Annotated in this window: 37 protein-coding genes and 1 pseudogene; 23 read left to right on the top strand and 15 right to left on the bottom strand. The window is 71.2% G+C overall.

From position 1 onward, the window contains the following. The 4 genes from MBSD_RS15840 to MBSD_RS14895 form a co-directional block, all read left to right on the top strand. Positions 1-314, top strand: a 314-nt coding sequence (locus MBSD_RS15840; RefSeq protein ID WP_237071830.1) for a neutral zinc metallopeptidase, incomplete at its 5' end; no start/stop codon positions are given. Continuing rightward, positions 284-850 (top strand): class I SAM-dependent methyltransferase, encoded by a 567-nt coding sequence (locus MBSD_RS14905; RefSeq protein ID WP_272898344.1) that lies wholly within the window; start codon positions 284-286, stop codon positions 848-850. The genes MBSD_RS15840 and MBSD_RS14905, both read left to right, overlap by 31 nt. A 474-nt stretch (positions 851-1,324) precedes the next feature. Beyond that, positions 1,325-2,404, top strand: coding sequence for a GGDEF domain-containing protein (locus tag MBSD_RS14900; protein WP_187300720.1), 1,080 nt, complete (start codon positions 1,325-1,327; stop codon positions 2,402-2,404). A 121-nt stretch (positions 2,405-2,525) separates the two neighbouring features. Beyond that, complete coding sequence (locus MBSD_RS14895; protein ID WP_062538072.1) at positions 2,526-2,948, top strand: hypothetical protein; 423 nt, start codon at positions 2,526-2,528, stop codon at positions 2,946-2,948. A gap of 129 nt (positions 2,949-3,077) precedes the next feature. Here the strand turns inward: MBSD_RS14895 and MBSD_RS14890 are convergent, their stop codons facing one another. Together MBSD_RS14890 and MBSD_RS14885 are read right to left on the bottom strand one after the other, a co-directional pair. Further along, positions 3,078-4,025: a M14 family metallopeptidase gene (locus MBSD_RS14890; protein ID WP_062538071.1), complete on the bottom strand. Its 948-nt coding sequence runs from the start codon at positions 4,023-4,025 to the stop codon at positions 3,078-3,080. 106 nt (positions 4,026-4,131) lie between these two features. Continuing rightward, positions 4,132-6,084, bottom strand: a complete 1,953-nt coding sequence (locus MBSD_RS14885; RefSeq protein WP_062538070.1) for a M61 family metallopeptidase — start codon at positions 6,082-6,084, stop codon at positions 4,132-4,134. A gap of 231 nt (positions 6,085-6,315) precedes the next feature. Between MBSD_RS14885 and MBSD_RS14880 the strand changes: the two genes are divergently transcribed. Continuing rightward, positions 6,316-7,041: a nuclear transport factor 2 family protein gene (locus tag MBSD_RS14880; RefSeq protein WP_062538069.1), complete on the top strand. Its 726-nt coding sequence runs from the start codon at positions 6,316-6,318 to the stop codon at positions 7,039-7,041. A gap of 174 nt (positions 7,042-7,215) precedes the next feature. On the opposite strand, the gene MBSD_RS14875 is transcribed toward MBSD_RS14880, so the two are convergent. From MBSD_RS14875 to MBSD_RS14850, 6 genes and pseudogenes are all read right to left on the bottom strand, one after another. Continuing rightward, positions 7,216-7,779 carry a hypothetical protein gene (locus MBSD_RS14875; protein ID WP_148667903.1) on the bottom strand — a complete coding sequence of 188 codons (564 nt, stop codon included), beginning with the start codon at positions 7,777-7,779 and terminating at the stop codon, positions 7,216-7,218. Positions 7,780-7,962: 183 nt separating this feature from the next. Next, entirely contained in the window at positions 7,963-8,475 is a 513-nt protein-coding gene (locus MBSD_RS14870) for an iron chaperone (RefSeq protein WP_237071828.1), read from the bottom strand. Then, positions 8,472-8,882, bottom strand: a complete 411-nt coding sequence (locus tag MBSD_RS14865) for a VOC family protein (protein WP_062538067.1) — start codon at positions 8,880-8,882, stop codon at positions 8,472-8,474. Before MBSD_RS14865 ends, MBSD_RS14870 begins: the two co-directional genes overlap by 4 nt. Positions 8,883-8,911: 29 nt before the next feature. Further along, the gene (locus MBSD_RS14860) at positions 8,912-9,361 is read right to left on the bottom strand and encodes a helix-turn-helix transcriptional regulator (RefSeq protein WP_062538077.1); all 450 of its coding nucleotides are present in this window, start codon (positions 9,359-9,361) and stop codon (positions 8,912-8,914) included. A gap of 75 nt (positions 9,362-9,436) precedes the next feature. After that, positions 9,437-13,046 (bottom strand): annotated as a pseudogene (locus tag MBSD_RS14855) (methylmalonyl-CoA mutase family protein). A 440-nt stretch (positions 13,047-13,486) separates the two neighbouring features. Beyond that, a complete protein-coding gene (locus tag MBSD_RS14850) occupies positions 13,487-13,984 on the bottom strand; it encodes an Lrp/AsnC family transcriptional regulator (protein ID WP_062538066.1) in 498 nt (165 codons plus the stop codon). Between the two features lie 95 nt (positions 13,985-14,079). Here MBSD_RS14850 and MBSD_RS14845 point away from each other — a divergent pair, with 95 nt between their 5' ends. Both MBSD_RS14845 and MBSD_RS14840 read left to right on the top strand, forming a co-directional pair. Beyond that, positions 14,080-14,952: an EamA family transporter gene (locus MBSD_RS14845; protein ID WP_062538065.1), complete on the top strand. Its 873-nt coding sequence runs from the start codon at positions 14,080-14,082 to the stop codon at positions 14,950-14,952. Beyond that, a complete protein-coding gene (locus tag MBSD_RS14840; protein WP_062538064.1) occupies positions 14,949-15,380 on the top strand; it encodes a GFA family protein in 432 nt (143 codons plus the stop codon). The genes MBSD_RS14845 and MBSD_RS14840 overlap by 4 nt, the downstream gene beginning before the upstream one ends. 1 nt (position 15,381) lies before the next feature. On the opposite strand, the gene MBSD_RS14835 is transcribed toward MBSD_RS14840, so the two are convergent. Together MBSD_RS14835 and MBSD_RS14830 are read right to left on the bottom strand one after the other, a co-directional pair. Beyond that, entirely contained in the window at positions 15,382-16,311 is a 930-nt protein-coding gene (locus MBSD_RS14835) for an alpha/beta hydrolase (protein WP_062538063.1), read from the bottom strand. A 21-nt stretch (positions 16,312-16,332) separates the two neighbouring features. Beyond that, positions 16,333-16,932, bottom strand: a complete 600-nt coding sequence (locus tag MBSD_RS14830) for a TetR/AcrR family transcriptional regulator (protein ID WP_062538062.1) — start codon at positions 16,930-16,932, stop codon at positions 16,333-16,335. Between the two features lie 123 nt (positions 16,933-17,055). On the opposite strand from MBSD_RS14830, the gene MBSD_RS14825 reads away from it, so the two are divergent. From MBSD_RS14825 to MBSD_RS14800, 6 genes are all read left to right on the top strand, one after another. Then, positions 17,056-17,856, top strand: a complete 801-nt coding sequence (locus MBSD_RS14825; protein ID WP_062538061.1) for a M48 family metallopeptidase — start codon at positions 17,056-17,058, stop codon at positions 17,854-17,856. Between the two features lie 427 nt (positions 17,857-18,283). Further along, a complete protein-coding gene (locus MBSD_RS14820; RefSeq protein ID WP_062538060.1) occupies positions 18,284-19,387 on the top strand; it encodes a Glu/Leu/Phe/Val dehydrogenase dimerization domain-containing protein in 1,104 nt (367 codons plus the stop codon). A 118-nt stretch (positions 19,388-19,505) separates the two neighbouring features. Next, on the top strand, positions 19,506-20,234 hold the full coding sequence (locus tag MBSD_RS14815) for a hypothetical protein (protein WP_062538059.1): 729 nt from the start codon (positions 19,506-19,508) through the stop codon (positions 20,232-20,234). 107 nt (positions 20,235-20,341) lie between these two features. Beyond that, the gene (locus tag MBSD_RS14810; RefSeq protein WP_062538058.1) at positions 20,342-21,499 is read left to right on the top strand and encodes an isovaleryl-CoA dehydrogenase; all 1,158 of its coding nucleotides are present in this window, start codon (positions 20,342-20,344) and stop codon (positions 21,497-21,499) included. Positions 21,500-21,790: 291 nt separating this feature from the next. Beyond that, entirely contained in the window at positions 21,791-22,969 is a 1,179-nt protein-coding gene (locus MBSD_RS14805; RefSeq protein ID WP_062538057.1) for a thiolase family protein, read from the top strand. A 129-nt stretch (positions 22,970-23,098) separates the two neighbouring features. Then, a complete protein-coding gene (locus MBSD_RS14800; RefSeq protein ID WP_062538056.1) occupies positions 23,099-23,341 on the top strand; it encodes a hypothetical protein in 243 nt (80 codons plus the stop codon). A gap of 217 nt (positions 23,342-23,558) precedes the next feature. Here the strand turns inward: MBSD_RS14800 and MBSD_RS14795 are convergent, their stop codons facing one another. The 5 genes from MBSD_RS14795 to MBSD_RS14775 are packed head-to-tail and all read right to left on the bottom strand — an operon-like array spanning position 23,559 to position 31,579. After that, on the bottom strand, positions 23,559-26,078 hold the full coding sequence (locus MBSD_RS14795) for a TonB-dependent receptor (protein ID WP_237071827.1): 2,520 nt from the start codon (positions 26,076-26,078) through the stop codon (positions 23,559-23,561). A 39-nt stretch (positions 26,079-26,117) separates the two neighbouring features. Further along, positions 26,118-28,154, bottom strand: coding sequence for a tetratricopeptide repeat-containing sulfotransferase family protein (locus tag MBSD_RS14790; RefSeq protein ID WP_062538055.1), 2,037 nt, complete (start codon positions 28,152-28,154; stop codon positions 26,118-26,120). 14 nt (positions 28,155-28,168) lie between these two features. Then, positions 28,169-29,566 (bottom strand): M20/M25/M40 family metallo-hydrolase, encoded by a 1,398-nt coding sequence (locus MBSD_RS14785; protein WP_062538054.1) that lies wholly within the window; start codon positions 29,564-29,566, stop codon positions 28,169-28,171. Further along, positions 29,563-30,768 (bottom strand): 3-oxoadipyl-CoA thiolase, encoded by a 1,206-nt coding sequence (gene pcaF, locus MBSD_RS14780; RefSeq protein WP_062538053.1) that lies wholly within the window; start codon positions 30,766-30,768, stop codon positions 29,563-29,565. Before pcaF ends, MBSD_RS14785 begins: the two co-directional genes overlap by 4 nt. Continuing rightward, complete coding sequence (locus tag MBSD_RS14775; RefSeq protein WP_062538052.1) at positions 30,761-31,579, bottom strand: IclR family transcriptional regulator domain-containing protein; 819 nt, start codon at positions 31,577-31,579, stop codon at positions 30,761-30,763. Before MBSD_RS14775 ends, pcaF begins: the two co-directional genes overlap by 8 nt. Positions 31,580-31,686: 107 nt before the next feature. Here MBSD_RS14775 and MBSD_RS14770 point away from each other — a divergent pair, with 107 nt between their 5' ends. The 10 genes from MBSD_RS14770 to MBSD_RS14725 all read left to right on the top strand — a co-directional run. After that, positions 31,687-33,006 carry an aminotransferase family protein gene (locus MBSD_RS14770; RefSeq protein WP_062538051.1) on the top strand — a complete coding sequence of 440 codons (1,320 nt, stop codon included), beginning with the start codon at positions 31,687-31,689 and terminating at the stop codon, positions 33,004-33,006. Positions 33,007-33,015: 9 nt separating this feature from the next. Then, positions 33,016-34,599 carry an aldehyde dehydrogenase family protein gene (locus MBSD_RS14765; protein WP_062538050.1) on the top strand — a complete coding sequence of 528 codons (1,584 nt, stop codon included), beginning with the start codon at positions 33,016-33,018 and terminating at the stop codon, positions 34,597-34,599. Beyond that, on the top strand, positions 34,596-35,450 hold the full coding sequence (locus MBSD_RS14760) for a CoA transferase subunit A (protein WP_062538049.1): 855 nt from the start codon (positions 34,596-34,598) through the stop codon (positions 35,448-35,450). The genes MBSD_RS14765 and MBSD_RS14760 overlap by 4 nt, the downstream gene beginning before the upstream one ends. Next, entirely contained in the window at positions 35,447-36,232 is a 786-nt protein-coding gene (locus MBSD_RS14755) for a CoA-transferase subunit beta (protein WP_062538048.1), read from the top strand. The genes MBSD_RS14760 and MBSD_RS14755 overlap by 4 nt, the downstream gene beginning before the upstream one ends. A gap of 26 nt (positions 36,233-36,258) precedes the next feature. Next, positions 36,259-37,593, top strand: a complete 1,335-nt coding sequence (locus tag MBSD_RS14750) for an acetyl ornithine aminotransferase family protein (RefSeq protein ID WP_062538075.1) — start codon at positions 36,259-36,261, stop codon at positions 37,591-37,593. Between the two features lie 3 nt (positions 37,594-37,596). After that, complete coding sequence (locus MBSD_RS14745; RefSeq protein ID WP_062538047.1) at positions 37,597-40,140, top strand: CehA/McbA family metallohydrolase; 2,544 nt, start codon at positions 37,597-37,599, stop codon at positions 40,138-40,140. A 143-nt stretch (positions 40,141-40,283) separates the two neighbouring features. Next, positions 40,284-42,299, top strand: a complete 2,016-nt coding sequence (locus MBSD_RS14740) for a S9 family peptidase (RefSeq protein WP_082306700.1) — start codon at positions 40,284-40,286, stop codon at positions 42,297-42,299. Between the two features lie 103 nt (positions 42,300-42,402). Further along, positions 42,403-43,473, top strand: coding sequence for an aromatic ring-hydroxylating oxygenase subunit alpha (locus MBSD_RS14735; protein WP_062538045.1), 1,071 nt, complete (start codon positions 42,403-42,405; stop codon positions 43,471-43,473). Continuing rightward, complete coding sequence (locus MBSD_RS14730; RefSeq protein ID WP_062538044.1) at positions 43,470-44,774, top strand: Xaa-Pro dipeptidase; 1,305 nt, start codon at positions 43,470-43,472, stop codon at positions 44,772-44,774. Before MBSD_RS14735 ends, MBSD_RS14730 begins: the two co-directional genes overlap by 4 nt. A 148-nt stretch (positions 44,775-44,922) precedes the next feature. Further along, positions 44,923-45,988: amino acid permease (locus MBSD_RS14725; RefSeq protein ID WP_062538043.1), on the top strand; the 1,066-nt coding region annotated here is incomplete at its 3' end.

Below are 45,988 nucleotides of genomic sequence, written 5' to 3'. Positions count from 1 at the left end.
GCGCGCGCGGCGAGCCGATGGAAGGCGACAACGGCATCTCGGTGCGCCGGGAACTGCAGGCCGACTGCTACGCCGGCGTCTGGGCCAACCGCGCGCAGCAGCAGTACCAATGGCTGGAAGCCGGCGACGTCGAGGAAGCGCTCGCCACCGCCAGCGCCATCGGCGACGACCGCCTGCAGCGGCAGAGCCAGGGCACCGTGATCCCCGACTCCTTCACCCACGGCACCTCCGAACAGCGCGTGCGCTGGTTCCGCGCCGGCTTCGAGAGCGGCGACGTGGGGCGGTGCGATACGTTCAGCACGGCGCGGCCGTGAAGGCGCGCGCTCGCGCCGTTCGCCGACCGCATCCACGGCGGCACCTCAAGCCGCGTCCGCCGCGCCGCCGCCGACTGCCGGTCGGTCGCGCGCGCATCGCGCCGGGCGAGGCCGTGCTCGACGTCGGCTGCGGCACGGGCAGCCTGGCGCTCGAGGCCCGACGCCGCGTAGGCATCGGAGGAAGCGTGCACGGCATCGACGCGTCGCCGGAGATGATCGAATGTGCAACGCAGAAGGCGCGCGACGCCGGGCTTGCGGCGGAATTCCGGCAGGCGGCCGCGCAGACGCTGCCTTTCGCCGACGCGTGCTTCGATCGCGCGCCGAGCACCTTGATGCTGCACCACCTGCCCCGCGCCGAACGCGAGCAGTGCGCGCGCGAGATCCGGCGCGTGCCCAACCGGGCGGTCGCGTGCCGGTCGTCGATTTCGATGCGCCCCCGTCCGCATCCAGAAGCCCGTTGCAGCACTTCCACCCGCACGGCCACGTCGCGCCCGACGACCTCGTCGCGCTCGTCCGCGATGCCGGCCTGCGGGTGATCGAGAGCGGCCCGCTGGGATTCCGCAATCTGCGGTTCGTGTTGGCCGAGCGGACTGTCGCGCCCGTCGCCCCTTGGACGGGAACGTACGATCCCTGCCACGGTGCACCCCGCGGCCGCGCTTGGGTTAGGCTTCGCGCGGCGGCCGGGGGGTCGGGGGTTGAACGCTTCGTTGTGCCAGGTATTCACGCGGGTAACGCTGCTGGCGCTGTGCGTCGGATGGGCGTCGCCGCATGCATGGGCGCAGCAACCGCGGCCCTTCGATCGGCCGCCGCCTCCGCCACCCGGCGCGCCGCCTCCGCCACCCGGCGCGCCGCCGCCGCCATTCGGTGCGCCGCCGCCGCCGGGATGGAGGCCAGGCGATCCGCTGCCACCGCCAAGACTTCCACCGCCGGAGCCGGCGCCGGCGATCGCTGCAGACCCGAGTCCTTCGACATCGTCTCCCTTCGCGGACAGCGGAGCGTCGTCAACGTCGGTGGCGACCGTCCGCGACACGACAGAAGCCGACGCCGCGGCGCCGGCACCCGTGGTCCCTGCCGACGCCGCGGCGCCGGCGCCAATCGTCCCTGCCCCCGCCACTGCTGCAGCGCCGATCGCGGTACCGGTCACGCACGTCGCCGCGTCCGCCACGCCCGTGATCGCACCGGCGACGTCGGCCGCACCCGACACCCCGCCATCGACGACGCGCTGGTGGGCGCTGGCCTTGCTGCTCGTCGTCGGCGTCTGGTGGCTGTCGTGGCGGCGCAGCCGGCTACTGGCGCAGGAAACGCGGCGCCTCGCGCGCCAGCACCGCGCGCTGCAGTCGGCCAACAGCCGCCTGCAGAACGAATCGCAGCAACTGCGGCAGCGGGCGACCAACGATCCGCTGACCGGCGTGCTCAACCGTCAGGCCTTCGCCGCCGGACTGCGCGAACTGGTGGAGCATCTCGCTCATTACGATCGGCCGGTCAGCCTGATCGTCTTCGACCTCGACCACTTCAAGACGATCAACGACCGCCTCGGTCACCTCGCCGGCGACAGCGCGCTCAAGCTGGTCGTCGGTATCGTGCGCGAGCACCTGGTCAGCGCCGACCTGTTCGGCCGCTTCGGCGGCGACGAATTCCTGATCGCGTGCGCCGACCAGACGCCGGCCTCGGCCGCACTGCTCGCGGAGACCATCCGTGCCGCCGTCGAGGCCGCCGCGCCCGTGCACTCGCCCGCCCTGCCCGGCCTCACCCTGAGCATGGGCGTGGCCGAGACCGACGCCGACACCGGCTATTCGGCCGACGCGCTGTTCGCGCGCGCCGATGCGGCGCTCTACGAGGCCAAGCGCCGCGGCGCAATCGCGTGGTGGTGGCCGACGGCACGCTGGCGCAGGCCCCTGCCGCGGCGGCAGCCGCCCGCCATCTGTAGCGCCCGCCCCTGCTTCTCTCTCCGCCGAGCCGTCGCACCGTGCCGACGCCTACAGCCAGTCTACAGGCGCTCTCCATTGTCCGCCCGCGGGGCGATGGCTAGAACGGGTTTCACGCGACCGGCCGCACCGTGGCCGGCGTTTCGACGATGGAGGCGACCATGAAACGGCTCGTATCCCTACCCTGCCGGCGACCGCGCTCGCGGCCCCGCTCGCCGCCCGCGCCCAGTCCACCGACAACGATCTCTGCAGCCATGCCTCGCTGTATGGAGATTACGCTTTCCGCGTGTCCGGCCAGATCGTGTACCCGGGCCGCCCGCCGGGCACGCAAGTGGAAACCCGCGACGGCGTGGCGATGACGCACTTCGATGGCTACGGCCACCTCTCGCAGGTCGACTTCGTGATGGCCAACGGCACGCCGCTGCCTGGCGCCGCCGATACGGTGACCGGCTTCCACATCAACGAGACCGGCACGTACACGGTGTACGCGGACTGCGCCGGTCGCGCCGAGATCGCTCTGCAGACACCGATAGGGCCGGCCAAGATCAGCCTGATGCTGGTGCTGGGCCATGGCGGCCGCACCCTGCACACGGTGGTCAGCCACCTCGCGCCGCCCGACGGATCGCTCGCGCTGCCGTACATCCAGAGCGACGCCGAGAAGCTCGGCGTGGTGACCACGAACTTCTGGCACCCCGGCGGTTCCCGCTGAGCGCCGGAGCGGAGCGCCGCGTCGGCACGGTTCGCATGGGCTCCGGGATGGCGGCGGCAAGGTGGCGCGCGCCGCCCGCTCCTTCGCGGAGGGAACCGGCGCCGCCCCGGGATGGCCGGCGTCGCCCGCTCAGCGCGGCGCGCCGCGCGCCAGCGCAAACTCGATCGCCGCGCACACCGCCGTCGCCTGCGCGGCGTTGCACTGCTCGGGGGTGGCGCGCGGGCTGTCGGGGTAGACCTCGGTGGTGGTCCGGTAGGGCGCGCGGGTGATGCCGGCGCACAGGCCCAACTCGCGCAACGGGTAGCGGATCACGCCCGGCGCCACCACCGGCGCGCCGATGATCCGGCCGTCGGCGTCCGGCGCCGCGATATGGGTGACCTTCGCCACCGCCGCGATCACCGCCTGCTGGAATTCCGGCTGCGGATGCTCGGCGTCGTCGACCAGGTAGAAGCCGTCGGGGATCTCGCCCGGCTCGAACGGTTTGCCGTCGCGCGCGGCCAGCGCCGGACGGAACTCGGATTCGTCGCTGTCGGTGGTCTCGTGCAGATCGATGTGCACCAGCACGCGCTCGCGAACCGGCGTGACCAGGCGCATCAGCGCGGCCGACTCCGCCGCCGGACTGTCCTCGCGGAACGAACGGTTCGGGTCGATCGCGTGCATGTTCCAGCGGTGGATGCGTTCGTACGCCCACGGGCTGACGCACGGCGCGACCAGCAGGTTGACGCGGCCCGCATAATCCGCCGCGTGCGCCTCGACGAAGCGCAGCGCGCCGTGCACGCCGCTGGTCTCGTAGCCGTGCACGCCGCCCGTCACCAACGCGACCGGCAGTTCGTCGCGCCAATCGCGGCTGCGGATCGCGAACAGCGGATAGACGTCCGGATGATAGTCGAGGCGGCCGTACGCCTCGACGTCGAAGCGCGCGCGCAGCGGCTCGATCCGGCTCGACACGTCTTCCTCGTAGCTGCGCTTGCGGCTCTGGCGCGACAGCCACAGGGCTTTCTCCGCGGCGCCCCAAGGGCGTCCGGGCGTGCCGATCGGATAGGTCGGGGTCGTCGGGTCGCTCGTTCGGGAAGGCATCGAGGCACCTGTGTTGCGATGTTGTCGTCGGGCGGGCGGCGGGTTGCGCTGCGCGCAACCCGCCCTGCCAAGGCATCGTCGCGGAATCGCGCGCGCGCAACCCGCCCTACGGCTTGCGCGGGGCGATGATCTCGCCGAGGTAATCCGGCTTGCCCTCGATGCGCACCAGGTGCGGATACTGCAGGCCGTCGTGATAGTCCACCGCCACCGTGCGGTAGCCGCCCTGGTACTTCAGCAGCAACCGGATCGGCGCGGAACCGCCCTTGGCCGCGGCGATCGCGTCCTTGAGCACGTCGTCCGTGTAATCCTGCCCGTTCACCGCGACCAGCGTCGCGCCGGTGCTGACGCCGGCCTTGAACGCCGGGCCGTTCCAGCGCACGTCGTTGATCACGCCGTCCTTGCCCAGGGTGATGCCGATCGACCAGGCGTAGTTGTAGAGGTGGCGCGGCGACTGCGAGCGGCTGTCGTACTGCTGTTCGTACGCGCTCTTGCGGTCGGTGTAGACCAGCTTCCAGCCGGCGGCTTCGAGGCCGTCCAGCAGCGGCGGGCGCACCGTGTCGACGCGGGCGCGCAGGAAGTCCGCCCAATCGTACTTCGCCACGCCGTTCAACGTCGCGACCACGTCGTCGAAGGTGTAGGTCTTCGTCACGAAACTGCCGTCGTCGACGCCGAAGAACGCCCTGGCGAAATCGTCCAGCGACTTGCGGTCGTGGGTGAGCGCGCGCAGCTTGGCATCCACCGCCAGCCACAGCATCTGCCCGGCGCTGTAGTACTCCTCGCTCATCTGCCAGCTGCGGAACGGCAGGCCCGCGCGACGCGCGGCGGTCGGATCGTTGGTGGTGTCCTCCAGCGTGCGCCAGTCGAAGCCGAGGCGGTTGCGGTCGTAGTTGGCGGCGACCATCGCCAGCGCGTCGCGGAACTGCTCGGGCGTCCACAGCCCGGAACGCGCGGTCAGCACGAAGCCCCAGTACTGCGTCTGCCCTTCGTATACCCACAGCAGCGAGTCGCCCATCGGCACGTTGAAGTTCGGCGTCCACAGGTCGGCCGGACGGCGGAACTTGCCGTTCCACGAATGCGTGTACTCGTGCGCCAGCAGGTCGCGGCCGGGCGCGGCATCCTTCCAGGCGGTGAAATAGTCGGCGCCCAGGCCGTTCTCGCTGGACTGGTGGTGCTCCAGGCCGTTGCCGGCGAGCTGGTCCGACAGCGAGAACAGGAAGTCGTAGTGGTCGTAGTGGTGCGAGCCGAACAGCGCGTTCGCCTGCGCCACCAGCGCGCGGTGCGCGGCCAGCTGTTCCGGCGTGATCTCCAGGTACTTCGGCGCGTCGGCGACGATGTCGAGGTGCACCGGCACCTTGGCGCCGGGCGCGAGGTCGACGCGCTTGAAGTAGCGGCCGGCGTAGACCGGCGAATCGACCAGCGTGTCGAACGGCACCGGCTTGAAGGTGGTGGTGTCGCCCGCCTGCGCGGCGGTCTCCAGCGCGCTGCCGAACTGCCAGCCGTGCGGCAGCGTCAGGCTGGGCTGGAAGACGATGTCGCGCGCGAAATGGCCGGCCGGATACAGCGCCATCTTGCTCCACGCCAGATCCAGCATCAGGTCGGTCATCTCGAAGCCGTCGTCGCGCGGCGACAGGTACTGGAACTCGGCGTCGAGCGTGGACACGCCCGCGGGCACGTCGACATGGAAGGCGTAGACGTCGTATTTGTCGCGCTTCCATGCCAGCGGCTTGCCGCCGGCGCCGAGCCTAAGCCCGGCGAGCATGGCGATCGGGCCGGTCGGCGAGTGGTCGCCGGGGATCCACTGCGGATACAGCAGCGTCAGCGCGCCCGGCTGCACCGGGATCGTTTCGCGCACGCGGAAGATGCCCTGCGCCGTGTCGCTGGCGTCGACGTGGATGGCGATCGTGCCCGCATACGGCGTGTCCAGCGGCGCCGGCACCTGGGCGCTTCGCGCGTCCTGCGCGGCCGCCGCGCCCGCCGCCGACACGATCGACGCGGCGAGAACGAGACGTGCAGCGGTTCGGCGCGCGCCGGCCGGCGCGGCGAGGGAAACGACGGACATGGAGGGCTCCCGCAGTGGACCAAGAATCCGCGGAACTTAGCACCATTGCGCCCGCGTGCGGGAATGACGGAAGTCTGGTCGGACGAGTCCGCCGCGCTCGTCAACAGAAACCGGGACATCACCCACGAATCATCCCGTTGCGGTGCCCCGCATCGCGCCCGCGCCCCCCCCGAACGGCACATGCGGCGACAGGCGCGCCGGCTAAATTGGGTCGCCCACGAGGAAACCACCATGCCACGCATCCTGCCGCACGCGCTGATCGCACTCGCCCTTGCCGCCGCCGGCGCCGCGCCCGCGGGCGAGGACGTCGCCGCGCTGATCCAGCGCCAGTCGCAAGCCTTCTCCGACGCCTCGGCGTCGAACGACGTCAAGACGCTCGCGCGCTACCTCGACGACCGCGTGGTTTTCATCAACGAGAACGGCGACATCGCCACCAAGGCGGACATCGTCGCGCCCGGCCCGGCGGGCCCCGTCGGCGTCAGCAACAAGCTGGTGCAGACCGACTTCCACGTCGAGATCCACGGCAACGTAGCGGTGACGAGCTTCACCGACAACGCCACCGTGCGCGTCGGCGAACAAACCCTGCGGCCGCGCTTCCGCTCCACCGAGGTGTGGCTGGACGAGAACGGCGACTGGCGCATGATTTCCAGCCAGACCGTCGCGCTCTCCGACGACCCACCGGCGGTCGCGCTCGCGCCTGCCGATCTGGACCAGTACGTCGGCACTTACCGCGCCGCCCCCGCCTTCACGGTGGTCATCACGCGCCAGGGCGACCGTCTCTTCGGCGCCACCAACGGCGGCAAGCCGCTGCCGCTGCTGGCGGAGGTGCGCGACGTGCTGTTCACGCCCGGCCAGCCGCGCGTGCGCAAGGTGTTCGAGCGCGACGGCCGCGGCCAGGTGATCGGCTTCGTCTCCCGGCGCGAGGGGCACGGCCTCACGTTCACGAAGAGCCGCTGAGTCGATCCCGCGCGGGTCGGGCCCGGCGGCCCGGTCCGCGCCCCGGCGTGACCCACACGCTGCACGAGGTTCGCCACACCGCCGCGCCGGGAGCGACGGCGCGCGCAGGAATCCGCGCCCCGAAGCGCACGCGGACGCGCATGCCGGCGCCCGCGTCGGCGGTCGTCTTCCCGATCAGGGCTGCGGCCACAGCCCCATGAAGACCGCGCCCGTCACCAGCGCGTAGATCAAGCTATCGACGGCGTACTTGAAAACCGCGCGCCACGGCTGCCCCCACCAGATCCCCATGGAAAACGATCCCGTCGCATAGGACGCGAAGGCGACCAGCGCGGTCACGTGGAACACGCGGTGGCCGTCCGCGCCCGCCGCAAACGCGGCGGCGGCGATCAGCGCGCAGAAAAACGACACCGCCAGGCACAGCAGGAACCAGAGCGAGAGGCTCTTGCCCATGTTGGGCATGCCGTTCGGCAGCAGGAAGAAGAAGCCCACCGGACCCGTCTCGTATTTCTGCACGGACTCCGGCTTCTTCATCTCTTCCATGCGGCAATAGGGCACGACGTACATGCCCGGCGCGGGATGGCCGTTGCGGATCGCGGAGCGGACCTCGTCCTCGTTGGCGAGCGCGCGGTAATCGGGCGTGTGCCAGAACTTGAGCAGCATGTGCAGGATGCTGCTGGCGACGAACACCCCCACCGCGGATAGCGCGACGGGAAGCCAGAGCTGGGCAAGCGACATCATGATCGATCCCCCTCGATGGGCCTCGCAGCGAGGCGGACCGGATTCTACGCCGCCTCCCGCGAGCCGATGCCCGCGCTCCCGCCGGCTTGGACCCGCGGCGTCCGGCCGCGGCCGCTCGCGTGTTGCCGATCCGGCCATCCGAAGCCTTGCCACAGGCTCGTCGCAAGCGGCGCTCGATCGCGCTCAACCCACCGCCTTCTTCACCAGCGCGGCGATGCGCGCCTCTTCGGCGGCGGTGAGTTGCTTCAGCGCGAACGCGGTCGGCCACATGGCGCCGTCGTCGAGCTTGGCCGTGTCGTTGAAGCCGAACGTCGCGTAGCGGTCCTTGAACTTGTGCCCCGGACGGAAGAAGCACACCACCTTGTCGTTCTTCGTGTACGCGGGCATGCCGTACCAGGTGCGCGCCGACAGCGACGGCGCGCTGGCCTTGATGATGGCGTGCAGCCGCGTCGCCATCGCGCGGTCCGGCTCCGGCATCGCGGCGATCTTCGCCAGCACTTCCGCCTCGCCGTCCGCGCCGCTGCGCGCGGCCTTCATCTCCCGCGTGCGCTCGCGCATCGCCTCGCGCTCTTCGGCGGTGAATCCCTTCGACGTCTTGCCGACGCCGCTGCGGCCCGCCGGTTTCGCGCCGGTCTTCACGGGTTTCTTCTCGGCCATCGTGTGCTCCTTCTTGGTGGGTTTGCGGCGGCGGCTCACCGCCGCTCCTGCACGCGCAGCAGATTGCCGGCGGGATCGCGCACCGCGCAGTCGCGCACGCCGTAGGGCTGCATGGTCGGCTCCTCGACGATCTCGGCGCCGCTGGCCTGGATGCGCGCGTAGGCGGCGTCGAGGTCGGCCGTGGCCAGCAGCAGCATCGCGTAGGTGCCCTTGGCCATCATCTCGGCGATGGTGCGTTTCTCGGCGTCGGTGACGCCGGGGCTGGCGGCCGGCGGGAACAACACGATGGACGTGCCGGGCTGGCCGGGCGGGCCGACCGTGATCCAGCGCAGGCCCTGGTAGCCGACGTCGTTGCGCACCTCGAAGCCGAGCGTGTCGCGGTAGAACGCCAGCGAGGCGTCGGGGTCGGCGTGCGGGAGGAAGCTGGCGTGAATGCTGATGTCCATGGCGGTCCTGTTCGGTAAAGGTCGAGCCGTCATGCTAGGTCCGGCTCGGGGGCCGGCGCTTCTCGATTCCTGATCGGTCGCGTCACCTGCCGCGCCACGCAGGCCGGCATCCCCGCCGTCGCCTGCGCCGCCTCGCGCCGGTAGACGCCCGGCGGCACGCCGACCAGCTCGGCGAAGCGCGTGCCGAAGGTGCCCAGCGACGCGCAGCCGACCGCGAAGCACACCTCGGTCACGCTGAGGTCGCCGCGCCGCAGCAGCGCCATCGCGCGCTCGATGCGCCGCGTCATCAGATAGCTGTAAGGCGACTCGCCGAACGCCCGCTTGAACTGCCGGCTCAGATGCCCCGCCGACATGTGCACGCCGCGGGCCAGCGTCTCGAGATCCAGCGGCTGCGCGTACTCGCGGTCGATGCGGTCGCGCACGCGGCGCAGGCGCGCGAGGTCGCGGAGGTGATGGGCGGGGGCGTGCGGGCCGGTCATCGCGGCCATCATCCCTTGCCGTGCCGGCGATGGGAAGGGCGCAGTCGCCCGACGGGCGACGCCGGGCGGGCGGCATTACATGTTGCGCCGGTATTCGCCGCCCACCTCGTACAGCGCGTGGCTGATCTGCCCCAGCGAGTTGTACTTCACCGCTTCCATCAGCGCCTCGAACACGTTGCGGCGGTCGCGGGCGGTGGTCTGCAGGCGGCGCAGGCTGTCGGGGGCCAGCGGGTTGCGGGCGGCGGCATAGGCCTGCACGTTGGCGATCTGCTGCCGCTTCTCCGCCTCGGTGGAGCGGATCAGCTCGATGGTGGTGGTGATGTCGCCGGCGTGTTCTTTCGGCAGGAAGGTGTTGACGCCGATGATCGGCAGCGAGCCGTCGTGCTTCTTGTGCTCGTAGTACAGGCTCTCTTCCTGGATCTTGCCGCGCTGGTACATGGTGTCCATCGCGCCGAGCACGCCGCCGCGCTCGCTGATCGCCTCGAACTCCTTGTACACGGCCTCCTCGACCAGGTCGGTGAGCGTCTCGACCACGAAGCTGCCCTGCCACGGGTTCTCGTTGAAGTTGAGGCCGAGCTCGCGGTTGATGATCAGCTGGATCGCCACCGCGCGGCGCACCGATTCCTCGGTGGGCGTGGTGATGGCCTCGTCGTAGGCGTTGGTGTGCAGGCTGTTGCAGTTGTCGAACAGTGCGTACAGCGCCTGCAGCGTGGTGCGGATGTCGTTGAACTGGATCTCCTGCGCGTGCAGCGAGCGGCCGGAGGTCTGGATGTGGTACTTCAGCATCTGGCTGCGCGCGCTGGCGCCGTAGCGCTCGCGCATGGCGCGCGCCCAGATGCGCCGCGCGACGCGGCCGATCACGGTGTACTCCGGGTCCATGCCGTTACTGAAGAAGAACGACAGGTTGGGTGCGAAGTCGTCCACCTTCATGCCGCGCGCCAGGTAGTACTCGACGATGGTGAAGCCGTTGGCGAGCGTGAAGGCGAGCTGGCTGATCGGGTTGGCGCCGGCTTCGGCGATGTGGTAGCCGGAGATCGACACCGAGTAGAAGTTGCGCACGCCGTGGTCGACGAAGTACTGCTGGATGTCGCCCATCATGCGCAGCGCGAACTCGGTGCTGAAGATGCAGGTGTTCTGCGCCTGGTCCTCCTTGAGGATGTCGGCCTGCACCGTGCCGCGCACCACCTTCAGCGTGGCTTCCTTGATGCGCGCGTAGGTATCGGCATCCACCACCTGGTCGCCGCTGACGCCGAGCAGGCCCAGACCCAGGCCGTCGTTGCCCTCGGGCAACGTGCCCTCGTAGCGCGGGCGCGGGCGGCCGGCATACAGCGCGTCGATCTTCTCGCGCGCGGCGTCCCAGCGCTTGCCGTCCTCGCGCAGGTACTTCTCCACCGCCTGGTCGATGGCGGTGTTCATGAACATGGCGAGGATCATCGGCGCCGGGCCGTTGATCGTCATCGACACGGAGGTGGTCGGCGCCGACAGGTCGAAGCCGGAGTACAGCTTCTTCATGTCGTCCAGCGTGGCGATGCTGACGCCGGAGTTGCCGATCTTGCCGTAGATGTCCGGACGCTCGGCGGGGTCCTCGCCGTACAGCGTGACCGAGTCGAACGCGGTGGACAGGCGCGCGGCCGGCTGGCCGAGGCTGAGGTAATGGAAGCGGCGGTTGGTGCGCTCGGGCGTGCCCTCGCCCGCGAACATGCGCGTCGGGTCCTCGCCGGTGCGGCGGTACGGGTACACGCCGCCGGTGTACGGGTAGTGGCCCGGCAGGTTCTCGCGCATCAGGAACTTGAGCAGGTCGCCCCAGTCGCGGTATTTCGGCGGCGCCACCTTGGGAATCTTCTGGTGGCTGAGCGATTCGCGGTAGTTCTCGACGCGGATGGTCTTGTCGCGCACCTTGTATTCGTTCACCTCGTCGGTGACCGACTTCAGGCGCGCCGGCCACTCGCGCAGCAGGTGCACCGCCTCGGTGGACAGCTCTTTCAGCGCGGCGTTGTAGCGCTGGCGCAGCACCAGCAGGCTGCGGTCGACGCCCTTCGGCGTGCCGTTGGCGGTTTCCCAGTAGGCGACCTCGCCGTCGCTGTCGCGCACCGGGTGCGCGCCGGCGGCGGGGTGCACGTCCTCGGCGGCGTAGCCTTCGAGCGGCGGCGGCAGGCACGGATCCTCGAGTTCCTTCAGCGCCTCGTAGTAGTGCTGCGCCTTGCTGGCGGCCTCGGCCTGGCGCTCGATGGCGGCGTTGATGCCGCGGCCCTGCTCGGCGATCTCGGCGAGGTAGCGGACGCGCGCGCCGGGGATCAGCACGGTGGCGCGCGGCTCCTTGATCGACACGTCCACCTGCGGATCGAAGTCGCAGCGCTCGCTGCCCAGCGCGGGCTTGTCTCCCGCCCCCCCCGCGCGCGCCGCCCAGCTTCTCGCGCAGCAACCGGCACAGGTTGACGAACATCCAGGTGACGCCCGGATCGTTGAACTGGCTGGCGATGGTCGGGTAGACCGGCACGTCCTCGTCCGGCGTCTTGAACGCGGCGTGGTTGCGCTTCCACTGCTTGCGCACGTCGCGCAGCGCGTCCTCGGCGCCGCGGCGGTCGTACTTGTTCAGCACGATCAGCTCGGCGAAGTCCAACATGTCGATCTTCTCGAGCTGGCTGGCGGCACCGTAGTCGCTGGTCATCACGTACATCGGGAAGTCGACCAGGTCGACGATCTCGGAGTCGCTCTGGCCGATGCCGGCGGTCTCGACGATCACCAGGTCGTAACCCTGGCCGCGCAGGAAGGCGACGCAGTCCTTCAGCATCGCGCTGGTGGCGGCGTGCTGGCGGCGCGTGGCCATCGAGCGCATGTAGACGCGCTTGCTGCGCAGCGCGTTCATGCGGATGCGGTCGCCGAGCAGCGCGCCGCCGGTGCGGCGGCGGGTCGGATCGACCGCCAGCACGGCGATGCGCATCTGCGGGAAGGCGTGCAGGAAGCGCAGCAGCAGCTCGTCGACCACGCTCGACTTGCCGGCGCCGCCGGTGCCGGTGATGCCGATCACGGGAGTGCGGGACTCGGGCCCCGGGGCTCGGGACTCGGAAGAGCCGCGCGCCCACTGCTTGCGCAGCAGCGTCAGTTCGGACTCCGAAAAACCGCCGTCCTCGATAGCGCTCAGAACGCGCCCGATCGAGATTTCGTCATCGATGCGGGTACTCGCCACCAGCTTGGCCGCGTCCCTGGTTCCGGCGCCCGCGTCCCGCGCGTGCGAAGCGCGCCGCACCACGTCCTCGATCATGGCGACGAGGCCCATGTGCATGCCGTCGTTCGGGTGGTAGATGCGCTCGACGCCGTAGGCCTGCAGCTCGGCGATTTCCTCGGGCGTGATGGTGCCGCCACCGCCGCCGAACACGCGGATGTGCGCAGCGCCGCGTTCGCGCAGCATGTCGACCATGTACTTGAAGTACTCGACGTGCCCTCCCTGGTAGGACGACACGGCGATGGCGTCGGCGTCCTCCTGCAGCGCGGCGCGCACCACGTCCTCGACGCTGCGGTTGTGGCCGAGATGGATCACCTCCGCACCCTGCGACTGGATCAGCCGGCGCATGATGTTGATCGCCGCGTCGTGGCCGTCGAACAGGCTGGCGGCGGTGACGAAGCGCAGCGGCGTTGCTTCGGGTTGCGCTTCGTTCGCGGGTACGTGCTTTGCGGGGGTGCTCATGGGGGGCTGCGCCATCCGTCTGCGTGGAACCTGCGGATTGTAGCGCGCGCGGGCCCGCGGTCGCGGCTGACCGATGGCACGCGCCCACGCGGCCACCGTCGAACCGTTGCGCAATCCCAGGCGAAGCGCGCGTCGCCAGCAGCGGAGCCATGCCGTGTGGCGACACGGCGGCCTGCTCGACTGCACAGGCCACACGACTGCGCGGCCCCTCGCGACTGCGCGGACCACGCGCGCGGGACTCGACCCCCTCTCCCCGGCGGGGAGAGGGTCGGGGTGAAGGGGGCCGTCCGCAGGACGGCCGCCTTTCGCTTCCGCAACGACGATGCGCGCGCTGCGCGCGTCCCCCTGACCCTTCCCTCTTCCCGCAGGGGAGAGGGGAAGCGCTTCACCACGCGCCGCTCATGCTGGCTGCATGATCGTCGCCGTCGCGCGCCAGGTCGCTATCGCTCCGGCGCTTCCGGCAGCGGCGGCGCGCGCAGCGGCACCGGCGTCGACTGCACGATCGACGAGGTGGTGTTGCCGTACTTCAGCATCTCGTCGAGCACGGCCTCCAATTGCTCGACGCGGCCGACCAGCACCTTCATCACGAAGCAGTCCTCGCCGGTGACGCGGTGGCATTCGACGATCTCCGGGATCTGCTTCGCCAGCGCGGCGACCGCCTGCAATTGCCCGGGCATCGGTCGCACGCGCACGAACGCGGTGACGCCGAGGCCGAGCGCGGCCTGATCGAGCTCGAGGCGCGCGCCGCGGATCACGCCGGCGTCGTACAGGCGCTGCACGCGCTCGGTGACCGCCGGCGCCGACATGCCGACGCGACGCGCCAGCTCGCTCATCGTCAGCCGCGGCTCGTCCAGCAGGTGGCGCAGGATGCCGAGATTGGTGGCATCGAGGAGCGCGCTTGCGTCGGCAAAGGTGTTTCGCCTGATTTTCTTTGCCATGTGAAGGCACCCCGCCGACCAACCCTTGATCTCGCCATTCAATGCCGCGCTATCACCTCGGAAAATAGCACAACGTAGTCGATGTGGAGCCGCCGATGAAATACGATGCCCTCGCCGCTCCGCGCACGGACGCGATCCCGCCGCATGCGTTCTTCCTGGTCAGCGCGGTGTTCCATTACCTCGGCCCGGCGTTCGCCGTGCTGCTGTTCCGCTACGTCGGCGCACTCGGCGTCGCCTGGCTGCGCATCGCCACTGCGGCGCTGGTGTTCGCACTGTGGCGGCGGCCGTGGCGCGTGCTGTTTGCGGCGACGCCGGTGCAGCGCCGCCTGCTGCTGGCGATGGGCGCGATCCTGGCGGCGATGAATTCGCTGTTCTACCTGGCGATCGCGCGGCTGCCGCTGGCGACAGTTGGCGCTATCGAATTCCTGGCGCCGATCGCGCTGGCGGCGATCGGCCTGCGCGACGTGCGCAACTTCGCCGCGCTCGGCGTCGCCGTCGCCGGCGTCGTGCGCCTGACCGAGGTGAACTTCGGCGGCGATCCGCTGGCCTACGTGTTCGCGTTCGCCAACTGCGCGTTGTTCGCGGGCTACATCGTCGCGGGCCACGCGCTGGCGCGCGACGGCGGCGCCTCCGGCATCGACCGCCTCGGCGCGGCGATGCTGGTGGCGATGGCGGCGGCGCTGCCGATCGGCATCCGCGACGCGCTGCCGGCGTTCGGCGATCCGCGCCTGCTGGCGGCGGCCGTCGGCGTCGGCATCTGCTCGTCGGTGATCCCCTACGTCTGCGACCAGCTGGCGATGGCGCGGCTGCCGCGTTCGACGTTCGCGCTGATGCTGGCGCTGCTGCCGGCGACCGCCTGCGTCATCGGCGCGATCGTGCTGCGGCAGATTCCCGGCCCGACCGAGTTCATGGGCATCGCGCTGGTGATCGCCGGCGTGGCGCTGCATCGTACCGACAAGGCCGCATGAACATGCCGGGGCACGACGACACCGCGGCGCACGAAGGCGGCTGCCTGTGCGGCGCGGTGCGCTACCGCGTCGTCGGCGAACCGCTGGCGCTGACACGCTGCCACTGCCGTTCGTGCCGCCTTGCCAGCGGCGCACCGTCGCTGGCGTGGGCGATCTTCCGCGCCGAAGATTTCGTACTGGTCACCGGCAGACCCACCCGCTTCGCTTCCTCGCCCGGCGTCGAGCGCACGTTCTGCGCGATCTGCGGCACCTCGCTGACCTACCGCAGCGCGGATCGCCCCGACGCGATCGACGTCACCACCGCCACGCTGGACGACGCCTCGCGCTTCGCGCCGACGAAAGAGATCTGGACCGAGCACGCGCTCGCCTGGCAGCCGCTGGACGCCGCGCTGCCGCACTCCCCGCGCAGCAGCCGCGGCGCTGCTTAGCTCACGCCACGCCGAACGGCAGTTCCGGCGTGGACACCACACGCTCGCCGACCGCCTCGCCGTCGAGGAAGCGCAGCACTGCGTCGACCACGACGGGGTCGTCGACGACGCGGTTGTGACCGAGGCCGCGGGTGGTGAGCAGGCGCGCGTGCGGCCAGTAGCGCGCGTAGCGTTCGCCCTCCTCCCACGGCACTTCGGCGTCGTCGATGTCGTGCACGATCAGCCCGGGCTGGCCGAAGACGGGCACGTGGCGGTGCACCTGCAGGTCGCGCGGGTCGACGCCGGTGCGGCGCTTCAGCCAGTCGATGAACGGCTCGCGCAGGTGCGGGCCGAGGCCCACGAAGCGCATGAAGCGCTGCGCCGCGGCGATCATGTCCGCGGGGGGCGCGAACAGCGCCAGCCGCTCGGCGCGCCAGGCTTCGCCCTGCGCCAGCGCCAGCGCGGCGCCGCCGAGCGAATGCCCGAAGGCCAGCGCGGCGCGGCCGTGGCGGCCGCCGACCGCACGCACGGCGTCGACGAATTCCGGCAGCGAACTGAGGCGTCCCGTGCTGCGGCCGTGGCCGGGCTGGTCGAACGTCACCACCGCGTAGCCGCGTTCGCGCAACCGCGTCACCCACGGCAGGAAGCGCAGGCCGTAGCTCGACCAGCCGTGCACCAGCAGCGCGTAGGGCTGCGCGGCGGGATCGCCCCAGGTGTAGGTCGCCAGCGTCTCGCCGTCGACGCGCAGCTCGCCGGGCCGCATGTCCGCATCCGCCTGCGCCGCCCGCGCGCGGCTGCGGCTGCCGGCGAACGGCGTGGCGAACAGGCGCGCGGCGCGGTTCACCGTGCTGCGCGGCGCCAGCCGGCCGCCGAGCGCGAAGCCGGCGCGCAGCGCGGTCAGCGCGATGGATTTTCGAACGATCGTGCTTTTTTTCCGGACGACGGCGTTCATGACGGATACCTCGCAGGGGATTTATGCCCGGTAGCTCTCGATCAGGCGGTGCATGGCGCGATCCGCGCGCGCGATCGCGTCCTGCAGGCCGAACAGGCGGGCGTCGTGGTGCAGGGCCAGCTCGATGCCGAACAGTTCGAAGGCGAGCTGGACGGGATCGCAGTCGGCGCGCAGCTCGCCGCTGTCGATCGCCATCCGGATCGCGCGCGCCAGCTCGCGGCGCAGGCGCGTCTGGTACTCGACGACGCGATCGCGGATCGGGCCCGGCCGGTCGTCGTACTCGATGGCGGCGCTGACCATCGGGCAGCCGCCCTGCCCGGCGTGCAGCCAGTCGATCCAGCGGCGCAGGATCGCGCGCAAACGCGGCAGGCCGCGGCGCTCGCGGATCGCCGGCAGGAACACCTCCTCGGTGAAGCGCTGCGCGGCGGCGTCCAGCACGGCGAGCTGCAGCTCCTCGCGCGAACCGAAATGCGCGAACACGCCGCTCTTCGACATGCCGACCGCCTGCGCGACGCCGCCGATCGACAGGCCCTCGAAGCCGTCGGTGCGCGCGATGTGCAGCGCGCGGTCGACGATGGCCTCGCGGGTGGCGGCACCCTTGCTGGTGGCAGCGGCAGTCATGGCGGCGAGAAATAGCACGACCGTTCGTTCTTGTCCAGCGGCGCGCCAAGTTCGCGCGGGAGCCGATTGCACCGCGCCCGCGCCGGCCTATGCTGGACACCCGCCGTCCAAGGAGGATTCGCCATGAAGCGCATCTGGATACTCGCCGGCCTCGCCGCCGCGCTGCTCGGCGGCTGCGCCACCAGCCCCACCGGGCGCAGCCAGTTGATGCTGGTGTCGGACGCGCAGATGAACCAGATGGGCCTGGCCGCATTCAGCCAGCTCAAGCAGCAGGGCAAGTTCGCCGACGCGCCGCGCGAGCGCGCCTACGCCGCCTGCGTGGCCGACGCGCTGATCCGCGTGCTGCCGGCGCCGTACGACCGCCAGGAGTGGGACGTGCAGATCGTCAAGGACGGCAGCGCCAACGCCTTCGCCCTCCCGGGCGGGCGCATCGGCGTCAACGAGGGCATGTTCAAGGTGGCGACCGACCAGGACCAGCTCGCCGCCGTGCTCGGCCACGAGCTGTCGCACGTGGTCGCGCGGCATTCGGCGGAACGCTTCTCCGACCGGATGGCGGCGCAGGCCGGCATCGCCGCGCTGACCGTGTACGGCGCCAGCCGCGGCAACGACGCCGGCCGCACCATGGCGCTGCTCGGCGTCGGCGCCGAGGTCGGCCTGCTGCTGCCGTGGTCGCGCGCGCAGGAAAGCGAGGCCGACGTGCTCGGCCAGCGCTACATGGCCGCCGCCGGCTTCGATCCGCGCAAGGCGGTGACGCTGTGGCAGAACATGCAGAAGAACGCCGGCAGCGGCGGCGTGCCCGCGTTCCTGTCCACGCACCCCGCGCCGGGCAACCGCATCAGGACGCTGTCCGAACAGGCGCCGAAGCTGATGCCGGTTTACGAGCGCGCGCGCGCCGCCGGCAACGCACCGCGCTGTTCGCCGTAACCGCGCCCATCGGCCATCGTTGGCCGAGCTCTCGCGCCGGCGGGGAGAGGATGGGGGGGAGCAGGCGCCGCCCGCAGGACGGCCGCATCTCGCAGCGAGCAGGGCAACGCGCGCCCTGCGCGCGTCCCGGCTACCGCTGTGCCGACGCGCTGGGTACGCGAAGGCCCGATGTGGCGCTTCCACGCCGGCTGCCGGCGGGCCGAGCGCGCAACATCCGCGCTGCGTCCGCGCACGCCGCCACGACCATCCGAACTGTCGCTCAACCCCGTCAGGGGCTAGAATGCGCGCCGCACGAGGCAGGCCCCGGTCCGCCGGGACGTTCCCTTTCCTTGGACAATCAGCCATTTGTCCGCGAGAGCTCAGGTGCCCTCTCGTGCACGCCTCCACGCGCGCCACCTGCAGCCGCCATTCCGGGAGTTCGCTTTCGATGATTTTTGAAACCATCGCCACCTCGGGTCACGAGGAAGTCGTCTTCTGCCACAACAAGGACGCGGGCCTGAAAGCCATCATCGCGGTCCACAACACGGTGCTGGGCCCGGCGCTGGGCGGCCTGCGCATGTGGCCGTACAAGACCGAGCAGGAGGCGCTGAACGACGTGCTGCGCCTGTCGCGCGGCATGACCTACAAGAACGCGGTGGCTGGCCTGAACCTGGGCGGCGGCAAGGCCGTGATCATCGGCGATCCGTCCAAGGACAAGTCCGAGGCGCTGTTCCGCGCGTTCGGCCGCTTCGTCAACTCGCTCAACGGCCGCTACATCACCGCCGAGGACGTCGGCATCGACGTCAACGACATGGAATGGGTGTTCCGCGAGACCGAATTCGTGACCGGCGTGCACCAGGTGCACGGCGGCTCCGGCGATCCCTCGCCGTTCACCGCGTTCGGTACGCTGCAGGGCCTGATGGCCACGCTGTCCGCCAGGTTCGGCAACGAAGACGTCGGCAAGTACAGCTACGCCGTGCAGGGCGTCGGCCACGTCGGCATGGAGTTCGTCAAGCTGCTGCGCGAGCAGGGCGCCAAGGTGTTCGTCACCGACATCAACAAGGAAGCCGTGCAGCGCTGCGTCGACGAACTGGGCTGCGAAGCGGTCGGCCTGGACGACATCTACGACGTCGACGCCGACGTCTACAGCCCGTGCGCGCTGGGCGGCACGGTCAACGAGAAGACCCTGCCGCGCCTGAAGATGAAGATCATCTGCGGCGCCGCCAACAACCAGCTCGCCAACGACGCGATCGGCGACGAGGTGGAGAAGCGCGGCATCCTCTACGCGCCGGACTACGCGGTGAACGCCGGCGGCGTGATGAACGTGTCGCTGGAGATCGACGGCTACAACCGCGAGCGTGCGATGCGCATGATGCGCACGATCTACTACAACCTCTCGCGCATCTTCCAGATCGCCAAGCGCGACGGCATCCCGACCTACAAGGCCGCCGACCGCATGGCGGAGGAGCGCATCAGCGCGATCGGCAAGATCAAGCTGCCGACCATGGGCAACCACGGTCCGCGCTTCCTCGGCCGCATGCGCGGGCAGTGATCCTCCGCTGCGCCATGCCAGCGCCGAACGGAACCCGGGCTTGCCCGGGTTCCGTTTTTTCGGAGGTCGCGTCGCGCCGGCCGGCGCCCGCCCGCGCCGTCCATCAGGGGCATTCGACATGAAGCCGCCGTCTTTCCTGCCGCGCATGCAGGGCACGGCCGTTGCCTTCGGGCTGGCGCTGCTGCTGTGCACCACCCTCGCCACCGCCGCCGACATCCAGTTCGGCAAGCGCTCGCTCAACGTACCCACGCCGGAACACTTCGTGCCCTCGGCCGCCACGCTGCCGATGCTGATCGTGGTGCTGGAAGGCTACCTGCCGAAGACCAACCGCCTGGTCGAGGCCTACCTGACGCCGAACGACCTGGACGCGCTGTCGAAGGGCGAGAACAAGGAACTCGACCGCTACTTCCAGCTGCAGGTGGCGCGCAATCTCGAAGGCGTGCACGTGCCGGACGGCGAGTTCGAGAAAGCCCGCGACCAGATCGAGGCCGGCGTGCGCGCCGCGTTCGATCACGTCGACACGCTCGGCGACGCGCTGATGCGCCAGGGCAACGAGAAGACCGGCGCGCTGACCGGCAAGGACGTCAACGCCTCGCTGTCCGGCACCGGCTACTTCGGCACGTTCCGCCGCGAGCCGTGGGGCCTGTTCTTCAGCGCGCGTTCCAGCGTCGCCGTCGAGGGCCAGGCGCCGACGTCGATCGTGATGTCCGGCGCCGTGGTGCAGATCGACGGTCAGGTGCTCTACCTGTACGCCTACAGCCACTACCGCGACGAGAAGGACCGGCAGTGGACCGCCGCCGCGGTCAGCCGCTGGGCCGACGCGATCCACGCCGCCAACGCCCACTGAGCGGCGTCGCGGGTCCGGACGCGGCATAATCCCGCTGTTGCGCGTCCGTTCCGCCGGGCCGGCGGGCGGACGCGCGACGCATCCATCGCAGGAGCCCGGACACCGACATGCGCCCGTTTCCCCTCGGAGAAGACCTCGACCTGCTGCGCGAGAGCGTGCACGCCTTCGCGGAGAAGGAGATCGCGCCGCGCGCCGACCTGATCGACCGCGAAAACGCGTTCCCGCAGGACCTCTGGCGCAAGCTCGGCGGCATGGGCCTGCTCGGCGTGACCGTGCCGGGCGAATACGGCGGCTCCGAACTCGGCTACCTCGCGCACGTGGTGGCGATGGAGGAGATCTCCCGCGCATCCGGCTCGGTCGGCTTGTCCTACGGCGCGCACTCCAACCTGTGCGTCAACAACATCTTCCACAACGGCAACGAGGCGCAGCGGCGCAAGTACATCCCCAAGCTGTGCTCCGGCGAGTACGTCGGCGCACTGGCGATGAGCGAGCCCGGCGCCGGCTCCGACGTGGTCGGCTCGATGGCCTGCCGTGCCGAGAAGAAAGGCGACCGCTGGATCGCCAACGGCTCGAAGATGTGGATCACGAACGGCCCGGACGCCGACGTGTTGCTGGTGTACATGCGCACCGCGCACAAGCCGGCCGGCTCGCGCTGCATGACCGCCTTCATCGTCGAGAAGGGCATGAAGGGCTTTTCCACCGCGCAGAAGCTCGACAAGCTCGGCATGCGCGGCTCCAACACCTGCGAGCTGGTGTTCGAGGACTGCGAGATCCCCGACGAGAACCGCGTCGGCGAGGTCAACGAGGGCGTGCGCGTGCTGATGAGCGGGCTGGATACCGAGCGCCTGGTGCTGTCCGGCGGCCCGATCGGCCTGATGCAGGCCGCGCTGGACATCGCCCTGCCCTACGTGCGCGAGCGCAAGCAGTTCAACGCGCCGATCGGCACCTTCGGCATCATGCAGGCGAAGATCGCCGACATGTACACCGCGCTGCAGTCGGCGCGCGCCTATGCCTACATGGTGGCGCAGGATTTCGACCGCGGCGTGCGCTCGCGCATCGACCCGGCGTCCTGCCTGCTGCACGCCTCGCAGAGCGCGGTGCAGGTGGCGCTGGAGGCGATCCAGTGCCTGGGCGGCAACGGCTACATCAACGAATACCCCACCGGCCGCATCCTGCGCGACGCCAAGCTCTACGAGATCGGCGCCGGCACCAACGAGATCCGCCGCATGCTGATCGGGCGCGAGCTGTTCCACGGCAAGTCGTGAGGAAGGCCGGGACTCGGGAAGGCCCATCCCGCCGGAGAGCGTGGGTGGGCTCCAGTCCCCCCTCGGGCCTTTCGCGACGCGCAAGCGGCGGGCTGAAGCCCGCTCTGCCGACCGCCCGACGCCGCGGGCGGTGCGGCGGCCGCCGCCATCGTCTGGTGATGCGGCGCAGCGCGGCACGCACCCCGTCCGCAAGCTGCCGCACGCAGGTGTTTGCCGCATCGCAACATCCCCTGCGATAATCCGGCCATCGTCCGCGCGGCCCGCCGCGCACGCACCTCCCGGAGAAGCAGCATGTCCGCCATCGTCATCGTCGGCGCCAAGCGCACCGCCATCGGTTCCTTCCTCGGCCAGTTCACCGGCGTGCCGACGCCGACGCTGGGCGCCACCGCCATCCGCGCCGCATTGGAACAGGCGCGGGTCGCGCCCGCCGACGTCTCGGAAGTGATCATGGGCTGCGTGCTGCCGGCCAACCTCGGCCAGGCGCCGGCGCGCCAGGCCGCGCTGGCGGCGGGCGTGCCGGTGGCGACCGGCGCCACCACCATCAACAAGGTGTGCGGCTCCGGCATGAAGGCGATCATGCTGGGTCACGACCTGATCAAGGCGGGCTCGGCGACGGTGGTCGTCGCCGGCGGCATGGAGTCGATGACCAACGCGCCGCACATGATCCCCAACTCGCGCACCGGCAACCGCTACGGCGGCTTCGAGGCGGTCGACCACATGGCCTGGGACGGCCTGACCAATCCCTACGACGGCAAGGCGATGGGCGTGTTCGGCGAGCAGTGCGCCGACAAGTACCAGTTCACCCGCGAGCAGCAGGACGCGTTCGCGACGGAGTCGGTGAAGCGCGCGCAGGCGGCGCAGCAGTCGGGCGCGTTCGACGCGGAGATCGTTCCGCTCAAGGTGGCGACGCGCAAGGGCGAGGTCGAGGTGAAGGCCGACGAGCAGCCGGGCCGCAGCGACATCGCCAAGATCCCCGCGCTGAAGCCGTCCTTCCGCAAGGAAAACGGCACCATCACCGCGGCCAGCTCCTCCAGCATCTCCGACGGCGCCGCCGCGGTGGTGCTGATGAGCGAGGACGAGGCCAAGCGCCGCGGCGCCGCTCCGCTGGCGCGCATCCTCGGCCACGCCACGCATTCGCAGGAGCCGCAGTGGTTCACCACCGCGCCGGTGGGCGCCGTCGAGAAACTGCTGAAGCAGGTCGGCTGGAAGGTGGCGGACGTCGATCTCTTCGAGATCAACGAAGCGTTCGCGGTGGTGGCGATGGCCGCCATGCGCGAACTCGGCATTCCGCACGAGAAACTCAACGTCAACGGCGGCGCCTGCGCGCTCGGCCATCCGATCGGCGCCACCGGCGCCCGCCTGGTGGTGACCCTGGTGCACGCCATGAAGGCGCGCGGCCTGCGCCGCGGCGTCGCCTCGCTGTGCATCGGCGGCGGCGAGGCCACGGCGATTGCCGTGGAACTGGCCTAAAGCCAACGCCAGCCAAACGGACCGGGCCGCATATAAGGGATTATCGGCATTGCATCTGGCGCCCGGACAATGAACGCGCTTTAATACTGCGGCCATTCACCGGCAATCCACGGCACAAGGAGAATCCCAATGAAGTTGACCCGCATCGTTCTTGCCTCCGCGCTCGTTGCGCTGCTGGCCGCGTGCAGCGGCGGCAACAACGAGCAGGCCCCGGCCGAGCAGGCCCCGGCTCCGGCCGCGACCGCCGCCGCTCCGGCCGAGCAGGCTCCGGCCCCGGCTCCGGCGTCCACCGCCGCCGCCGCTCCGGCCGAGGCTCCGGCTCCGGCGTCGACCGCCGCTCCGGCTCCGGCCTCGACGTCCGGCGGCAACTGAGCCGAACGCCGAAGTCTGCCGAAAAGCCGGCCGCCGTGCGGCCGGCTTTTTTTCTTCCGCCCGCCGCCGACACGGACGACCGCCGCCGGCGCGTCGTTGCTCCCGAAATCGCCCGTGCGCGGCGCGTCTTCGCCGCCTGCGCCGCCGCCGGTCCCGCAAAAGGAAACCCCGGCTCGCGCCGGGGCTCCCTCCTCACTCCCGACAGGCCGCCGGCCGGCTAGAACTCCTGCGTGAAGCGGATGCCGACCGTCCGCGGCTGGCTGGTGATCGTGTACACCTGCCCGTTCGGGTACTGCGGCACCACGCCGTGCGCCGCGCACACCGCCTCGGCGCATTCGGTGTACTTGGTGAGCTGCGTGCGCTTGTCGAACAGGTTGTTGACGTAGACGTCCACCGACCAACTGTTCTTGCGGATGCCGGCGGAGACGTCCGTCAGCGTGTAGGGCTTCAGCGGGCCGAGCAGGCCGCGCTCGAACAGCCGTAGGTCGGACTGCCGCTCGCCGACGTGCACCACCGCGGCCTGCACGAAGGCTTCCTTGTCGCCGACGTCGAAGGTGTAGCGGGCGATCAGGTTGCCCTTGAAGCGCGGCGTCACCGGCAGCTGCGTGCCCTTCGGCGCTTCCGGACCGGAAACCACGTCGCCGGTGAGCGGATTGATCGTGCCGGCCGGACACTCGGTGATCGGATTGCCGGCGAGATCGGTGAAGCCGCAATAGTTCGCGGTCAGCTTGGCGTTGTACCAGGCGAATCCGCCGCCGAGCTGCAGGTTGTAGGTCGCCGCCCAGTTCAGCTCCGTCTCCAGACCGTCGATGCGCGCCTGGTTGGCGTTCTTGATCTCGGTGAGGCCGTTGGCGCCGAGGATGCTGAACTGGAAGTCCTTCCACTTCTGGCGGAACACCGAGCCGTTGAACGACAGCCGGTTGTCGAGCCAGGTGGTCTTCCAGCCGGCCTCGTAGCTGGTCAGGAAGTCGGCCTTGTACGGCGGCAGCGTGCCGCGGCGGTTGATGCCGCCGGGGCGGTAGCCTTCCGAACGGGTCACGTAGACCATCTTGGTCGGCGTGATCTGCCAGGTCAGGTTGAACTTGCCCAGCGAGCCGGATTCCTTCACGTTCTTGTAGAAATCCAGGCACGGCGCGCCGTGGAACGGTTCCGGCGAGATGCAGCCGGCCTCGCCGTAGCTCGACGACGGGGCAAAGCCCTTGCTGAAGCCGAAGAAGCCGCCGAGGCTGTTGTGCGCGCGGAAGTAGCGTCCGCCGACGGTCGCGGTGAGCGTCTCCGGGATCAGGTCGTAGGACAGTTCGCCGAACACCGCCTCGTCGCGGTCGATGCGGTCCTGCTTGGTCAGCCACAGCGTGTGCGGCCAGCCGGTGACGGACAGGCTGTCGGCCAGGTTGGGCACCATGTAGCGCTGCTGGATGTCGTGCTTCTGGTGCTCCCAGAACAGGCCGGCCACCAGGCGCAGGCGCTCGTCGCTCGGCGAGGCGAAGCGCAGCTCGTGGCTCTGCTTGGTGTAGCGGTCCAGGCCCTTGATGAACTGCGAGGGATTGATCAGGTTGCCGCTGTTGTCGTAGAGGTAGGCGCCGTAGCCGAACAACGTGTCGTACCAGAACGAATAGTCGCTGTAGTCGTTCTGCTCCTCGGTCAGGCGCTTGAGGTAGGCCCCGGCGTAGGTGACGTCGAAGATGCCGATCTTGCCTTCCACCGTCAGCGCCGCCTGCCACCAGTGGTCGTCCGTGCGCTCCGGGTAGAAGTGCGTGATGCCGAGCTCGCCGACCGCCGGGTCGTTGGCGAAGTTGCCGTTGGCGGTGGAGCGCTGGCCCATGATGGTCGGGCTGATCGACCAGTTGTCGTCGAGGTTGACCTTCAGCGCCGCGCGCGCGCCGGTGGTGTCGACGTCGTTGTAGTTCTTCTTCGCCAGGTACGAGCACTCCAGCAGCGGCGCCGGCGTGCAGTCCTTGGCGTTGCTGACGGTGATGCCGGAGGTCGGGAAGGTGCGCGTGCCGGGCACGTTGTCGATGTAGCCGGCGGCGTGATCGTGCCAGCCGACCAGGCGGATCGCGGAGTTGCCGGCGACCGGGATGTTCACCATGCCGTCCGCGCTGTAGCCGATGCCGCCTTCGTTCACCGTGTTGGCGCCGACGCTGTAGTTGGCGGCGAAACCGCTGGGATCGGGCTTGTTGGTGATGATGCGCAACGCGCCCGATTCCGCGCTGGCGCCGTACAGCGTGCCCTGCGGCCCGGACAGCGCCTCGACGCGGGCGATGTCGTACATGTGGATGTCGAGCGGACCCTGGATGGTGGTCACCGGTTGCTCGTCCAGGTACACGCCGACGCTGGGCAGCGAACCGGAATGGTTGCCGTCGCCGCCGCTGGCCACGCCGCGCATGTAGATCTGCGCGAAGCCCGGGCCGAACGTCTGGTAGGCGACGCTCGGCAGGTACTTCACGTAGTCGTCGAAGTTGCTGATGTGCAGATGTTCGATCTTCTCCGTGCCCAGCACCTGGATGCTCAACGGCACCTTCTGCAGGTTCTCGGTGCGCTTCTGCGCGGTGACGGTCACGGTCTCCAGCGTCGTGCCCTTCTGCTCCTTGGGCGGCGTCGACGCCGGCGCCTGCGCCTGGCCGGCGTCCTGCGCGAACGCCGGCGCGGCGATGGCGAAGCAGATCGCCGCGGCGAGCGGCAATCGGGACAGCTTCGCCCGCGGTCTTCCGCCAGATGGCATTGACTTGATGTACATCGGCCTCCCCTCTCTAAGGACTACCCCAATCGAAGTTGATTACATCGCCTCGAACTCCGGCACTTCCGGGTAGCGCTGCAATACCGCCCCCAGTGCCGACTCCAACGGCGCCAGCCATGGCGCGTAGTGCCGCCAGTGATCCACGCCTTCGCGATAGATCGGCCTGCGCACCTGTTCCGAACTCGCCGTGCGCACCGGCCGCGCGTTCTCGAAGAAGCGCAGGCACGACGCCTCGAACGGCAGACCGCAATAGTCGAGCAGGCGGCGCACCTCGCCTTCGGTGTCCTCGACCATGCGTTCGTAGACGACGCGGTGCACGCGCCCCGGCAGCACCGCGTCGAAATGCGCCATCAGCGCGACATAGTCGCGATAGTAGTGCGCCAGATCCTCGAAGCTGTAGCTGAAGCTCTGGCCACGGGCGAAGTGCTGCTTGAAATTGGAGAAGCAGCAGGCCAGCGGATGGCGGCGCGCGTCGATGATCTTCGCGTTCGGCAGCATCAGGTGGATCAACCCGATGTGCATGAAGTTGTTCGGCATCTTGTCGATGAAGAACGGCGCCGCCGTCTTGCGCTGGATGCGCGTGTGTTCCAGGTAGCGCTCGCCCAGCGCGCGCAGCGCGTCGCCGTCGAGCGCGGCGAGCGCCTCGTGGTAGGGCATCTCGCCCTCGGCGCCGCCCTGCTCGCGCAGCATGCGCGTGATCGAGGTGACCTCGGGCAGCTCCATCGTGCCCTCGACCTGGCTGTGGCTGGACAGGATCTGCTCGATCAGCGTGGAGCCGGCGCGCGGCAGGCCGACGATGAAGATCGGGTCGGGCGCCGGGCAGCCGGCGCCGGCGCGCGCAGCGAAGAACTCGCGCGTGTAGCGCTGGCGGATGTGGCGCACGCGCGCGCTGGTTTCCTCGGCGCTGTAGTGCAATTGCGCGCGGCGGATGGCGTTGCCCTGCGCGTAGTGGCGGAACGAGGCTTCGTATTCGCCGACGTCCTCCAGCGCCTTGCCGACGGCGAACTCGAGGTGCAGGCGGTCGTCCTCGCCGAGGTCGCCGCGCGCGAGCTGCGCGCGCATCGCGGCGAGGTCGTCGGCGCCGAAGCGGAACGTCTTCAGGTTGGCCAGGCTCCACCACACCTCGCCGAAGGACGGTTCGGCCGCGAGGCTGCGGCGATAGGCCTCGACGGCGCGCTCCGTGTGCCCGGCGGTCTTCAGCGCGTGGCCGTAGCTCATCCACACCTTCGGATTGTCCGGATGCTGCTGCAGCAACGCGGCGTAGATGCGGATCGCCTGCTCGTACTCGCCGATGCGGCACAGCACCACCGCCTTGAGGTTGCGGTAGGCCGGGTTTTCCGGCGCCACCGCCAGCAGACGCTCGACCTCGGCCAGCGCCCGTTCCGGACGGTTGCTGCGATGCAGGACCAGCGCGTAGTTCTCGCGCGCGGCGTGGAAGCCGGGCGCCAGCTCCAGGCAGCGCTCCAGCAGCTTCAGCGCGTCCTCGTTGCGGCCGACGCGGGCGGCGACTTCGGCGAACATGCGGATCGCGGCGACGTCGGTCGGCGCCTCTTTCAGGTGCTGGCGCAGCAGCGCCTCGGCCTCGGGAATGCGGTTGTCGACCAGCGCGGTGGCCGCGGCCAGCAGGCGCGGGTCGCGGGCGGCGTGGCGCACGTGGTCGGCATAGGCGGCGTCGGCGCCGGCGGCATCGCCCTGCGCGTGCAGCAGGTCGCCGAGCAGGCGCCAGACCTGCGGCAGGTCCGCTTTCAGTGCCGCCGCGCGGCGCAGCGCCTCGATCGCCTCCGCGACGCGCCTGGCGCGCGCCAGCGCCGCGCCGAGGTCGAAGTGCGCGGGGGCCCAGTCCGGCTGGCTGCGCGCCAGCGGCTCGAGGATGCCGAGCGCGCCCGCCGCGTCGCCCTGCGCCAGGCGCGCCGACGCCAGCAGGCGCAGCGCGGCGGGATGGCCCGGTACCGTCTTGAGGATTTCCGCCGCCTGCTCGGCCGCCAGCTCGGGCCGGCCGTCCAGCAGGCGCGCGGCGTGCTGCAGCGCCTGCTCCAGCGTGCCGGTCGCAGCCGCGGCGGTGGTAACGCTCTGCATGGCCCCTCAGCCCCTCACAACGCCTTCAGCAGTCGGTAGTCGAATTCCAGCGACCGGTAGTACGCGTCGACCAGGATGCGTTCGTCCTGGCCGTGGGAACGGTCGTCGTCGACGTCGTAGGCGATGCCGTTGAACACGTACGACGGCATGCCGGCCGCCCGCAGGAGCACGCTGTCGGACGCGCCCGCCGACATGTACGGCGACACCGGAATCTCCCCCCACATATCGTGCGCCACTTTGGCGATCTGCGCGAACAGCGCCGGATCGACCGGGCTGGGCGGGCTGGACTGCGGCGGCGCGACGCGGGCGAGCTCGACGGCGGGATCGGCGATGGCCTGCTTCAGCATCGCGTCGACGCGGTCGGGGTCCTCGTCCGGCAGGAGGCGGCAGTTGATCGTGGCGCGCGCCATCTGCGGCAGCGCGTTCTCGGCGTGCCCGCCCTCGACCAGGGTCGGCACGCAGGTGGTGCGCAGCTGCGCGTTGTTGTACGGCGAGGACGCCGCCAGCCGCGCCATCGCCGCGGGATCGGACGGCTCGCGGGCGACCGCGCGCATGTCGGCCGCCGTCGCGCCCGCGTAGTCCTTCGCCAGTGTGGCGTAGTAGCCGCGCGTGGCGGCGTTGCTGCGCAGCGGGAACTCGAGCGCGGACAGCCGCTCCAGCGCCTTCGCCAGCCTCACGATCGCGTTGTCGGCGGTCGGCAGCGAGCTGTGGCCGCCGGGGTTGCGCACGGTCAGCGTGTAGCTGAGATAGATCTTCTCCGCCGTCTCCACCGACAGCACCGCCACCTTGCCGCCGCGCAGCTCCGGGCCGCCGCCGTCGACGTTGATCGCATAGGCGGCGCGGATCAGCTCGGGCCGATGCGCCAGCAGCCACTGCACGCCGTTGCCGACGCCGTCTTCCTCGCCCGCGGTCAGGGCGAGGATGTAGTCGCCTCTCGGCACGAAACGCTCGCGGTGCAGGCGCAGCAGCGTCTCGACCAGACCGGCGCCGCCGCCCTTCACGTCCAGCGTGCCGCGGCCGTAGAAGTAGCCGTCGCGCTCGGTCAGCGCGAACGGATCGTAGTGCCAGTCCTCGCGCCGCGCCTCCACCACGTCGAGATGCGCCAGCAGCAGGATCGGCGGGCGTTCGCCGCGGCCGCGCAGGCGCACCACCAGGTTGCGGCGGCGCGGATCGTCGCCGACCACCTGCACGTCCGTCGGCGGAAAGCCGGCGTCGAGGAAGCGCCTGGCGAGTTTCTCTGCCGCCGGCGTGGTGCTGCCGTGGTCGGAAGTGGTGTCGACGGCGATCAGCTCGGCGAGCAGTTCGCGGCCCAGCACGCGGTCGGCCTTCGGCGCCGTGCCGGCGGCGCGGCCGGCCAGCGGCAGCAGCGCCGCGGCGGCGATGAGGGCATGCAGGCAAACGGTTCGGTTCATGATGGACGCTCCAATGCCATGGCCAGTCCCTGGCCGACGCCGACGCACAGGCTGACCAGCGCGCGGCGCTCGCGGTGGCGGCGCAGCGCGAACGCCGCGGTCATCGCCAGGCGCGCGCCGCTGGCGCCGAGCGGGTGGCCGAGCGCGATCGCGCCGCCGTTGGCGTTGACGTGCGCGGCATCGTCGGGCAGGTCGAGCGCGCGCGTGCACGCCAGCACCTGCGCGGCGAACGCCTCGTTGATCTCGATGCGGTCGAAATCGGCGAGGCCGAGGCCGGTGCGCGCCAGCAGCTTGCGGATCGCCGGCACCGGGCCGATGCCCATCACGCGCGGCGCGACGCCGGCCGAGGCCATGCCGACGACGCGCGCCAGCGGCTCGAGGCGGTGGCGCGCCAGCGCCCGCTCCGAGGCCAGCAGCAGCGCGGCGGCGCCGTCGTTGAGGCCGGAGGCGTTGCCCGCGGTGATGCTGGTGCCGGGACCGAGCAGCGGCTTCAGCGCGGCCAGCTTCTCCGCGCTGCTGTCGGGGCGCGGCGGCTCGTCGGCCTGCACCCGCACGGTTTCCTTGCCGCGCGGCGCGTCGACCGGCGTGATCTCCTCCGCCAGCCAACCTTGTCGTTGCGCGTGCGCCGCGCGCTGCTGGCTGCGCAGCGCGTAGGCGTCCTGGCTGTCGCGGTCGATGCGGTGCTCGCGCGCGAGGTTCTCCGCGGTCTGCGTCATCGAGTCGACGCCGTAGCCGCCCTGCATGCGCGGGTTGACCAGGCGCCAGCCGAGCGTGGTGTCCTCGAGCTGCTGGTCGCGGGCGAACGCGGTGCCGGCCTTGGCCATCACGTACGGCGCGCGGCTCATGCTCTCGACGCCGCCGGCGATCACCAGATCGGCCTCGCCGCAGGCGATCGCGCGCGCCGCCTGGCCGACGGCCTCGAGGCCGGAAGCGCACAGGCGGTTGACGGTGACGCCGGGAATCTCGCGCGGCAGCCCGGACAGCAGCACGGCCATGCGCGCGACGTTGCGGTTGTCCTCGCCGGCCTGGTTGGCGCAGCCGAGGATCACCTCGTCCAGCGCCGCGCGGTCCAGCGCCGGATGCCGCGCCATCAGCGCCGCGATCGGCAGCGCGGCGAGATCGTCGGCGCGCACGCCGGCCAGCGCGCCGCCGTGGCGGCCGAACGGCGTGCGCGTCGCGTCGACCAGGTAGGCGCTACCCATAGGCGTTCTTCATCGCCAGGTGCGGCAGCCAGCCGACGCGGCGGATCGCCTGCTCGATGGCCTGCTGCGTCTCGCGCATCGCCGGCAGGGTCTGCTTCACCGCGCGCGCCGGCGCCTCCTCGCCGTACGGCATGCCGACGTTCAGCGCGGCGACGACGCGGCCGTCGGCCGCATGGATCGGCACCGCGATCGAGCACAGGCCGGGCTCCAGTTCGCGCACCACCAGCGCATAGCCCTGCGCGCGCACGCGCTGCAGTTCCGCTTTCAGCGCGCTCGCCGTGCGGATCGTGTGCGGCGTATAGGCGCGGAACCTCTGCCCGCGCAGCCACGCCGCCAGCTCGGCTTCCGGCATGTCCGCCAGGATCGCGCGGCCCAGCGAGGTGGCGAACGCCGGCAGGCGCGCGCCCACGCCCAGCGCCACGCTCATCACGCGGCGCACCGGCACGCGCAGCACGTAGACCACGTCGCTGCCGTCCAGCACCGCCATCGAGCACGACTCGCCGACGCGCTGCGAGAGCTGCTCCATGCTCTGCTGCGCGAGTTCGGTCAGGTCCAGCGAGGACAGGTAGCTGTAGCCCAGTTCCAGCACGCGCGGCGTGAGGAAGAAGCTGCGGCTGCGGCTGCCGACGTAGCCGAGGTGCTGCAGGGTCAGCAACAGGCGGCGCGCCACCGCGCGCGACAGGCCGCTGCGTTCGGCGACCTGCGACAGGCTGGGGCTGGGCAGCTCGCGGTCGAAAGCGCGCAGCACCATCAGGCCGCGCGCCAGCGATTGCACGTAGTCCGCACTTTCCTCGAAAGGCTTCGGTGCCATGTGTCGGCCGGCGCATTGACAGGCCGAGCGTAGAAGGATTCCAATGGGTTCGCAATACGAATTTTTGTTCGATAATCGAACATTGCGGACCCGGGGAGGGGGCGCGCTTGGCGAGCGAACGCGACAGCGTCCTGCACAGCTGGTGCGTGCAGGCGGAATGGCATGCGCCGACCGTGGTCGGCGGCCGCGGCGCCTGGCTGGAACTGGAGGACGGCCGCCGCGTGCTCGACATGAGCAGCCTGGCCGAGTGCAGCAACCTCGGCCACCAGCACCCCGCGGTGGTGGAAGCGATCCGCCGCCAGGCCGAGCGGCTCTGCTTCGTCACCGCCGCCTGGGGCGCGCGGCCGCGCGCCGAGCTGGCCGCGGCGCTGCTGGAAAAATCCGGCTTCGCCGGCGGACGCGTGTTCTTCACGCTGGCCGGCGCCGACGCCAACGAGCACGCGGTGAAATTCGCGCGTCAGGCCGGCGGCAAGCCGCGCGGGCGCATCGTCACCCGCGATCGCTCCTACCACGGCGCCAGCTACGCCTGCATGGCCCTGTCCGGCGATGCGCGCACGCGCGCGCAGGCCGACCCCGCGGCCTTCGGCGTGCTGCAGGTGCCGCCGCCCTACGCCTATCGCTGCCCGTTCGGCAGCGCGGATGCGCGGGACTGCGGCGAGCGCGCGGCCGCGGCCGTCGCCGAGGCGATCGACCGCGCCGGCGCGGACGGCGTGGCCGCCGTGCTGATGGAGCCGGACGCCGGCACCAACGGCATCGTCGCGCCGGACAGCTACTGGCCGGCGCTGCGCCAGGCCACCCGCGCGCGCGGCGTCTACCTGATCGCCGACGAGGTGATGAGCGGCTTCGGCCGTTGCGGCGAATGGTTCGCCTGGCAGCGCCACGGCGAGGCCGGCCGGCCCGACCTGATGACGCTGGCGAAAGGCCTGACCGGCGCGCACCTGCCGCTCGGCGCGGTGGTACTGTCGGCGGAGGTCGCCGCGAAGCTGCAGCACGAGATGCTCTATACCGGCCTGACCTACTGCGGGCACCCCCTGTCCTGCGCGGCTGGGCTGGCCGCGCTGCGCGCCTACGAGGACGAGGACCTGATCGCGCGCTCGCGCACGCTGGGCGCGCGTCTGCTCGCCGAACTGCAGGCGCTGCAGGCGCGCCATCCGGTGATCGGCGACGTGCGCGGCGGCCATGGCCTGTTCGCCGTGCTGGAACTGGTCGCCGACCGCGCGACGCGCGCGCCGCTGGCGCCGTGGCCGCAGACCGCGCCCGCGCTGCGCGCGCTCGTCGACGCGGCGATGGCCGAGGGCGTGTCCTTCGCCACGCGCGGCAACCTGATCCTGCTGGCGCCGCCGCTGGTGATCGAGGAGCGGGCGCTGGCCGACGCGCTCTCGCTGCTGGACCGCCTGCTGGCGCGCTTCTTCCCCTCCGCTTCCTGAGGAGAGCCGATGAGCTTCCGCCTCACCTACGCCACCATGCACAACTCGCCGGAAGCGATGCACGAGCGCTTCGAGGCCGCGCTGGCGCGCGTCGAAGCCGCGCTGGGCGCGCGCCACCCGCTGTTCATCGCCGGCGCCGACCGCGACGCCGCGCAACACGCCGACCGCCGCAGCCCGATCGACACGCAACTGCGCCTCGGCGAGTTCGCGCTGGCCGACGACACCGACGTCGACGCGGCGATGGCCGCGGCGCGCGACGCCTTCCCGGCGTGGCGCGCGACGCCGGTCGCCGAGCGCGCGCGGCTGCAGCGCCGCGTCGGCGACCTGCTCGCCGAGCGCGTCTACGACATCGCCGCGGCGATGGTGCTCGAAGTCGGCAAGAACCGCATGGAGGCGCTGGGCGAGACGCAGGAAACGGTCGACTTCTTCCACCACTACGCCGACGACTTCGAGCGCAACGCCGGCTACGCGCACACGTTGCCCGACGACCCGATCGAAGGCTACGCCTCGCACAACGCCAGCGTGATGCGCCCGTACGGCGTGTGGGTGGTGATCGCGCCGTTCAACTTCCCGCTGGCGCTGGCCGGCGGGCCGACGGCGGCGGCGCTGGTCACCGGCAACACGGTGGTGCTGAAGGGCGCCAGCGACACGCCCTGGGCCGGCCGTCTGCTGGCCGACTGCATCCGCGACGCCGGCCTGCCGCCGGGCGTGTTCAACTACCTGTCCGGCTCCGGCCGCGAGGCCGGCGAGGCGCTGGTGCGGCATCCGCTGACCGCCGGCATCACCTTCACCGGTTCGGTGGCGGTCGGCCGCCACATCATGCAGCAGATGGCCGCCGGCGCCTGGCCGCGGCCGTGCATCGCCGAGATGGGCGGCAAGAATCCGTGCATCGTCACCGAGCGCGCCGACCTCGACCGCGCCGCCGCCGGCATCGTGCGTTCCGCCTACGGCATGGGCGGCCAGAAGTGCTCGGCGCTGTCGCGGCTGTACGTGCACGAGCGCGTGGCCGACGCCCTGCTCGAGCGCCTGCGGCAGCAGATCGCCGCGATCCGCGTCGGCGATCCGCGCCGCCGCGAGCACTGGCTCGGGCCGGTGATCAACGCCAACGCCTACGCCAGCTACGCGCGTTATGCAGGCGAGCTGCGCAACGGCGGCGCGCACCTGCTCTGCGGTGGCGCGCAGCTCGGCCAGGGTAGCGGCGGCCCCGCCGCCTTGGCGCGCGGCTATTACGTCGAGCCGCTGCTGGCCGAGGCGCCGTTGGCGCATCCGCTGTGGCAGCACGAGATGTTCCTGCCGATCCTGATGCTGCACCGTTACCGCGACCGCGACGAGGCGATGCGCCTCGCCAACGACACGCCGATGGGCCTGACCGCCGGCTTCTTCGGCGGCGCCGACGAGGTGGCGTGGTTCCAGGACCACATCGAGGCCGGCGTGACCTACGCCAACCGTCCGCAGGGCGCCACCACCGGCGCCTGGCCGGGCTACCAGCCGTTCGGCGGCTGGAAGGGCTCCGGCTCCACCGGCAAGGCGATCGCCTCGTTCTACTACCTGGCGCAGTACCTGCGCGAGCAGTCGCGCACGGTGGTCGAATGAGCGCAGCCATCCTGTCGCTAGCCGAGGCGATCGAGCGCTACGTCGCCGACGGCGCCAGCGTCGCGCTGGAAGGCTTCACCCACTTGATCCCGTTCGCCGCCGGCCACGAGATCATCCGCCAGCGCAAGCGCGAGCTGCACCTGATCCGCATGACGCCGGACCTGGTCTACGACCAGATGATCGGCATGGGCTGCGCGCGCAAGCTGACGTTCTCCTGGGGCGGCAATCCCGGCGTCGGCTCGCTGCACCGGCTGCGCGACGCGGTCGAGCACGGCTGGCCGCGGCCGCTGGAACTGGACGAGCACAGCCACGCCGGCATGGCCGCGGCGTTCTGCGCCGGCGCGGCGCAGCTGCCGTTCGGCATGCTGCGCGGCTACATCGGCACCGACCTGCCGGCGCACAACCCGAACATCCGCCGCGTCGAATGCCCGTTCACCGGCGAGATGCTGGCGGCGGTGCCGGCGATCAACCCGGACGTCACCATCCTGCACGCGCAGCGCGCCGACCGCGCCGGCAACGTCGCCATCGACGGCATCGTCGGCGCGGCGCGCGAGGCGGCGCTGGCGGCGAAGACGCTGGTCGTCACCGTCGAGGAGCTCGTCGACGCGCTGCCGCCGGCGATGAACGGGATCGTGCTGCCGCACTGGGTGGTCGGCGCGGTCGTGCCCTGCCGCGGCGGCGCCTATCCGTCCTACGCGCACGGCCACTACGCGCGCGACAACGCCTTCTACCAGCGCTGGGACGCGATCGCCCGCGAGCGCGGCAGTTTCCTCGCCTGGATGGAGGAGCACGTGCTGGGCACGCGCGACCACCACGCGTTCCTCGCCCGCCTGCAGCAGGAGGCCGCATGAGCGCGTGCACGCGCGACGAATGGATGACGGTGGCGGCGGCGCGCCTGCTGCGCGACCGCAGCGTGTGCTTCGTCGGCATCGGCCTGCCCAGCGCGGCCTGCAACCTGGCGCGGCTGACGCATGCGCCGGAGATCGTGCTGATCTACGAATCCGGCACCATCGGCACGCGCCCGCAGGTGCTGCCGCTGTCGATCGGCGACGGCGAGCTGGCCGAGACCGCGGCCTGCGTGGTGCCGCTGCCGGAGGTCTTCAGCTACTACCTGCAGGCCGGCCGCATCGACGTCGGCTTCCTCGGCGCCGCGCAGATCGACCGCCACGGCAACCTCAACAGCACGGTGATCGGCCCCTACGGCGCGCCGAAGACGCGCCTGCCCGGCGCCGGCGGCGCGCCGGAGATCGCCCTGCACGCGCGCCAGGTGTTCGTGATGGCGCGGGCGACGAAGCGCAGCTTCGTCGAGCGCCTCGATTTCCGCACCAGCGCCGGCTACCTCGACGGCCACGGCGCGCGCGCGCGCCTCGGCGCCGCAGGCGGCGGCCCGCGCGCGGTGATCACCGACTTCGGCATGCTGGCGCCGCATCCGCAGAGCGAGGAACTGCAGCTCGTCGCGCTGTTCGCCGACGCCAGCGTCGAGGAGGCGCGCGCCGCGGTCGGCTGGCCGCTCGGCGTCGCCGACCGCATCGACACCATCGCCGCACCCACCGCGCTCGAACTCGACACCCTGCGCGCGTTGAACGCACGCACCCGCGAGGCGCATGCCCGCCCCGTGCGCATTCCCCTGTGAACCGGAGCCACGCCGTGAATGCCGCCATGAAGTCCGTCCACATCAAGACCGCGCTGCCCGGCCCCAAGGCGCAGGCGCTGATCGCCCGCGACGCCGAGGTGAGCTCGCCGTCCTATCCGCGCGACTATCCGTTCGCAATGTCGCACGGCCGCGGCACCGTGGTCTGGGACGTCGACGGCAACCGCTTCCTCGACTTCGCCGCCGGCATCGCCGTGTGTTCGACCGGCCACGCGCACCCGCAGGTGGTCGACGCGGTGAAGGGCGCGGCCGACCGCTTCCTGCACATCTCCAGCGACTACTGGCACGAGGAGATGACCGCGCTGGGCGAGCGCCTGGCGCGGTTGGCGCCGATGCGCACGCTGGCCGGCGAGCCGGCGATGAGCTTCCTCTGCCAATCCGGCACCGAGGCGGTGGAAGGCGCGCTGAAGCTGGCGCGCTACGTCACGCGGCGGCCGCGCTACCTCGGCTTCCTCGGCGGCTTCCACGGCCGCACCATGGGCTCGCTGTCGTTCACCTCCAGCAAGTACACGCAGCAGCTCGGCTTCGCGCCGACCATGCCGGGCGTGACGCACGTGCCGTTCCCCAATCCGTACCGGCCGCTGTTCGCCGGCGCCGACCAGGGCAAGGCCGTGCTCGACTACATCCGTCTGCTGTTCGAGCGCAGCGTGCCCGCCGCCGAGGTCGCCGCGATCCTGGTCGAGCCGATCCAGGGCGAAGGCGGCTACCTGGTGCCGCCGGACGGTTTCCTCGCCGGCCTGCGCGCGCTGTGCGACGAGCACGGCATCCTGCTGATCTTCGACGAAGTGCAGGCCGGCGTCGGCCGCACCGGCAAGATGTTCGCCTGCGAACACTGGGGCGTGGCGCCCGACATCATGACGCTGGCGAAGGGCCTCGGTTCCGGCCTTCCGATCGGCGCGGTGGTGGCGAAGCGCTCGATCATGTCGCAGTGGAAGCGCGGCGCGCACGGCAACACCTACGGCGGCAATCCGCTGGCCTGCGCCGCGGCCAACGCCACGCTCGATCTGGTCGCCGAAGGCCTGGCCGACAACGCCGCGCGGGTCGGCGCGCATTTCATGCAGCGCCTCGGCGAACTGGCGCGCGACTATCCCTGCATCGGCGAGGTACGCGGCCGCGGCCTGATGATCGGCATGGAGCTGATCGAGAACGATGCCGAGCGCACGCCGGCGCGCGCGTTGTGCGAGGCGGTGATCACGCGCGCCTTCCACAACGGCCTGCTGCTGCTCGCCTGCGGCGCCAGCACGGTGCGCTTCATGCCGCCGCTGACGGTCGGCATCGGCGAGGTCGACGAGGCGATCGAACTGCTGCGCGCCAGCCTCGACCAGGCCTTGGCCGGAGCCTGAGCGATGCGCCGCGGCCTCGCCCTGCTCGCCCTGTGCCTCCTCGCGGACGCGGCGCAGGCCGCGCGCGAGCCCGTGCTGAAGCAGGTCGACCTGCCGCACAGCTACTACTGGCGCGAGCTGTACCTGCCGCAGCTCACCGCCGGCCCCTCGGCGGCGACCTGGCTGCCCGACGGCGAGACGCTGGTCTACAGCATGGGCGGCTCGCTGTGGCGGCAGCGGATCGGCGACGACACCGCCGTCGAACTGACCCACGCCGCGCGCGCCTACGACTACCAGCCGGATGCCGCGCGCGACGGCCGCAGCGTGGTGTTCGCGCGCTACGACGGCAACGCCATCGAGCTGTGGCGGCTGGACCTCGTCAGCGGCCGCGAGCAGCGGCTGACCTCCGGCGGCGCGGTCAACGTCGAGCCGCGGCTGTCGCCGGACGGCACGCGGCTGGCCTGGGTGTCGACGCAGGGCAGCGGCCACTTCAACCTGTTCGTCGCCGGCATCGACGCGCGGGGTCTGCACGGGGCTCACATGCTGCTCGGCGAACGCAAGAGCGCGCTCGACCGCTACTACTACTCGGCCTACGACCACGCGATCAATCCGGCGTGGTCGCCGGACGGCACGACGCTCTACTACGTCGGCAATCCGGAGATCGGCTGGGGCACCGGCGACCTGTGGGCGGTGCCGGTGGACGATCCCGCCAGGCGCCGGCGGGTGCTCAGCGAAGAAACGAACTGGAGCGCGCGCCCCGAGCCCGCGCCGGACGGCAAGCGCCTGCTCTACGCCAGCTACCACGGCCGCCAGCACCAGCAGCTGTGGCTGACCACGCCCGGCGGCGCGGCGCCGCTGCCGCTGACCTTCGGCGACTTCGACCGCCGCAACGCGCGCTGGTCGCCGGACGGCGCACGCATCGCCTACGTCGACAACCGCGACGGCAACACCGCGCTGCGCGTGATGGACGTGCCGGGCGGCGCAACGCACGACGTGGTGGCGAAGCATCGCGCGACCCGCCTGCCGCAGGCGCATCTGGTGCTCGACATCGTCGACGAGCACGGCGCGCGCACGCCGGCGCGCGTGGCCGTGCTGGCCGGCGACGGCCGCGCCTATGCGCCGGACGACGCCTGGATGCACGCCGACGACGGCTTCGACCGCAAGCTGCAGGCGGCGGAAACGCACTACTTCCACTGCACCCCGCCCTGCGCGCTGGAGCTGCCGGCGGGCAAGGCCGCGATCCGGGTGCAGCGCGGTTTCGCCTACGCGCCGTGGCGCGAGACGGTGCGCCTGGACGCAGGCCGCGCGACGACGCTGCGCGCCGAACTGCGGCCGCAGCGCCTGCCCGCCGCGTTCGGCGGCTTCGTCAGCGCCGACCTGCACATCCACATGAACTACGGCGGCCACTACCGCAACACGCCGGCGCACCTCGCCCTGCAGGCGCGCGCGGAAGACCTCGACATCGCCTGGGACCTGGTGGTGAACAAGGAGGAGCGCGTGCCCGACATCGCCGCGTTCCGCACCGGCGCCGATCCGGCAAGCACCGCGCAGACGCTGGTGTTGCACGGGCAGGAGTACCACACCAGCTTCTGGGGCCATCTCGGCCTGCTGAACCTCGCCGACCATTTCCTGACCCCGGACTTCGCCGCCTACCGGCACACGGCGATGGCCAGCCCCTATCCCACCAACGCCGCGGTCGCCGACCTCGCCCACGCGCAGGGCGCGCTGGTCGGCTACGTGCATCCGTTCGACGTGCTGCCCGATCCCGCGCGCGACGCCGTGCTCAGCAACGAACTGCCCGCCGACGTGATCGCGGGCAAGGTCGACTACATCGAGGTGATGGGCTTCTCCGACCACAAGGCGACGGCGCAGGTGTGGTATCGGCTGCTGAACCTCGGTTTCCGCCTGCCCACCGGCGCCGGCACCGACGCCATGGCCAACTACGCTTCGCTGCGCGGTCCGGTCGGGCTGAACCGCGTGTTCCTCGACACCGGCGGCCGGCGCGACGCCGCCGCGGCGACGGCCGCGCTGAAGGCCGGCCACGGCTTCGCCAGCAACGGCCCGCTGCTGGGGCTCTTGATCGACGGTGCCAGGCCGGGCGACACGCTGGCCGCGCCCGGCAGGCACCGCTACCGCGTCGCGCTGCGCTCGCCGGTGGCGGTCGAACATCTGGAACTGGTGCAGAACGGCAAGGTCGTGAAGGCCTTCGCGCTGCGCGGCGACCGCCGCAGCCTCGACGCCGAGGGCGTCATCGACCTCGCCGGCGGCTGGGTGCTGCTGCGCGCCTGGAACGACGGCGCCGATCCCGAGGTGTTCGACCTCTACCCCTACGCCACCACCAATCCCGTGTGGATCGGCGACCGCGTGCGCGCGCCGGACGCGCGGGAGGACGCCGCCTGGTTCGCCGCCTGGCTGACGCGCACGCTCGAGGCCGCCGCCGCGCGCGACGACTACGACACCGCCGACGAGAGACGCATCACGCTGGATTACCTGCGCCGCGCGCGCGACGCCTACCGCGCGCTGGCGGACGGCGGCGCGGATGCCGCATCGACCGCGGAGGCCCGATGAACGACCTTTCCCGCCCGGCCCTGGCGCTGCCGCCGTCCGTCCGGCGGCAGGAAGTTTGGCCGTCCGCACCGGGCACCTCGGCGCGCGCCCTTCGACCCCGCGCCTGTGGCGCTACGCTCAGGGCGAGCGGACGCAAGCTCGTGATGATCGTTTCAATGCTGCTGGCGGCCGCGCACTCGCCTGCCCGCGCCGACGACGCGCGCTTCGGCGTCGCCGATCTCGACCGCCTGGCCGACGTGGCCGAACCGGCGGTATCGCGCGACGGCCGCTACGTCGTCTACACCGTCACCACCGCCGACCTCGAACGCGACCAGCCGCAATCCGACCTGTGGCGCGTGCGCTGGGACGGCGGGGCGCCGGTGCAGCTGACGCACACGCCGGACGCCGACGAATCGCGGCCGCAGTGGTCGGCCGACGGCAAGTGGATCGCCTTCCTGTCCGACCGCAAACGCGGCGGGGAGCAGGACGGCGAGGAGGCGAAGCCGCAGGTCTGGCTGATGCCCGCCGACGGCGGCGAGGCGCGGCGCGTCACCGACCTTCCCGGCGGCGTCGAGGACTTTGCGCTGTCGCCCGACGGCACGCGCATCGCGGCGATCGCCTTCGATCCGGAATTCCCGCCCGGCGCGAAGAAGCCGAAGAACCCGCCGCCCATCGTCACCGAACGCTTCCAGTTCAAGGACGACGACAGCGGCTGGCTGGGCGCGCGCCGCAAGCACCTGTATCTGGTCGACGTCGCCGGCGGCAAGGCGACCCTGCTGACGCCCGGCGCGCACGACGAGCAGTTGCCGGCGTGGTCGCCGGACGGCAAGTCGATCGCCTACGTCACCAAGCGCGGCGCCGATCCGGACCGGCACCTGAACTACGACATCTACGTGATCGCCGCGCAGGCCGGCGCCAGGGAGCACCAGCTCACCACCTTCCCGGGCGCGGACCTCGATCCGTACTGGGAGACGCGCCCGGCATGGAGCCCGGACGGCAAGCGCATCGCCTACCTGCGGAGCGGCGAGGACAAGTGGATCTACTACGCGCCCTGGCAGCTCGCGGTGGTCGACGTCGCCAGCGGCAAGGCCGCGCTGCCGGCGCCGATCGACCGCTGCTTCACCAAGCCGCGCTGGGCGCCGGACGGTCGCAGCATCTACGCGCTCATCGAGCAGGCGGAAACGACGCACCTGTCGCGCATCGACGTGGCGAGCGGCAAGATCGTCGCGCTGACGTCCGGCGAACGCTTCGACGCCGACCTCGACGTCGCGGGCGACGGCCGCATCGTCGTGCTGGGCGGCGACGACACGCATCCCCACGCGCTGGCCGCAGTCGAGCGCGGCCGCCTGCGCACGCTGGCCGATCCCAACGCCTGGCTGCGCGGGAAGCGCCTGGCCTCGGCCGAGACCTTGCGCTTCCGCGGCGCCGACGGCACGCCGCTGCACGCGCTGCTGGTCAAGCCGCTGGACTACGTGGCGGGCCGGCGCTATCCGACCATCGTGCGCGTGCACGGCGGCCCGGTGTACCAGTTCAGCCACGAGTTCATGCCCGACTGGCAGGTGTACGCGGCGCACGGCTACGCGGTGCTGGCGGTCAACCCGCGTGGCAGCTCCGGCCGCGGCTTCGACTTCGCGCGGGCGATCTACGCCGACTGGGGCGACAAGGATGCGCAGGACGTGCTGGCCGGCGTCGACCACGCCGTCGCGCTCGGCATCGCCGATCCCGACCGCCTCGGCCTCGGCGGCTGGAGCTACGGCGGCATCCTCACCGACCAGATCATCGCGCGCGACGCGCGCTTCAAGGCCGCGATCAGCGGCGCCGGCTCGGGCAACATGTACGGCATGTACGGCGACGACGAGTACGCGCGCGAGTACGAACTCGAACTCGGCACGCCGTGGGACCACCGCGAGGCCTGGGACCGCGCCAGCTACCCCTTCCTGCACGCCGACCGCATCGACACGCCCAGCCTGTTCCAGTGCGCCGAGCGCGACTTCAACGTGCCCTGCATCGGCGCCGAGCAGATGTACCAGGCGCTGCGCTCGCGCGGCGTGCCGACCGAGCTGGTGGTCTACCCCGGCCAGCACCACGGCCTGACCGTGCCGAGTTACCTGCGCGACCGCATGCAGCGCAACCTCGACTGGTACGACCGCTTCCTGAAACCCGGCGAGGGCAGCCGATGAAGACCGCCGCATCGGCGTGCCGCGCGCGGCCGTGCGCCGGAACGTGGATACTGCTCGACTCGGCGCATCGCCGCCGACCTTGCCTTGCCTCGTGGAGACCCGCATGCAGGCCGATCCGTTGATCGAACCCCTCGACCGCGCGCACGCGCTGCCGGCGCGCTACTACGTCGGCGAGGCGATGCTGGCGATGGAGCGCCGCGCGGTATTCGCGCGCAGCTGGCAGCTGGTCGCGCACCGGCACCAGCTCGCCGAGCCCGGCGACCACGTGGTCGAGGCAATCGCCGGCACGCCGGTGCTGCTGGTGCGCGGCCAGGACGGCGTGCTGCGCGCTTTCCCCAACGTCTGCCGCCACCGCGCCGGCCCGCTGGCGCTGTGCAACGGCAAGGGCGCGCGCGCCCTGCACTGCAAATACCACGGCTGGACCTACACGCTGGAAGGCCGGTTGCGCAGCGCGCCGGAGATGCAGGGCGCGGCCGACTTCCGCGTCGAGGACATCCGCCTGCCGCCGCTGCGCGTGCACGAATGGCAGGGTCTGGTGTTCGTCGCGCTGCGCGAGGACGTGCCGGCATTCGCGGCGGTCTACGGCGGCATCGCCGAGCGCATCGCGCCGATCGACCTGGCGGCGATGCGCTTCCACCGCCGCGACAGCTACGAGGTCGCCTGCAACTGGAAGGTCTACGTCGACAACTTCCTGGAGGGCTACCACCTGCCGCACGTGCACCCGGGGCTGTCGAAGGTGCTGGACTACCGCGTCTACGACACCGAGCTGTTCGACTGGCATTCGCTGCAGTCCTCGCCGCTGCGCAACAGCAGCGATATCTACGGCGACGGCCGGGCCTACTACTACTTCGTCTATCCCAACGTGATGCTCAACATCATGCCGGGCCGGCTGCAGACCAACCGCATCCTGCCGCTGGGACCCGATCGCTGCCGCGTCGAGTTCGACTACTACTACGCGCAGGACGAAGCCGCGCAGGCGCGCATCGCCGCCGACGCCTCCTTCAGCGACGAGGTGCAGCGGGAGGACATCGCCATCTGCGAGGCCGTGCAGAAGGGTCTCGCCTCCGGCACCTACGAGGCCGGCCGGCTCTGCCCCAAGCGCGAGAGCGGCGTCTGGCATTTCCACAACCTGTTGCGCGCCGCCTACGCCGACGCCGCCGGAGAGCGCGCATGAAGCTGCGCTCGACGTTCCTGCTGTTCGCGCTGGCGGCGCTGGCCGCCGCGCACGCCGCCGCGGATTCCGCTGCCGACGCGCGCACCGTGGTGCGCGCCGGCCGCCTGCTCGACGTCGACGGCGGCCGCATGCTCGCCGATCAGGCGGTGACGATCGAGCGCGGCAAGGTCGTCGCCGTGCGGCCGTGGTCGGCCGACGCCGCCGGAGGCGCGCGCGTGCTCGACTGGTCGGCCTGGACCGTGGTGCCCGGCCTGATGGACATGCACACGCACATCGCCGAGGAAGCCGAGACCGCCGACGCCGCCGCGCCGCTGAAGACCAGCCCGGCGCGCCAGGCCTTCATCGGCGCGATGAACGCGCGCAAGACCCTGCAGGCCGGCTTCACCACCGTGCGCGACGTCGGCGTGTACCGCGGCTTCGCCGACATCGAACTGCGCGATGCGATCGACGCCGGGCTGATCCCCGGGCCGCGCATGTTCGTCGCCGGCGCCTACATCACCGTGCCCGGCGGCGGCGGCGAGATCACCGACATGCCGGCCGGCACGGTGGTGCCGCCGGAGTTCCGCCAGGGCGTGTCGAAAGGCGTGGACGACGTGCGCAGGCACGTCGACTTCATCCTCGACCACGGCGCCGACCTGATCAAGGTGATCGCCACCGGCGCCGTGCTCACCGCCGGCACCGAGCCCGGCCAGCCGGAATACAGCGAGGCCGAGATCCGCGCCGCCGTGGAGGAAGCGGCGAAACGCGGCAAGTTCGTCGCCGCGCACGCGCACGGCGCCGAGGGCATCAAGCGCGCGGTGCGCGCCGGCGTGCGCTCGATCGAGCACGGCTCGCTGATCGACGACGAAGGCATCGCCTTGATGGTCAAGCACGGCACCTGGCTGGTCGCCGACATCTACGACGGCGACTACATCGAGGCGGTCGGCCGCCGCGACGGCTGGTCGGCGGAGATCCTGCGCAAGAACGAGGAGACCACCGAGGCGCAGCGCGAAGGTTTCCGCAAGGCGGTCGAGGCCGGCGTGCACATCGCCTTCGGCACCGACGCCGGCGTCTACCCGCACGGCGAGAACGCGCGCCAGTTCGCCTACATGGTGCGCTGGGGCATGACGCCGCTGCAGGCGATCCGCTCGGCCACCATCGACGCCGCGCGTCTGCTCGGCAAGGAGCGGGAACTGGGGTCGCTCGCGCCGGGCAAGGCCGCCGATCTCGTCGCGGTGGCCTGCGATCCGCTGCAGGACATCGAATGCCTGCGCCAGGTGCGCGGCGTGATCAAGGCCGGACGGCCGGTGCCTCTCGACTGATGGCCCTGTTCGAGTATTGCCGTCTGGTCAGCGATCGCAAAGCAACGCCGCGCCGCGCGCGTGACGCCTTTCCCCTCTCCCCGGCGGGGAAAGGGGGCGACATGCAACGCGCTGGCACCCGACAACCCCCGACCGAACGAGGGCGCACATGAACGACGGCGGCAAAATCGGCTTCTGGACCTGCACCGCGCTGGTCGTGGGCAACGTGATCGGCATCGGCATCTTCCTGCTGCCGTCGTCGCTGGCGCCTTACGGCTTCAACGCGCTGATCGGCTGGACCATCACCCTGCTCGGCTGCGTGGCGCTGGCGCGGGTGTTCTCCTGCCTCGCGCGCGCCCTGCCGCAGGCGGACGGTCCCTACGCCTACGTGCGCGGCACGCTCGGCGAGACGACCGCCTACATGGCGCTGTGGGCGTACTGGGTCTCGGTGTGGCTGACCAACGCCGCGCTGGCGACCGGCGCGATCGGCTACCTGACCGCGGTGATCCCGCAGCTCGGCGCGCTGCGCCCGGACCTGCTGGCGATCGGCCTGCTGTGGCTCTTCGTCGCCGTCAACCTGTTCGGCCTGCGCTCGGGCGGCGGCGTGCAGATCGTCACCACCGCGCTGAAGCTGCTGCCGATGGCGGCGATCGCGCTGCTCGGCGGCTGGGTGTTGCTGAGCACGCCGCAGGCGTACGTCGCGCAGCCGCCGCCGACGCCGGTCGCGCTGCGCGAGGTGATGGCGGCCTCGACCATCGCGCTGTTCGCCATGCTCGGCATCGAGTCGGCCAGCGTGCCGGCCTCGCGCGTCGACGACCCGGCGCGCACGATCCCGCGCGCGACCATGGCCGGCACCGTGCTGACCGCGTTGATCTACATCGTCGTCTCCGCCGTGCCGCTGCTGCTGATCCCGCAGCAGGAGCTCGGCGCCTCCAGCGCGCCGTTCGCGCTGGTGATGGACCGCTTCGGCGGCGCCGGCATCGGCCGCTGGCTGGCGCTGTTCGTGGTGATCAGCGGACTCGGCTGTCTGAACGGCTGGACCCTGCTGATCGGCCAGCTCACCCGCTCGATGGCCGCGAGCGGCGCGCTGCCGGCGGCGCTGGCGCGCGGCAACCGCCACGGCGCGCCGGCGCTGGCGCTGGTCGTCACCGCGGTGCCCGCGTCGGTGATGGCGTGGATGAGCTACAACAAGTCGCTGGTCGACGCCTTCACCTTCATCAGCCGCGTGGTGACCG

It is taken from the genome of Mizugakiibacter sediminis (genome assembly GCF_000953855.2).
Classification (GTDB): domain Bacteria; phylum Pseudomonadota; class Gammaproteobacteria; order Xanthomonadales; family Rhodanobacteraceae; genus Mizugakiibacter; species Mizugakiibacter sediminis.
Note: the sequence above shows the minus strand (reverse complement) of the source record. Positions and strands in the feature narration are given on the sequence as shown.

Coding starts and splice junctions, on each gene's coding strand:
- MBSD_RS14840 (WP_062538064.1), top strand. CDS start 14,949: ATGAACATGCCGGGGCACGACGACACCGCGGCGCACGAAGGCGGCTGC.
- MBSD_RS14880 (WP_062538069.1), top strand. CDS start 6,316: ATGCCACGCATCCTGCCGCACGCGCTGATCGCACTCGCCCTTGCCGCC.
- MBSD_RS14760 (WP_062538049.1), top strand. CDS start 34,596: ATGAGCGCAGCCATCCTGTCGCTAGCCGAGGCGATCGAGCGCTACGTC.
- MBSD_RS14775 (WP_062538052.1), bottom strand. CDS start 31,579: ATGGCACCGAAGCCTTTCGAGGAAAGTGCGGACTACGTGCAATCGCTG.
- pcaF (WP_062538053.1), bottom strand. CDS start 30,768: ATGGGTAGCGCCTACCTGGTCGACGCGACGCGCACGCCGTTCGGCCGC.
- MBSD_RS14845 (WP_062538065.1), top strand. CDS start 14,080: ATGAAATACGATGCCCTCGCCGCTCCGCGCACGGACGCGATCCCGCCG.
- MBSD_RS14875 (WP_148667903.1), bottom strand. CDS start 7,779: ATGATGTCGCTTGCCCAGCTCTGGCTTCCCGTCGCGCTATCCGCGGTG.
- MBSD_RS14750 (WP_062538075.1), top strand. CDS start 36,259: ATGAAGTCCGTCCACATCAAGACCGCGCTGCCCGGCCCCAAGGCGCAG.
- MBSD_RS14825 (WP_062538061.1), top strand. CDS start 17,056: ATGAAGCGCATCTGGATACTCGCCGGCCTCGCCGCCGCGCTGCTCGGC.
- MBSD_RS14735 (WP_062538045.1), top strand. CDS start 42,403: ATGCAGGCCGATCCGTTGATCGAACCCCTCGACCGCGCGCACGCGCTG.
- MBSD_RS14830 (WP_062538062.1), bottom strand. CDS start 16,932: ATGACTGCCGCTGCCACCAGCAAGGGTGCCGCCACCCGCGAGGCCATC.
- MBSD_RS14820 (WP_062538060.1), top strand. CDS start 18,284: ATGATTTTTGAAACCATCGCCACCTCGGGTCACGAGGAAGTCGTCTTC.
- MBSD_RS14890 (WP_062538071.1), bottom strand. CDS start 4,025: ATGCCTTCCCGAACGAGCGACCCGACGACCCCGACCTATCCGATCGGC.
- MBSD_RS14745 (WP_062538047.1), top strand. CDS start 37,597: ATGCGCCGCGGCCTCGCCCTGCTCGCCCTGTGCCTCCTCGCGGACGCG.
- MBSD_RS14835 (WP_062538063.1), bottom strand. CDS start 16,311: ATGAACGCCGTCGTCCGGAAAAAAAGCACGATCGTTCGAAAATCCATC.
- MBSD_RS14800 (WP_062538056.1), top strand. CDS start 23,099: ATGAAGTTGACCCGCATCGTTCTTGCCTCCGCGCTCGTTGCGCTGCTG.
- MBSD_RS14730 (WP_062538044.1), top strand. CDS start 43,470: ATGAAGCTGCGCTCGACGTTCCTGCTGTTCGCGCTGGCGGCGCTGGCC.
- MBSD_RS14785 (WP_062538054.1), bottom strand. CDS start 29,566: ATGAACCGAACCGTTTGCCTGCATGCCCTCATCGCCGCCGCGGCGCTG.
- MBSD_RS14815 (WP_062538059.1), top strand. CDS start 19,506: ATGAAGCCGCCGTCTTTCCTGCCGCGCATGCAGGGCACGGCCGTTGCC.
- MBSD_RS14810 (WP_062538058.1), top strand. CDS start 20,342: ATGCGCCCGTTTCCCCTCGGAGAAGACCTCGACCTGCTGCGCGAGAGC.
- MBSD_RS14740 (WP_082306700.1), top strand. CDS start 40,284: ATGATCGTTTCAATGCTGCTGGCGGCCGCGCACTCGCCTGCCCGCGCC.
- MBSD_RS14885 (WP_062538070.1), bottom strand. CDS start 6,084: ATGTCCGTCGTTTCCCTCGCCGCGCCGGCCGGCGCGCGCCGAACCGCT.
- MBSD_RS14765 (WP_062538050.1), top strand. CDS start 33,016: ATGAGCTTCCGCCTCACCTACGCCACCATGCACAACTCGCCGGAAGCG.
- MBSD_RS14790 (WP_062538055.1), bottom strand. CDS start 28,154: ATGCAGAGCGTTACCACCGCCGCGGCTGCGACCGGCACGCTGGAGCAG.
- MBSD_RS14860 (WP_062538077.1), bottom strand. CDS start 9,361: ATGACCGGCCCGCACGCCCCCGCCCATCACCTCCGCGACCTCGCGCGC.
- MBSD_RS14795 (WP_237071827.1), bottom strand. CDS start 26,078: ATGTACATCAAGTCAATGCCATCTGGCGGAAGACCGCGGGCGAAGCTG.
- MBSD_RS14755 (WP_062538048.1), top strand. CDS start 35,447: ATGAGCGCGTGCACGCGCGACGAATGGATGACGGTGGCGGCGGCGCGC.
- MBSD_RS14850 (WP_062538066.1), bottom strand. CDS start 13,984: ATGGCAAAGAAAATCAGGCGAAACACCTTTGCCGACGCAAGCGCGCTC.
- MBSD_RS14805 (WP_062538057.1), top strand. CDS start 21,791: ATGTCCGCCATCGTCATCGTCGGCGCCAAGCGCACCGCCATCGGTTCC.
- MBSD_RS14865 (WP_062538067.1), bottom strand. CDS start 8,882: ATGGACATCAGCATTCACGCCAGCTTCCTCCCGCACGCCGACCCCGAC.